The following is a 56,724-nucleotide window of genomic DNA, read 5'->3' as shown; positions in this document are numbered from 1 at the left end:
ACGCGCCTACGCCTTCGGTGGTCAGCGCCGCCAGTGCTGCGATGGCCGCGTGCGGCAGTTGCGCCTCGCCGCCCAGCAACGAGATGAAGTCTGCAAAAAGCGTGGCCACTTTACTTGCCACATGCTCTGGAAGGCGCCCCGGGGTGAGGGCCTTGTACAGGAAATCAATCAGTTCGGAGCCGTGATTGGGGCCGCTGACCGAGGTCACCGAGGCCACCCTGTCGGGGGCAATGGCACCGGCGTATCGGGCGGCCAGCGCGCCCTGGCTGTGACCGATCAGGTTGACCCTGGAGGTGCCGGTTCCGCTCAGGATCCGATCGATCTGAGCCAGCAATTGCTCGCCACGCGCTTCATTGGAATGTGTTGCCGACAAATAAGGGATGAACACCCGGGCACCCGCGGCGCGTAATGCCTGTTTGATCCCGTGGAAAAGTTCGAAGCCGCCGACCCGGTCAAACCCGAACAACCCATGGACCAGCAGGATGGGAAATTGAGTGGTTGCATTCCGTTGCATGTTCGTACCTTTTTCGAAGAGGTTCGTGTTGAATTCGCGACCTCACTCTAATGCAGGCTCGCGATGGGCGGTGTAGGAAGAAACCGCAGTAACCTGTTGAAAGCGGAATAAAAGAAGTGGGAAGAGGCGGACATGAAGCAGGACGGAGCCGAACGTATCGGGAGGCTTCCGATAGCCCCCGGAGTTTGCAGCTACAGGTTTATGGGCACGAGACCACTCTTGTGGTCGTCTTATCTGACTGTAGGTTCGGGGCGGTCGAGGTTTAATGGTTTCATCGGGCGCCGTTAGGTGAAAGCGGTGCCTTCATCCAAGGACTGGAGCCCATGTATGACCACTTACCCATCTGCCTCGCGAGCCCGGCTCGCACCCCTGACGAAATTGCCGGCACCGTCTCTGGCAGCGGCCAAGGGAGGGGTGATCAACCCCGCCTGGCGCAAGACTGTCATCACGATTAAGCCTTATCCGATGATGGCATGCGGAGATGAAGTGCGGCTGTTCTGGCACGGACTCAATTCAGACACCGAACCCTACCGGCATGAAGTACGAAGGTTCATCACTGAGCGGCACGTGGGACGAGACGTCGTGTTTGTCGTGCGCGAGCCCCATATCGCCGAGCTGGATGGCGGCTCGCTGGAGATCTCCTACCAAGTGACGGGCAGACGGTTACCGGCCACGCTGGTGTCTCAGCCCCTGCAACTGGACATCGGCGATGTAGCCTTGCAGCTACCGGCAGCCGTTGCCAACGATGCGGTCGGTGGCAGTCTGGATCCGGCGCGGGTACCTGAAGGAACGCGTGTGACCATCAGGCCCTATTCCAGAATGGCCGTCGGCGATCGACTGATCCTGATAGCCAGCAAGGATTCCAAGGCCCTTTGGCGCGATGTGCTGGATATCGAAGCTCATGCCGTGGGCCGCGAGGTATCGCTCTGGATTGATCATTCGCTGATCGCCCCTCATATGGGCCATGGCCTGACCCTGACCTACACCATCAGGCGCGGACATTCAGTGCGCCGTGCCGAGCCCTTGTCGTTGCACATAGGTCCTTTGCTACGGCCGGCGCTGAAAGCGCCCCGGCTCCTGGGGTTGAGTGAGGGGGAGCTGGATATCGACGGTCTTCAGGAAGGGGTGACTGTCGTCATCGACGGTGCCGGACTCGAGGCCGGCGAACTGGTCTGGTTGCAGTGCAACGGGAACTCCTTTCATGTCTCCGAGCGCGAAATCACCGAGGCTACGGCAGGTCAATCGCTGACCTTTGTGGTGCCTGCGGCGTTCTGGAAAGAGCAGCGCGGTAGATCGGTGCGCCTGTTTTATCAGGTCGAGCGCCTGGACGACGTGAGCCAGCAGTCGCAATGGGTCACTGTTCAGGTTCGCGGCGAGACGCAAAGCTAAGCGCCCTCGCTGGGGAGGGCGCTTTCGGGATTCAGGCCAGCAACTGATGATGGGCCTGACGCAGCAAATGCTCGGTGGACGCCCAACCCAGGCAGCCATCGGTCACCGATACGCCGTAACGCAGCGACGGGCTCAACGACTGGCAACCTTCGAACAGGTGGCTTTCCAGCATCATGCCGATGAGGCAGCGGTTTCCTTGCAGGCGCTGCTCCAGGACATCGTTGAACACCTGCGGCTGACGCAGCGGGTCTTTGCTGCTGTTGGCGTGGCTGCAATCGACCATGATCCGGGCCGGTATTTTCAGGCGGGTCAGGTCATTGTGAATCTGTGCGACGCTCTGGCGGTCATAGTTCGGCCCGCGATGGCCGCCGCGCAACACCAGGTGAGTGTCGGGGTTGCCTTGGGTCTGGATGATCGCCGGATGCCCCTGGCTGTCGACGCCGAAATGCCGATGAGGATGGGCTGCCGAGCGCATGGCATCGCAGGCGATGCCCACGCCGCCGTCCGTGCCGTTCTTGAAACCGACCGGCATGCCCAGGCCGCTGGCCATCTCCCGGTGGATCTGCGATTCGGTGGTACGCGCGCCGATGGCAACCCAGCTGAGCAGGTCATCGAAGTAGTTGGCGGCCATGGGTTGCAGCAGTTCGGTGGCCACAGGCAGGCCAAGCTGGAGCATCTCGCGCATCAACTCTCGCGACAGCGTCAGGCCGGCGGCCATGTCATCGCTGCCATCCAGGCCAGGGTCGTAAGCCAGGCCTTTCCAGCCTACGGTCGTGCGGGGTTTTTCCACGTAGGCGCGCATCACCAGCAGCATGCTGTCGCTGACTTCATGGGCCAGGCGAGCGAGGTTGGCGGCGTATTCGAGGGCCGATTTCGGATCGTGGATGGAGCAGGGGCCGACAATCACCAATAGACGGGAGTCCTCGCCGTCGAGGATGGCGCGGATTGCCTGGCGATGGGCATTGACCTGTTGGCTCAGTGCCGAGCTGAGGGGCAACTGTTGCTTGAGCTGCAATGAGCTGGGTAGACGCAGGGTCAGGGCTTCATTGGCGGAGTTGAGCGTGGACAGCGGCAAAGCAGAGACGGACGAATTCATGATCTGGTTTCCTGGGCGGACAGCGGGTTCATTCCCGCGCGCCGGCCCTATTGGGGTGTTCGACAATTGGCCGTATTGGCCCGCAACTGAGGCTTGCCACCGGTAGGTGACCGATCGGAGGCGGCAGGCTGGCCCGAGCGGTGACTGGTAAATCGCCAGGCGGAAAAACTGTCGTAACGGTAATAAGTGGTGTAGTTCATGGCTCAATCCTCAAGTTTGTCGGGTGTCGCAAAAAATGTGCGGGGCTGAAAAAAACAAAACCCCCGGTCGGGAGGCCGACCGGGGGTTAGAAAACTCTGGAAGGCGACCCGTTTAAATTGGGCGCCGGTTGGGTATCAGGCGCGCCAGTGGCTAAACCAATACCCAAAATAAAAGCTGACCGGAGTCTGAACACTGTTCGCCCGGGCAGCCGCAACCGAGCGCTGGGCGCTGACGGTTTGAAGCGATGCGAGGGCGTTGAACATGGTCTGTCTCCGATGAATGGACCTGAGCTTACTCGAGCAGGGCGGGCCGGTTCAATCAGAAAATTCTATCGTGGGTATGTGATTGTTCATCCTGGCTGGAGTCCGGTGGGTTTTGTGACAAACTTTGGGCTTGCACTTTCTTTTGGCCTTGGTCGAGCCCAGTCGAAGGGGCGACAACGCTTTGACGAGGTACACATGAATTTCCAGTGGCGAGCGGCAACGGCCGAGGACATCGCTTTTGCCCGGCAACTGACGTGCGTCAACATGCTGCCCTATTACTTGCAGCACGATTTGTTATGGCAGGACGAAGCATTCGATCTGGCCTGGATCATTCGCCAGAACTGGATCATCTGCCGCGAGGGGCAAGCGCTGGGTTTTGTCAGCCTCAGTCGTGATGCGCGGGCGTTGTATATCCGGGAGCTACAGGTTGCCGAGGCGTTTCGGGGGCAGGGTGCCGGCACTTGGGCGATCGGTCAGGTTTGGGACATGGTAGCGCAGGAGCGACGCCCGGCCCTGCGCCTGACGGTTTTCAAGAACAATCCGGCCAGGGTGCTCTACGAGCGCCTGGGCTTGCGGGTGGTCGGCGAGGATGAATGTTTCCTGAGGATGGAGCGGGACGCCAGGGCTTGAGGCCGCGCAGCGTGCGCCTCTGAAAGATGCGCTGTAACTTTTATATGTCCCTTTGCGCTAGGTCTGTCGGATGGTTTTTGCTAAGGTGTTGGGCAACCCAAATAAGACCAAATCGTGAGGTGTCTGCTTGATTAGGGTGTTAGTGGTCGACGACCATGATCTCGTCCGTACGGGCATTACACGAATGCTGGCTGATATTGACGGTCTGCAGGTAGTTGGTCAGGCTGAATCCGGGGAAGAGTCCCTTATCAAGGCGCGTGAACTGAAACCCGACGTGGTACTGATGGACGTCAAGATGCCAGGCATCGGCGGTCTTGAAGCCACGCGTAAACTGCTGCGCAGCCACCCGGACATCAAGGTGGTCGCGGTGACCGTGTGTGAAGAAGATCCGTTCCCGACCCGGTTGTTGCAGGCGGGCGCTGCGGGTTATCTCACCAAGGGCGCCGGTCTGAACGAGATGGTCCAGGCCATTCGCCTGGTGTTTGCCGGTCAGCGTTACATCAGCCCGCAAATTGCCCAGCAGTTGGCAATCAAGTCGTTCCAGCCGACCAATGAGTCGCCCTTCGATGCGCTATCGGAGCGGGAAATCCAGATTGCCTTGATGATTGTCGGTTGCCAAAAGGTGCAGATCATCTCCGATAAGCTGTGCTTGTCACCTAAAACCGTCAACACCTACCGTTACCGAATCTTCGAGAAGCTGTCGATCAGCAGCGATGTCGAGTTGACGCTGCTGGCGGTGCGCCACGGCATGGTCGATGCCAGCGCCTGATAATGACTGAACTGTTTGATCCAAGTGCTTTCCTGTCCACATGCAGCGGTCGCCCAGGCGTCTACCGCATGTTCGACAGCGATGCGCGCCTGCTTTACGTCGGCAAGGCCAAGAACCTCAAGAAGCGTCTGGCCAGCTACTTTCGTAAAACCGGCCTCGCACCAAAGACCGCCGCCCTGGTGGGGCGCATCGCGCAAGTCGAAACCACCATCACCGCCAATGAAACCGAGGCCTTGCTGCTCGAGCAGACGCTGATCAAGGAATGGCGGCCGCCGTACAATATTCTGCTGCGGGACGATAAGTCCTACCCGTACGTGTTTCTGTCGGACGGGGCATTTCCGCGCCTGAGCATTCACCGCGGGGCCAAGAAGGCCAAGGGCCGGTATTTCGGTCCTTACCCCAGCGCCGGGGCGATCCGTGAAAGCCTCAGTCTGCTGCAGAAGACCTTCTTCGTTCGCCAATGCGAAGACAGCTATTACAAGAACCGTACCCGACCCTGCCTGCAATACCAGATCAAGCGCTGCAAGGCGCCGTGTGTCGGGTTTGTCGAGCCAGAGGTCTACGCCGAAGACGTGCGGCACTCGGTGATGTTTCTTGAGGGGCGTAGCAATGCCTTGACCGATGAGCTGTCAGCGGCGATGGAAGATGCGGCGGTCAACCTTGAATTCGAGCGGGCCGCCGAGCTGCGCGACCAGATCGGACTGCTGCGCCGTGTGCAAGATCAGCAGAGCATGGAAGGCGGCAGCGGCGACGTTGACGTGATCGCCGCGTTCATCAACCCGGGCGGTGCCTGCGTTCACCTGATCAGCGTGCGCGGCGGCCGGGTACTGGGCAGCAAGAACTTCTTCCCCCAGGTGGGTATCGAGGAGGACGTCGCCGAAGTCATGGCGGCGTTTTTGGGTCAGTACTACATCAGCAGCCCGGAACGCGACCTGCCTGCCGAGTTGATCGTCAATGTGGTCCACGATGACTTCCCGGCCCTGGTCGAGGCCATCGACAAGCTTCGTGGTCGTGAACTGACCATCAGTCATCGCGTGCGTGGCACCCGGGCACGCTGGCAGCAACTGGCCGTGACCAACGCCGAACAGGCCCTGGGCGCACGCTTGGCTAACCGCCAGCATGTGGCGGCACGGTTCGATGCCCTGGCCGACGTCCTCAACCTGGACGAGCCGCCGCAGCGGCTGGAGTGCTACGACATCAGCCATTCCAGTGGCGAAGCGACCGTGGCGTCTTGTGTGGTGTTTGGTCCGGAGGGGCCGATCAAGTCCGATTACCGGCGCTACAACATCGAAGGCGTGACCCCGGGCGATGACTATGCGGCGATGCATCAGGCGCTGATGCGCCGGTTCGGCAAGCTCAAGGACGGGGAGGGCAAGCTGCCGGACATCCTGCTGGTGGACGGCGGCAAAGGCCAACTGTCCATGGCCCGTGACGTATTGAATGAGCTGATGGTCCCCGACCTGATTCTGCTGGGCGTGGCCAAGGGTGCAACCCGCAAGGCCGGTTTCGAAACCTTGTACCTGAACGATGCGGCCCATGAGTTCACCCTGAAAGGGGATTCCCCGGCGTTGCACCTGATCCAGCAGATCCGTGACGAAGCTCACCGTTTTGCCATCACCGGACACCGCGCTCGCCGGGGCAAGACCCGCCGCACATCGACGCTGGAAGGGGTGGCAGGGGTCGGGCCAACGCGACGTCGCGATCTATTGAAACATTTTGGTGGATTGCAGGAGCTGTCTCGTGCCAGCATCGAAGAGATAGCCAAAGCTCCCGGTATCAGTAAAAAGCTCGCTGAGTCGATTTATGCAAGCCTGCATAGCGAGTAGAATGCCCGTCAACCTCGCAGCCAGTTGTGCCGATGAATATCCCAAATCTGATTACCGTACTCCGCGTCCTGCTCATCCCGATCTTCATTTTGTTGTTCTATTTGCCGTACCACTGGAGCTATGTAGCCTCCGCCTCGGTCTTCGCCTTCGCCGCCGCCACTGACTGGCTGGACGGTTACCTGGCCCGACGCCTGGAGCAGAGCACGCCTTTCGGCGCCTTCCTGGACCCCGTGGCCGACAAGCTGATGGTCGCAGTGGCCCTGGTGCTGCTGGTACAGGAACACGGCAACCTCTGGCTGACCTTGCCGGCGGCAGTGATCATCGGTCGCGAAATCGTCGTATCGGCACTGCGCGAATGGATGGCCGAACTGGGCGCCCGCGCTCAAGTCGCCGTCTCGAACCTTGGCAAATGGAAAACTGCCGCGCAAATGCTGGCGCTGGTGATCCTGCTGGGCAACCCGGCCAACTTCAATTTCTGGGTGTTGCTGGGCTATGCACTCCTGCTGATCTCCGCAGGCCTGACGCTGTGGTCAATGGTCCAGTACCTGCGCGCCGCCTGGCCACATCTGCGCACCGACGTAGACCCGAAATAAAACTTTTTTGAATCAAAGGGTTGACGGCGTATTCTGAGTCTATAGAATGCGCCACACCAAGACGCGGGAATAGCTCAGTTGGTAGAGCACGACCTTGCCAAGGTCGGGGTCGCGAGTTCGAGTCTCGTTTCCCGCTCCAAGATTCAGAAAAAAGCCACTCAGATGAGTGGCTTTTTTTTGTCTGTGAAATGCCAGCACGCATGTGGACAGGCTGTTTTCGGTCAGGAGATGACCTTCCGATTAATTACTCGCTCTCATAGGCTGTGAATTTTAATCCGGAGTCCCTCCTGCTCATCCGGAGCCCTGAAGTAGCTTGTGATCAAGCCGCGTAACCATTGGCGGGTGGCTGGGAAATCCAGGACCACACTTACGCTTGCCGCCAGCGCATCAGTGACCCAACTGATACTGGCCGGCCTGCTAACCATTCCTCGGTCTTGTTGAAGAGCTACATCTACGGTTATCTCAACCGCATCCAGTCGAGCCGACGTTTGGAGCTAGAGGTCCAACGCAACGTCGAGCTGATTTACCTGACCGGGCGGTTGATTGTCCGACCTTGATCCGGAGCTTGATTCACCACCATTGGCGCGCTTGAACTGCCGACGCTGGGAACGAGTCTACCTGTATCTGCTCATTGGTAAGGCACAGCGCAATGGATAAGACAATCACCGTGGATCAACTGGCTACCACTGACCTTAGATCAATCAACGAGATATGGCTCGGCGGGACTCATACCCTGTTATGTCTATGGCGTGGGGAACATGTCTTCACTCACGAAATGCTCAGCGAGGGCACCCACGATCAGAATGTCCGACGCCTGTGCTTGCAATTGGTTAGTCCTGACGATCAGGCCGCAGTGGCCAGCGTTGAGCTGATCGTGCGCGAGCGGCTGAAAAAGATGGGAAAGGAGGGTGAGTTTTATCCGGCAGAGGAGGCGGACACTCATCAATAATCGCGGAGGAAATGTGCCGCAAATGCCTGTCGCTGCGGGCCAGGCGCTCGTCCAGTTGGGTCACCTCCAACGTCAGCGCGCGGGACTGCTCGTTAAGGGCTCGCCGCTCTTGCAGCAACCGCTCGACGCCGGCCAGGATGCGGCGCAACAGCGGGTGGTTCGGCTGAAAAAAAGCATGGAACACCTCTACCTCGGTCAAATGGGATCAGCCTGCAAGGGGGGCGGCGCTGATAAGGCCCGGGCGTCAAAGGCTGTCGCCCCCGGCAGAGCCTGCCAGGCAGACGGGCCGGCGGCGATTTCCTCGGCACTCAGCAGGCAGGTGTCGAGTTCGCGCTGCAACGCGTGGGTATCCAGGTCCTGGCCGATGAAGACCAACTCTTGCCGGCAGTCGCCGACAACGCTGTCCCACTTGGCCATCAGACTCTGCAACCGGTATTCATCCCGCGGCCATTGTGACGGCTCGATGAAGTTCCACCAGCGCCCGACATAGTCCCACTGGAACTGCCTGCCGCTTTGCGCCAGCAGACCGGTTTCCAGGTGTCGGCTGGCGAGCCAGAAATAACCTTTGCTGCGCAACAGGCGCCCGTTGCTCCAGGGGCGGCTGAGAAAGTCGAGCAGGCGCTGTGGGTGAAAAGGCGCGCGTTCGCGGTATACCCAGGATGTCACGCCATAGGTGTCCGACTCGGAGGCTGCCGCGTCGGTGGCTTCCATCTGCCTCATCCAGCCCGGCGACGCCGCAAGGCTGGGTAAATCAAACAGGTGGGTACCGAGGAGGCCGGATAACTCGGTATTGCCGTGCGCCATCGGCACGATCCGCGCGGTGGGGTTAAGACCCGCGAGGATCGCATGTATGGCCTGGTAACCCGCTTCATCGAGCAGGTCCAGTTTGTTGACAAGAATGACGTTGGCGTACTCCACCTGCTCGATCAGGAGATCCGCCAGAGAGCGCTTTGGCGTGTCCAGTGCGTCGTCGCGGGCAACCGTGTCCGGTGATTCGAGCAGCGCCTGAAAACGGCTGCCATCGACCACCGTCACCAATGTATCGAGCCGTGCCAGTTCGCTGAGGCTGAAGCCCTCGGCGTCCAGGAAGGCGAACGTCTCCGCGACCGGCATCGGTTCAGAGATGCCGGTGGATTCTATGAGCAGGTAATCGAAACGCTGCTGGCGTGCCAGGGCGCTGATCTGCTCCAGCAGATCGGCGCGCAGCGTGCAGCAGATACAACCGTTGCTCATCTCGATCAACTCATCGCGACCACGGTGCAGCGACACGTCGCGCTGCACCTCGGCGGCGTCGATGTTGACGTCGCTCATGTCATTGACGATGACCGCCACACGCAGGCCTTCACGGTTGCGCAGGATATGGTTGAGCAGGGTGGTCTTGCCGGCGCCGAGGAAGCCGGAAAGCACCGTCACCGGCAGTCGGCCTGTCAGGGCGCCGTTCATCATGCGCTCACCGTGCTGTCGGCGTGGTCCAGATAGCTTTCGAACAGGTCGACCACCACGAAACCATCATCGGCCGCATCGCCCCACAGGTCTTTCACGCGAAACTCGACGTGGTAGGTCGGCTGATGTGCCGCACTCGTATCGCCATGGCCAATCGCGTCCGGGAACGGCCACTTTTCTGAGGTGCGGTGCAGGACGACGCCTTGCTTGCCGCGCACGTAGGCCGGCATGCGGATATGCCCGGCCACATACTCGTCTCGCACCACCACTCGGTCGCCCACCTCAAAGGGCGCGCGGCCGGTGATCGCCGGGCGTCCGTTGGAATGCGCGGGGTTTGCCAGCTTGAAGTGTGAACCCAAGGCCTGATCGAGCTCGGCCTGGGTGATCACGCCTGTTTCAACCAGCAGGGTGGCGGTGGCGATGACATAGCGTTCGTAGTACTGGGTGCCGACATGTTGGCGAACGTCCAGACGTTCGACGGCGTGGCGCACTTCGTCCACGCTGAACTTCTTCAAGTGATCGGCACCGATGAACATCAAGCTGTAGGCCAGGTGCTCCCAGTCCTGCTTGAATACGGGTTGGTAGCTCAGGCTATTGATGGTGTGAGGGACTTTGCCAAAGCCTTGGAAACCGCCGAGATCGTGAAAGCCATCCATAATGAAAACTCCGGGAATTGAACAATGATGAGTTGTCTTGCTCAGTCGACTTGGGGCAGGGCGACGCCAATCAGCACGTCTTTGGTCACCAGTTTCTGAAGCTGCTCTTCATTCATGTGCTCGGAGCCTTCAGGCCTTACCGGCAGCACCAGGTAACGGGTTTCGGCGCTGGTGTCCCAGACCTTGACCACCACGTCGCCCGGCAACTCCGTCCCCAGTTCGCGTAGCACGGTGCGTCCTTCCCGGACCAGACGCGCACGGAACTCGAAGCCCTTGTACCACTCGGGCGGCAGGCCCAGGACAGGCCAGTTGGTGCACGAGCACAGGCTGCAGACAATGACGTTCTTGACCCTGGGCGTGTCTTCCAGTGCGACGATGTACTCGCCCTGCGGGCCGGTATAGCCGAACTGGGCGCACGCGGTGGTGCCATCCTTGAGCAACAGTGCCCGGAACTGCGGATCGACCCAGGCCTTGGCCACCACCCTGGCACCATTCTGTGGGCTCCATTCGTGCGCCATCAGTTGCGTCATGTGTTCGATGTAGCCCTCGGGGATCAGGTTCTTTTGCTTGAGCACCTGGAATAACGCCTGTGCGCGTTCGCCCGGGGTTGATGTGGTTTTTTCATAGGGGGTCATCAGTTGATTCCTCATCGTTGAGCTTCGAAGCAGCGCCTGGCGGCTTTATTGTTTTTGCGCTGTACGGGACGAGCCGGCTAGGCGTTTCTCCAGTCGACAGCCGCTTCGAACGCGGCGGCAGCCTGGTAAATCGTGCCTTCGGCATAGTGTTTGCCCACGAGCATGAGCCCGACCGGTAGCCCCTCCACCAGGCCACAGGGAATCGACATGGCCGGATGACCGGTAATGTCCTGGGCAGAGGCGTTGCCGATCATTTCCAGGGCTCGCGCCACGTAATCGGTGATCGAACAACCCGGTTCCGGGTGGGGCTGGGCAATGATCGGCACGGTCGGCATCACCAGCAGGTCATAGCGTGCCAAGGCCGCGTCATAACCGGCGCGTGCCAGCCGCCTGAGGTTTTGCGCTTTGGCGTAAAAACGCCCGTTGTAGCGCTCGACGCCGTATTGGCCGACGAACATGCACAGTTTCAGGGAGGCGGACAGGTCATCCGCCTGCTCGCGCCATCCGGCTTGCTTGTCCAGCAACGCGAGGTCATACAGCCCTTTCCTGTTAAAACCGGCCCCGTTGCCGTGCATCATCTGCATGGTCAAACCTTCACAACCGATCGGGTGCCACAGGGAACCCGCGATGGTGTGTTCGGCAACGGACACGTCCTCCACCTGTGCGCCCAGCCGCGCAAACTGGGCGATGGCATTGCGCACCGAGGCGGCGACACGCGGGTCCTGGTTGGCCAGTTCAAAGCCTTCGCGCAGGACGCCGATCCTGAGCCCTTCCACCCCACGGTCCAGATAGTCGCTGTACGTGTCGACCTGCGGCGCGGCTTGGCGCGGATCGAGGCCGTCGGCGCCGGCCATGACCTCCAGCATTAATGCGTTGTCGCGCACCGTGGCGGTGATGGGGCCGGCATGGTCAATGGTTGCTTCGATGGCCATGATGCCGGTGTAAGGCACCAGGCCGTGGGTCGGTTTCATCCCGTAGGTGCCGCAGAATGCTGAAGGGATCCGGATGGAGCCGCCTTGATCTCCGCCCACCGCCAGGTCGACCTCGCCCGCGGCAACCAGCGCCGCGCTGCCGGAGGACGAGCCACCCGAGGCAAAGCCGTGGCGGTAGGGGTTGTGCACCGGCGCCGGATCGGACGTGTGGCTGCCGCCGGACAAGCAATAATGCTCACAGGTGGCTTTGCCGAGGATGGTTGCGCCCGCATCCAGCAAGCGGGTGACAACGGTGGCGTCGAACGAGGGGACAAAGCCCTCCAGCGGCTTGGCGCCGTTCATCATGGGGACGCCGGCCAGAGAGATATTGTCCTTGAGCGCAACCGTTTTGCCCGCCAGTTTGCCTTCGCGGGCACCGCTGACTTCAGTGCGGTAATACCAGGCGTTGAGCGGGTTGTGCGCCGCCGAGGGGCGATAGCCCGCACTGCGTTCGTAACGCGTGGGCGGGATGAAGTCGGGCAGTTCGTCAATCAGGTCATAGGCGTCGAAGCTCGCCTGCATAAGGGTCAGGTATTCACTGGCTTGCTCGGGGCTGAGCCGCATATGCAGGCGACTCGTAATGTCCAGTAGCTGCTCAAGGGTGGGGCGAACGATTGCCATGGAGGGCAGTCCTTATCGTAAGTGGCCTGGCGCTCAAGATAATCCGCGCCTGCGGGCAGAGGCTTGGTTGAAACGGACAACGACTTGGCTGGGCCGGACACCCCGGCGCAGCGCGCGCGAGGGGCCGCCGGTCGCTGGTTGCAAGAGTGACTTAAAACACGCGCGCATAGCGCAGGTTCAGCCGGAAGTCCTCCCTGGCGCCGTTGTCCACCGACAGATCCTTGCCCAATTGCAGCTGGATCTGATCCTGGGGGGTGACGAACTTGGTGGTCGTAAGGCGCACGTTGGTGGTGCCCAATTCGTTATCCTGGTTGACGTGCTCGACGTTGGTCTCACCGCCCCAGGTTCGCCCGAAGCCGATCCCGAACGTAGTGGTGGCGTCAGGCATATAGCGCCCCATCACCTGTGCTGCGTAGGAAACGTCCTGTTCGAGCCGGTCGGCATTGGCACCGTAATCGGTGTTATCGCCATACCAGGTCGCGCCACCCACCACGTCCATCGCCCAGTGTTCCGTGAAGTGCTTGACGTAGGCACTTTGCAGTTCGAATTTCCAGCGGTTCTCACCGATGTTGAGCGCGTCATCTTTGTCGTAGGTGCCCGTGGGGACAAATACATAAGGGGCGATACTGAGGGTGTCGCGAGCATCGTTGAACCGCCACTTCACCGGTGCGGTCAGGATCAAGTCGCCAATCCCGCGCGTACTGCCCAGCGCCGATGCGTCACCGTCGCTGGAGACGTGCCCGAAGGGCAACAGGAACTGGGGGTCGATGGTGACGGTGTCGCTCAACGCATACACATGCAGCAGACGCAGGATGCCGACGTCCGAAGTCAGCCTGAAATCCGAGCTCACCTTATGTCCGTTGGCGTAGGTCGAGTCGGTGGTGGAGTGTTGGTAATAGATCGCACCGATGGTGGCGCCCACGGGGTATTGCTCATAGTCGCCGGGGGCGACCTCAACGGCATGTGCCTGGAGCACGGGTAATACCGTGGTGAGTGTCAGCAGACGGATCTTGTTCATGGTTTGTTCCTCGCAAAGGGATGCCTTGCCACCTGATAAGGTGGCAGCCATTGAAAGTGCACGTTTAGCGTGGAGACGCTCAGGCGGTTGCCGATTGCGCGTCCCGCAGCATCCCTGTGTGCGGATGGCAGTTGATGTATTCGAATAGCTGGCTCTTGGCGTCCGATACCGACACTTCGTGGTACAGCCGTAACTTTTTCAAACCGGCGGCCACGCGGAAGAACGTCACGAAAATACGCAGGTGGGTAGGGTGCGACTCGGCCCAGCGTTCGAGTTTCTCCACCGAACGCCAGTGACCGATGTTGTAGCTGACGTCGAGAAAGTTACCGTCCAGGTCGATATTGCGTACGAACCGGTTGCTGTAGCAGCCCAAGGGTTGGCCGTTGTCACGCAGGAAGTCCATGCCGTCCTGCAGGGTCGGCAAGATTTCGTCGAGGTACAGCGAGCGTTCGTCCGCCTCGGCATCCGCCCAGTCCTGGCCTGAGCGAATCAGTGTGAGGTTGTCATGCCCCATGACCACGACACGCCCACCCTTGGCCGGGTCCCCCGCGACCACTTGCAGCTCGGTCGTGGGCTTCATCCAGTCTGTCTGGGAGATTGGGAAGCGGTCGCGCATTGAGCCCCAGTAACCGTGCTCCTCGATTTCACCACTGGTTGCATCCATGATCGCGCCGACACCGGGCAGGTTGTCCTGGAAGGCGTACAGCGTCTCGAACTGCTCGGCGCGCGGTGCGCTGATTTCGCGGAAATAGCCCAGGCCGTCACGGAGGCGATCCTTTGAGGCCCACCAGTCGTTCACCGGCGCCGAGCGCAGCCAGCGGCAATGGGCGCCAGGGTCTTTCCAGTAGCCGACGACAATCAGATTGTCGAAGCCGCTGCTGTCGGTGTGGTGGGTCAAATCATGGGTCTGCGGGCCATCGGCCAGGCTGAAACTGCCGACGATATGACGCATGGCCTGCAGCGCGGCCTCGCGCTGGGCCTCGCCCCGATATTGCACGCCGAGGTAAGCCATCACCACCTGTTCCAACTGCTCGTCAGCGCGGGCGACCCACATCGGGAACGGTGGTTGATACTCGTCGGGCACCCGGCGGGACAGGGTGCGTGGGCATTTGAGATGGGTGTCGATTGCGGATTCCATAGTGAGCTCCTCGTTATTTGTTGTTCAGGCCTGCGGGTGGGCGTCAGCGCTCCAGCGCTTGGCTGCGCGCTGCAGCAACTGCATGGCTCCCCACTCAATCAACCAGTAAATCGACTCTTCGGGCACCAGGTCGCGTACCTGCAGAAGCCAGGAGGAATCAGCCAATCGTTGTGCGTATCGTCGTTGCATGGCGTGCCTCATCAGCGGGGGGCATGAGCTGCTGTGAGGAGGAAATTAGGCGGGACGGCGAGCGACCGCTTGGTTCGTCGAGACAACCGTTTGGTTGGAAAAGACACGCTGGAACTGATGGTCCATCCGTGACCGGCGTTGGTGCGCCGGTGCCTATAAATGGGCATGACGAGGGCGCCACTTGCCACCCCGACTCGCGTTCAACCAGGCTGAGCGTCTGAATACGACGGGAATGCGTTTGGCCTATTAATTGCTAAACGTGACAAGCCAGTTACACCTTCTCGCGCTGTTACTACATCGCTGTACCGAGGTCCGTGCCATGAACCCAAGCACTCAGTATTCGACCCTTGCCGTTCCTGCACCACGTCGCTTTGATTACTGGAAAGAAGTGGTCTGCCGCCATTGCCTGGCGGCCGATAGCAAACCCTTGTCCCAGAGCAGTTTTGACGGCGCGCTCGCGGTCAATACCGTCGGCGATCTGGACCTTTGTTCGCTGTCCTCGCCACTGCATTATTGGGAGCGTTCCGAGCGGCACCTGCGCAGCGGTCCAGCCGAAGATTTGTGGTTGGGCTTCGCCCGAAATGGCCATGGCCAAATTGAACAAGGCTCAAGAAAAGCCAACCTGGCAGCGGGGAATTTGTTTCTTTATGACGCAACCCAAGCGTTTCGATTCAGCTTCGGTGGTACCGAAAATCACCTGGTGCGTATTCCGCGAGCGTTGCTGACCGAGCGTCTGCCGCGTATTGCGGAGTACACCGCGATGGTTCTCGACGACCGCCGCCCTGGCGTCATTCCCTTGCGTGAAATGCTGCGTCAGGCCGCGAGCACGCCGGCGTCGTTGCAGGATGAGCACATCGCCAAGCGTTATTCGGCGGCCTTGCTTGACCTGCTGGTGATCAGCCTGGAACTCCAGGACCTGAACACCACTCACCAGGAACTGGACCTGTACGGCCGCATCATGAAGTACATCCAACGGCATTTGACCGAACCGGACCTGTCGATTGAAGTCATCGCCCAGGCTCACAATGTGTCCACCCGCACCGTCACGCGCGCGTTCGCCCGGTACCAGAAGACCCCCGTGGCAGAGATCTGGAAAGAGCGCCTGAATGCCAGCCGTGAAGCGATTGAGCGCGGTCAGGTGCGCAGTGTGTCCCAGGCGGCGCTGGACTTCGGCTTTTCTGACTTCTCCCACTTCAGCCATGCGTTTCGCAAGGCGTTTGGTGTTGCGCCGAATACGCTTTTGCGCCGCGATTGAGGCGTTTGCTGTTCAACAGCGGCTATCGGTGGATCATTCGTAAATTCGGCTAGCCTGACGGATGTTGCGGTAGGTGGATCTACGAGCAATGGCGCAGTGGTGGAGGCGTTGCGACAGATTTACATAGTCAACATTTCGATCAGTACAGATTGACCGTTCCCTGAGACGCTGGTTTGCAAACTGGCGTGAGTGGATGAGGTGATGGCGGCGAAGAGTTAGTGTAAATTCGTCGCGATTTTGGCGATAGCTCGCAACGCTGTGAGGATTAGCGTCTGGTATCGCTGGCGTGTTTGACTGATGTTGGCAATTTTCTCCGATCCCGCAAAAGGTAATGCGGACGGGTTAAAGCCGCCATCAGCTCTGCCGATAATCCCGACCGTGAATCCGCAACCTTGTCCAGTGTGATGACTGGGTCTTCGACCAAGGTCCGCTATTGGCCGGTCGCCTCATTTAAGGAAAAGTGACTGTGATCATAGGTATCGACCTGGGCACTACCAACAGCCTAGTGGCTGCTTGGGATGGCGAACGCGCCAGGCTACTCCCCAATGCCTTGGGCAATCTTCTCACGCCAAGCATCGTTGGCCTCGACGACCACGGCCAACTGATCGCCGGGGAAATTGCCCGCGAACGGCTGCATACCCACCCGCACCTCACCACGTCTCTATTCAAGCGTTACATGGGCAGCTCCCGTGAAACGATGCTGAGCGGGCGCGCTTACCGTGCGGAAGAACTCTCGGCGATGTTGCTACGCAGCCTCAAGGCCGATGCCGAACGTGCACTAGGCGAACCTGTTCACGAAGCGGTGATCAGCGTACCTGCTTATTTCAGCGACGCGCAGCGCAAGGCTACCCGTATTGCTGGTGAGTTGGCCGGACTGAAGATCGGAAAGCTTATCAACGAACCTACTGCCGCAGCCTTGGCCTATGGCCTTCAAGAGCGAAAGGAAACGACCTTCCTGGTGTTCGATCTCGGTGGTGGCACCTTTGATGTGTCCATCTTGGAGCTGTTCGAGGGCGTCATGGAAGTGCGCGCCAGCGCGGGGGACAACTTTCTTGGGGGTGAAGATTTCGATGACCGGCTCGTGGAGCACTTCATCGCCAAAATCGGTGCCGCTGATCTCCCCGACATAACCCTCCCCGCCATAGCACAGCGGTTGCGGCGTGAGGCTCAGCGTGTTCGTCATGCATTGGGGCAAGCGCAAGTCGCCCACTTTATCCTTCGCGAGCAAACGCGGGAGTGGAGTCTGAAACTGACCCAGAGCGATCTGGCGGACATCGTCCAGCCTTTGTTGGACCGCCTGCGCACGCCGATCGAACGCGCGCTGCGCGATGCCCGGATCAAGGTCGCGGATCTGGACGAAATATTGTTGGTGGGCGGCACCACGCGCATGCCGCTGGTGCGTAAGTTGGTCGCGGCTCTCTTCGGGCGAATTCCGGCAATGCAGCTCAACCCGGACGAGGTTGTTGCGCAGGGAGCGGCCATCCAGGCGGCGCTACAGGCGCGCCATGCTTCCCTGGAGGAAGTGGTTCTTACCGATGTATGCCCCTATACCTTGGGGATCGAGACCGTAGTACAGCTAGGTACCGATTACCAAAGCGGTCACTACCTGCCAATCATCGAGCGCAACACTGTGGTGCCCGTGAGCCGTTCCCGTGACGTGTCGACCGTCAGCGATAACCAGAAGGTGGTCAGGCTGTGTATCTACCAGGGCGAAAGCCGGTTGGTGGCCAACAACATTTTCCTCGGTGAACTGGAAATTCCCGTACCACCGCGCAAGGCCGGCGAGGTCACGCTGGACGTACGCTTCACCTACGACAATAACGGTTTGCTCGAAGCCCAGGTGCATTCGCCCATCAATGGCGAAACCCGCCGGCTGGTTATCGAGAACAATCCTGGCGTACTGGCTCCCGAAGAAGTCGCGCAACGGCTGGCCGCCCTCGAAGCGCTGAAAGTGCACCCGCGCGACCAGCAGATCAATACCCTGCTGCTGGCTCGATTGGACCGCCTTTATCAAGAAAGCCTCGGCGACGGCCGGTCGTACATTGCCGGGCTGGCGAACCATTTTCAGCAAATGCTCGACACTCAGGATGAACACCGGATCCGTAAAGCCCGTGTCGATATTACCCAGCGCCTTGCTCATTTCGAGCAAGAGGGTTAAGCCGCCATGAGTCATTGGCAAGTGCTGGGCCTCACCCCGGACGCGGACGAACGCAGCATCAAGCGCGCCTATGCACGGTTGCTCAAAATCCACCGTCCAGACGAAAACCCCAATGAGTTCCAGCGCCTTCGTGAAGCCTATGAAGCCTCGTTGGCTGAGGCGCGCTGGCGTGCGCAGGCCGGAGGGAAAGTTGTTTACGCCCCGTCAGCCTTAAGCGCGTCACCCGCCGAGCGCTACCCGCCGGCGGAAGATCCCACGCTGGTCATCCTCAGAGAGCGCGTCGACATTCCAACGACCGTCAGCCCACCGGAACCGTCCCTGAGTCAGATGCAGCAGTGGTTGGCTGAGGGCAAAGACCGTCAAGTAATGGATGCGCTACGCCTTTGGCTGGCGAGCGATTGGCTATTGTCGTTCGAGCGCCGGCAGCAGTTCGAGCAGAGTATTTTGGATTGGCTCGAATCCGCAGAGGGATGGTCGCCAACCTTCTTCGATGGGGTGTGCCAGGTCATGGGCTGGGACGAAACCCAGGGCAACCTGCCATGCGAGTACGGGCGCTGGGATCGCCTGATCCGGCGATGCGAGGCACACGCCTTGGCAGAGACCGTACTCAGCGATTTGGCCAGGTTCGACGACGATAAGATGCACGGGCAGGCGGCCGCTATGCTGTTCAAACCCATGACTGACCGCCGCCGTCGTGAAATGGCTGACGGCTTTAGCGGCCTCGACTGGCAACGTTTTGCAGAGCTCGCGCAAGCCATCGAATATCAATATCCTGAATTGCCCCAGCGCCTTGGGTTGCAACCACTCGACAACTGGCGGGAGTGGTTACCACCCACGAGCTATGGAAGAGTCTACCTTTTTCTATGGGTGGCGCTGTCTGCCGTGCTTATCGTTTCGGTGTTCTTCGGACCGATGAAGAAAGATGGGGTGGGCGTGCTGTTGTTAATGCCGCTGATGATGATGTTCGTGAACTGGATCGGCATGAAGGCATACCATGTTTGGGCTAGGGTGGCTGTGGTAGCGGGGCGTTTGGATGTGCTGATCAGTCGATTGTTACTACCGCGGCGCTGGTACCGACAAGGCGCCGGGCTCTTGTTGCTCCGCCACGTACTCCCCAGTGCAGTGCCCGCAGCCCTGGCATGCGCATGGTCCAGTGATGTCCTGTGGCTGCGTTGGGTAAGCCCAGTGGTGGTGTTCCTCGGTACGATCTACTTCACGAATGACGCACTGAGCGGCGGCAAGGCTTCAATGTGGGCTCGAGCATTACGAGCGCTAAGACTGAGGGTCGGGCAGTTACCTTGGCACCTGTTGAAACGCGAAGGCCTGTTGGCTGTGATTGCAGTGGCAGTGATGGCTGCTACAGTCTATTTCCGTATGAGCGCTGTTGTTTAGGGCGGCACGCGCTGTCTCGTCCTGAATAAGGTTTACACCTTCTGACCTATCTTAGTCCTTCACTGACTCAGTCTCGCTGACCAAGTTATTTGTAAGTTCTGTGGGTTCATGAAATTGCGCTTGGGATTTGCCGGCCCGCTTAGCTCCGTATAGCGCTTCATCGGCCTTACCCAGCGCGTCAGTAAAGTCGCCCTCTGTCCACAGTGCGCCTCCGATGCTACAGCCTACCCTGATTACCTCGCCTGCAAGCAGGACCGGCTCTGCGAGCTTTGTAATGATGCGTTGAGCAGCGCTCTGCACGTTTGCCAATGATTCGCCCGCCCTCAACCGCAGCAGCAGGACGAACTCGTCACCGCCGTGGCGTACCGCAATGTCACCGTCGCGCACGGTTGTTGAAAGACGTTGGCCAACGGCATGAAGCAGGGCATCCCCAACAGCATGTCCAAAACAATCGTTCACTGGCTTGAAGCCATCCAGGTCCAGGCATAACACGCCAAAAGCAGGCTGCTGACCGGGCTCATTTTCTATATTCTTGACGTAGTTTTCCAACGCGGCGCGATTCGGCAAACCTGTCACCGTATCGCGATAGGCTACCCCCTTGATGAGAGCCAATTGCCCCTTCTTTTGCGTCAGGCTTTCAACCAAGTGTCGAATGACCATGCTCAGCTTTTCTACTTCAATACTGCCTTTCACCAGCGGAATGTCCACATCGGCCCCTTCGGAGAGAAGCGTGGCAGCCTCAGCTATTCGGTTTAGTGGTCCAGTGATGACGCCCGCCACGAACCATCCAAGCACAGCAAAAGCGATCGACAACATGCTCCCCCAAAGCAGTATTTCCGCGCGCAGTCCATTGGCCTCTGCAAAGGCGACTTCTGCCGGCTGACGTGTCACAACGGACCAGCCCAAACCAGGGTAACCATCAATTCCTTTGCTTTCAGCAGCGCCCACTACATAGGTTTTTCCATCCTCCCATTGGCTCACCGACCATCGGGTCTCACTGTTATGAGCAATGCCGGCCTCATTAGGTTTGCCGATAAGGTGCTTGGGGCCGAGCAAGACCGTGCCGTCTTTGCTGATGACCAAAAACTCCAAACCGGGAAGGCTGTTTTTCAAAGGCTCGAACATGGTTCGGCCTATTTCTGCGGCCCATTGCCACGAGAGGTGAGTGGCCAGTACGCCGATAAAATGTCCGGCTTTATCTTGTACCGGCATGCTGATATCGACGAATTTCATTGCTTCCCCCGAAGGGTTGGGCAAAAGCTTGGCGAGCATTACGGCTTCGTGCACGTCCCCAACAAACGTTTTGTCCTGCCCCTCCATGAAGACTGGCCGATGCGCGATGCTGACGCCTTCAAGCAAACGACCGGTCGAAGCAACGACCGTTCCTTGAGCGTCAGTGAGTCCAATCCATGAATAGCTCGGGAATTGGGCGTTGAGGTCGTTGAGCAGACTTCTTGCTTCACCTACGTTGGCAGGGTTGCGCAGTGCCTCCAGCGCACTCAGGACGCTGAGTTCCTTGGAGCGGCTGTGCATGTCACGATCAAGGCGGTCAATCATCGAGGCGGCATATTCAACGAGCTGATGTCCCGTCTGTTCTTTATGCCGGGAAATGGCGGAGGCGCCAATGACACTACCGAAAATGCAAGTGAGGACTAGCACGGCGAGGGCAACTACAATCGCGAATTTTGCCCGTAGGCTTTTAAAGGGAAGGAGCTGCATGATAAGTCGGTCCGGTAGATTAAACGCCGACGATCCCTGGCATCCTTGTGAGGTTATCGGCCAGCGTCATCCTCGCTTTAGCCGCTACGGAGTGGCGCCTCCCTCGCATGGATCCGAGACTTGACGATCCATTCTCCGCAGACAGATTCAGACGCCGTAGCGCTTGTTACCCAATGAGGTAATGACATATCGACCGCCTCTTGGCCCATGCAGGCTCTTGCGAAAGAACAAGGGCATGCAGAACCCTCTTCAGTTAAGGACGAGGAGGCTGCGCGCAGCTTTGGACTGGAAGGCGACGTAGCAATTAGATCCGCTGCAAAGGCCTTTGGCCCAAAGCCATTCCAGCATGGGGTCGCTGACTGTCGTTCTAATACCGGACAGTGCCTCCAATGCCGCCAACCCACAAAACGGCACATAGGCTTCGCTGTAGCCTCCTTCATGCACCAGAACCAGCCGGCCTTGGCACATACGCTCGGCGGCCTGGCGCAGCAGGCGGGTCATCATGCGGAACGAGTCACTGTGCAGCAGCATGCGTGCCAGCGGGTCGACGGCGTTGGCGTCATAGCCGCAGGCTACGATGACCAACTCAGGCTCGAAACGCTCCAGTGCCGGAATCACAATCTGCTGCATGGCATACAGGTACGCTTCGTGACCGCTGAGGCAGGTTTGGGGATCAACATTGTTATGAGCGATTGCTATCCTACAGATGTAGGATGAATTTCTTCGCTGTAAAGCCTTTCACCGCTGTCACCCCATCGTGCGTTCGCTCAATACTCGGGTCAGCTGTCGAGTAATGACAAGGCCCCTGAAGGGGCCCTTTTACGGCAACATGAATCGCCAGCTTTCAGTGATCTCCCGGCCAAGCCGCTTCAGTCTGGAGACCCTGGGCACTCCGGGGCGAAGTGTTTCCACCAGTCGGGACGGTCAGCCTGTTGCTGATAGGTCTGCACCTGATCGGCCGTGCTGCCCAGCAGTTGTTCCACGCTCAGGCCGCGCCGGCTGACATAGTCGTCCAGTTCCTGCACGGCGCGTGAGAGTACCGGGTAACCGCCGGCGAATACCGCCGACGTCATCTCGGTGGCGCAGGCCCCCGCCAGTAGAAAACGCGAAGGAGAGCCCCTGATCCCCTCCATTTAATTTGAGTGAAATGCCCGAGCTCAAGATCCACGATGCTGCTCCGACGCAGCGCTTCGGTTCTGGCGGAATTCTCCGTCATACGCTGTTCCAATAGGTGCACACCACCTCGCTTCACTTCGATGCAGGGTTCCTATTACGGCTCCACCCGCAGCATTTGCCACGCATTGCCCTGACTGACTTGCAGCGCTCGTTCGCTTTCCAATCCCATACGTTCAAACCACAGCAAACTGTCCACCCGCCATTGTTCGATATCCGGTTGAGAGGTTTGACCCAGGTCGGAACTATAGAGCGCCCTGGGGACGTCGCGTAGGACCTGAGTGAAGTCTTCCCATGGCTGGTAGCCGAGCAGGTAGGTCAGGGCGGTTTGTTCGGTGTAGACCATGGGGGCTTGAGCCAATTCCAGCAGGGCACTGGCGTCCAATCCGGTCAAGGGGTTGGCCGGCTGGTTGAGCATCAGCCTGGGAACGTCCAGCCGCACCGCCGCGTCTATCAACAGACGCACTTCCTGAGCGTCGGCATGGCCGGTGGAGATGACGATCGGGTAGTCCCGGGCCATCCGCAGCACGTCCAGTGTTTGCCCGTTCAATTTCCCCTCATGACTCACGGTCAGTGGCCGGATGGGGTATTTATCCAGGACCCAATGACCACTGCTGCGCTTGAGACGGGACTGGTGGATGCGGCCCGTGACGGTGGGAAGGTGCACGATCAGCCGGGCTTCGCTATCCCCGTGATGACACAGCGAACGCTGTACCACCCTGAAGTCGATACCGCCGGCGATTTCGTTGAGCACCACCGAGCCGGAGACGGGAAGCCCTTCCTGCCGGGCCTCCCAGGCTTGCGAAGCGCTGCAGCCCAGGTGGTTCTTCAACACCACCCAGCCTTTCACCGCGCTGTAGCGTCGGCCTGTCTCTATCACGCCATGACGCCTCAGGTACGCGTCGGGACCGGCGTGATAATGCACATCGATAAAATCAGCCTCAAGCAAACGCCGCAGGTGGCTCATGCGGCCACCTCCAGGTTGATGCCCAAGTGGTCACGCACGGTGCGCATGACCAATGCCGGCGCATCGAGCAACGGGCGCATGCCACCATCGGGAATGGGTAATCGGTAATGGCGGGCCTGCTCGTTGACATGCACATTGATACCTCGCACCAGCTGTGACTGTTCGCCGTAGACCGTCAATAGCGCACCAGGAAAGCTGTGGCTGGCTTGTCGCAGGTCGAGGCGATTGAGCAGCCGGAAACCCAGGTGCAGGCGCCTGGCCTGGAGTGCGGCACTGGCCTGGTCGATGTCTATTGGCCCGCTGGGGCTTATCCGGGTCGCCGGCTGTACCAGTTGATCGAGTAGTTGTAGCGCTTGTTCGAGATCGCCGAGCGAGGCTAGATCAGCCATTTTTCCCAGTCGTCCGTCGAGAATTCCATCTGCCAGTGCAGGCGAGGACAGCAACAGCACGTTACTGACGTGGCGCCCAAGGCTGGTGCCCAGTAATGCCTGCACGACAGCGCCACCCAGGGCCGAGCCCACCAGCAGATCGATCTGGCCCTGCGCCGATAACACTTGCTGCCAGCGCTGCGAAAAGTCCTCAAGCGATTCGTTTTCGTCAGCTAGTAGCGATAGCGTGTCGAATATGACCACCCGGTAACCGGCTTTTACCAGTGGCGCGATCATGGGGTGGAAGAACAGGCCTTCATCCCAAACGGGCATGACCGGCGACATGACCACCGCCAGTTGATCGCCGTTGCCCCATTGGTTGCTTACTGCATTGGACGTCTGCATAACCCTTCTCCCGGATGATCAGGCGATTTTGTCGAGAGCCTGCAGTTGGTGGCTTTTGCGCAAGATTCGCGTGGTTTCGCTCATCAGGTCATGGACGATCTGGCGCGCGGGCTTGATGTCGCCGACCAGATCCAGAACCTCACCTGCCCAGATCGCGCGGTTGTCGAGATCGTCAGCGAGGACAGCCCTGGCGTAGTCCTGACGGATCGAAGCCGGTGCCTCTCGCAGTGCCTCGTCACGGCCCAGCCACGCTTGCGAAAAGCGGTTGGCAATGGCCCGGCCGCTATAGTGTTCTGGCCATTCGATGCCGCGCACCAGATCGAAAATTCGCGTGCGCACCGTGTCCGACGTACTGGATTCGATCAGGCGCTTCTTGAACGCGGCCGAGGGCAGGGCCTCTTCTGACGCGAGGAAACGGGTGCCCAGCATGACCCCGTCGGCCCCCAGCATCAGTGCTGCTGCCACGCCACGCCCATCGGCGATGCCGCCGGCGGCAATCAGTGGAATCTTGTCGCCGATTCGATCCTGCACGGCGGGCAACAGTGGCATCAGGCCGCGGCGCAAGCTGTGCCCGCCGGCCTCGGCACCTTGGACGATCAATGCATCGGCCCCGGCGTCCAGGGCCGCACTGGCCTGGTCCAGTTCATGAATTTGCACGATGGCTTTCGCGCCGGCCCGATGGATGATGGGCACGAATGCTGCCGGGTCGCCAAATGACAATGCGACGACGTTGGGTCCGTACTCCAAGGCCAGGTCCAGCAGCGCCATGTTCCGGCCCACGGTGAACATCACCAGGCCGACCCCCCATGGCTGCTTCAATTCCCGCATGGGCGCAAGCTCAGTGCGCATCCAGTGCTCGTCGCCATAACTGGCGCCGACCAGTCCCAACCCGCCGGCCCTTGATACCGCAGTGGCCAGTTTCGCCCCCGAGGCACCCCCCATGGGCGCCAAAACGATAGGGTGGGAAATGTTCAAGCTTTGTGTGAGGCGCGTGTTGAGGTTAGCCATATCGATACTCCTGTTCTCGTGAGGGCAGGCCGGTCAGGCCTGCCCGTTTCGGCTTTTGAATTCACTCAGCGATGAGTGCCGCGGTCAGCGCCTGTGGGATGAAATCGCTCACCTGGTAAAGGTGAAACTCCCAGGTTCCGGTGTCCTTGAGCCCTGAATAACGGGACATGAATGACTCGTCCTGAAACAACGAGTCGAAGGCATCCTTGCTGGTCCATTGCGCCTGGTTGATGACTGTCTTTCCATCAAGGCTTTTGTACAGTCGGCTCCATTGGAAGGCCGGGTAGGTTTGCGCCACGTACTGGACGGTATCGCGCAAGACGGCGAGGGCGGCATCTTGCTGGCCTGGGTTCACATGGACGACGTTCACCAGAAAAATGGCCTGGTCTTCGCCCGATTGTGGTGCCTGGAATTGTTCGATCTGGGTCATGAGTCACTCTCCTGGGGATGGGGGTGGGTCATTGCGTTAGCCGAGCGGATATCGCCGGGCTGCCGTTTTCCCAAAGCAGTGGATGGATGGGCTCGGCGAACTGGACTGCGTCGACGCGGCCGATGATCACATCGTGGGTGCCATAGTTGAGGAGCTTATCCAGGGTGCAGATAAGGCTCGATTGCGCATCCGCCAGACAGGGCAAGCCCTGAATGTCCTCCCACTGCCCGTGGGCGAAGCGCTCGGGCCCTTTGACCTGGCCGGCAAACACCGGCACCAGGGCGCTATGGGCCGCGCTCAGCAGGTTGACGCTAAAACGCCCGGATAGCATGAGCGGGCGGTGAAGGCTGGCGGAGCGGTTGACGCAAATCAGCAGCGCGGGGGGCGTGGTGCTCACTGAGATCACGGCAGTCGCGACCATGCCCACCGGGTCATCGCCGTCACGGCTGGCAATGATCGCCACGCTTGACGTCAACCTGCGCATAGCGTTCTTGAACTGATCCGCCAATTCGCCAGCGTCGACGTCGGGGGCGATCGGCGATGCCGTGACGTTGCCCGAAGCACTGCGGGCCTGGGAATATCCGCTCATGCCACAGCCTCCATGATCCTGCCGGGTTTGTGCGGCGCGCGTTGGCCGGCTTGCTCCATCAACGGCAACACTTCCTTGACGAAGCGCTGGAGCCCGCTCTGGTAGTCCAGCCAGGTTAAATTGATGCCGTCCACGCCCAGGTCGGACCAGCGCTGCATCTGGTCCACAATCATCTGGGAAGTGCCCACCAACGGCACGCCAGCAAACCCCGCCTTGAAATGGAAGCGGAAACGCTCGGCATCAGCGGCGTCCTTGAACATGCCGCTTTGCACGCCGATCTCGCGGGTCACGTTATCCAGCGCCGCGTCGTCTCCATGCTGGGTCACGTAGTAGTCGAGCTGCTGGTGCGCCTGGTTCAGGGTGTCTTCATGAACGACGTAGGCGTACACCCAGATTTGCAGTTCCCGGCCATGTTCCAGACGCGCCAGGTCCCGGTAGGCCTTGATCTGTGCGCGGATGGTGTCGTCGTCGTCTTCGTGCTTGAGGATCAGGAACGCGGCATCGCAATGCTTGGCACAGAATTGGCGGCCCCTTGGAGAGCCACCGGCGTTCATCAGGAACGGCCGGTTGATCGGCTTGGGTTCTGCGTAGCCTTGCTTGACGTTGAAGAACTCGCCCTCATAGTCAAAGTACCCGTTAGCCTCCCATGCTGTTTTAGCGATCTCTATCCACTCATCGGCATGGTCGTAGCGTTTGTCGTGGTCACGCTGGTGACCATTGAACATGCCCATTTCCTGGCCAAACCAACCGCAGATCATGTTCAGCCCGAAACGGCCACCGCTGATGTGATCGATGGTCGCCGCCTGCTTGGCGGCAAACAATGGGTGGACCGTGGATACGTGCGATGTGGTGAACAGCGCGATCTGCTCGGTGACCGAGGCCAGGCCGGCGGCCCAGGTGTAGGTTTCGTAGGAAACGCCCATCGGATTGCTGGCGCCTTCCCAGCCGCGCCAGCGGCCTACGGGCAGCAAAAGTTCAAGGCCGGCGCGATCGGCCAGGGTGGCGATTGCCAGGTTGCTTTGCCAGTCAGCCGCCCGGTGGCGCTCCGGGGCGGTGGTCAGTGTGCAGCCGCCTTCAATGTTGAAACCGAACACGCCGAGTTTGATTTTGTTCTGGCTGTCGCGCACCGGGTTAGGCTTGCGGATGGACACGTTTGCAGTGGTCATGTCGTGAATACTCTTTCAAATGAATGGAATAAGTCGCAACTCAAACGTTGGTCTGCTTTTCCCCAGCGGACAGCCAGGGTTGGTCGTAGCGGTGCAGGGCGCGGGCCTGTTCCAGTGGGTAGCCGTCGTTCACGCTCTGGATGATGTCTTTCTCGGTCTGCTCCACGGCCTGGGCGCGTTGGATGACCTGTTCGGCCTTGTCGGCGGGTATCGCCAGGCAACCGCTGCTGTCACAGATCATCAGGTCGCCTGGATTGACCGTGACCCCGGATATCTGCACGGGCACCTGGGTTGCCCTGAGCTGCACTCGGTTCTTCGCCGACTGCATGAAACGAGCGCGACTGAACAGTGGATAGTTCAGGCGCTGGACCGTATCGATATCCCGCGCGGCACCGTCGATCAATGTGCCGCGAATTCCCCGGCTGACCGCCACGTGGGTCAGGATGTCGCCCCAGGTTGTGCAGTCAGTGCGTCCAGGGTTGCTGGAAACAATGACCGCATCGGGCGGAACCTCGTCAATGTAGTTGGCGGCGGTCCTGAAGCCGCTTCGTTCGTGCACTGGCTCATACAACACCGTGTAGGCGAAGCCTACGCAACGCGTTCCCGGTACCTGCTGGTTAAGACCTGTCAGGCCCCCGGCTAGTCCCAGGCTGTCGAGCGCATCCGACAGGCTGGCGGTATCGAGCGCCTCACAAGCTTTGAGTAGTGCATTGTCCTGCGCAGCGGGAGAGGTGATTGCGTTCATGCGTGGGCTCCTTTTCTCAGCACATGCTGGTCATGGTTTCCAGTATCCTGGGATGTTGGCCCGTCAAGCTGTGCAGCCCATTCGAGGGTCTGCCTGACGATGACGGTCGCCACCTCGAACGTGCTGGCCGTTCCGCCCAGGTCGTAGGTGCGGCAATCGCTGCGTGCCACCTGGGCGACGGCGTTGCGAGTCGCTTGGGCTGCGTGCGAGTGCCCGAGATGCTCGAGCATCATCGCGACCGACAGGAACATCGCGCTCGGGTTGGCCCGGTGTTGGCCTGCATAGGCGGGAGCGCTGCCATGCACGGGTTCGAAATAGGCACCCTGGGCCCCTATGTTTGCGCTGGGAGCTAAGCCCAGGCCGCCCATGACACCGGCCCCGAGATCGGAAAGAATGTCACCGAACATGTTTTCGGCCACGATCACGCCAAAGCGCTCGGGGCGGCGGACCATCCACAACGCCACGGCATCGACGTTATCGATGTTGCACTGAATGTCGGGAAACTCCGCTGCAACCGATTCCAGAATCTCTCGGGCAAACGCGCCGCTGTAGCGCAGAACGTTGGGTTTATCCGCCAGCGTGACGCGGTCATAACCTTGCTGGCGCGCATGCTCGAAGGCAAAGCGGAACAACCGCAAAAGTCCCGAGCGGGTTTGCAGGCGGACCGTCATGGTGGCGTCGCTGCACCCTTGGCGCGTCCACGGCGCTCCATTGCGTTCGCGCTCGGCCAGTATCGGCTCGAAGGCTGGCGGAATGCTGGCGAAATCCAGTCCTGCATACAGCCCCTCGGTGTTTTCCCTAATCACCGAAAAGCGATATCGGTTATTGCCTAGTACATCGGTAACAGGACGTACGTTGGCAAACAGCCCGAGCTTCTGGCGAAGTTGGATAACCGGGGAAACATATACTCGCCCGGTCCCTCTTAGGGGCGCTGAAAGTTCTTCCTCGGCTTCACGAAGGGGCTTGCTGGTAATGGCGCCCAACAGCGTTGCGTTACTTTCATTGATCAAGTCCCAGGTTGTATCGGGGATGCAATTTCCCTCTTTCTGCCAGCAGCTCCAACCGATCTCTCCAAACTTAAGGTCGATGGGCAAGTTAAGGGCTTCAAATAACGGCAACACCGCCTCGGTCACTTCGACGCCAATGCCGTCTCCTGCCAATACACACACTTGTTGGCGCTGGCTCATCAGAGGACACCTCCACTTGCAAGCGACGACAGCGTCGTAGAACGTGGCTTGATGGTTCTTTCCGGTTTGCGGCTACCTTGTTCGTGCAAAATCTGCAAAGCGTGGAAAGTTGAAGCGGGACTGTGTGCCTTTATCACTTCATCCAAGCGGTGCTGAACATCGAATGGCATGTTGTAAGTGCCCATCATGACGTCCGTCAGCGATAGCGGAAGGCTGCTGGCCGGCACGCTGTCGGCGGTGAGCTGGGATAAATGCAGGGCACTCACCAGGTCATAGTCGTTGCGAATACCGGCACGGTGCAGGTAAGCGACAAACACGCCCAGATGCAGGTTGCCGGCTCCTTTGCCCATGCCGCAAATGGACGCATCGATGTATTCGGCGCCGGCATCCATGGCCGCAATGGAATTGGAAAGCGCCAGGGAAAGGTTGTTGTGGGCATGAAAGCCCAAGGGAATCAGGACCCGGCTGGAGATCCGTGTTATCAATCGATCGACATCGGCCGGGATCATGTTGCCATTGGAGTCCGCGAACACCAGCAAGTCTGCCCCGGCGCTTTCCGCGCGCAGGCTCATGTCGGAAATTTCCCCCGGACCCAGGGTTGTGACATGAGTGATATTGGCGCTTACCTGGAATCCGTAGGCCTTGGCCAGCCTCACGGTGGCCAACCCGTCTTCCAGCCGGTCGCGGCGTAGGCAAACGCGTATCATCGACACGCCATGTTCCTGCAGCAACTGGAAATCACCGGCGTCTACATTGTGCGGATGCACCATGACACATAGGTCGATCCGACCCGCAGCGGCGGCCTGGACAGCACTCAGGTACAGGGCATCGACGGCACTGGTCAGCCCATGCTCATGCTTGCGTACGAAAGAACCGTTGCGGTAACCGATTTCACAATAAGGAATACCGGCTTCAACCATTTGGGAAATTGCAGACTGGGCGTAATCAACAGTGAAGTTGAAATTATTACGGTACCCACCGTCTCGCAGCGTGACATCGATAATCTTTATCTGGCTCATGAATACAGTCCCTTTATCATGTTTCGAAGGCACGCAAGTGTGCCGTTTTTACTTTGAATAAACAGAGGCAACCAGGAGTAACAATGTCTTGCGCAGCCGAACACGCATAACGATCTGCCAACAAAGGCAGCGTTATTTATCGTACGGGCAGGGGGATTATTATTATAGGAATGGAGCGGGTGCGGCTTTGTACAGGGTCATGGTTTCAAGCGAAGATTCGTTTACCTGACCGTGATTGATACTGGACAACATCCCTCAGGTTGTAAACAGGCTGTTTTTAACAGAGGCTGTTAAAAAATTCCCAATCGAGCCGGTATCGGCGTTAGCGATGTTGCTGTGCAAAACAATGAATGACGAAGTCCATCATCGCCCTTATCCCGGGGGCGGTGCGCATGTCACGATGGACCACAAGCCATAATTCTGCATGCAACGGCTGCTCTTCGATTGGAACCCTTTGCAGGCCGCTTTGGGCGCTGGCCATGAATACGGGGAGCAGCGCGATACCGGCACCGGCCCTGGCCGCTTCGGCTTGCACATCAAAGGATTTCACCCTTAGCACTACCGGCCTCTGCCCTGCGGCATTTTCCAACCAGATGCGCTGAGCTGAGGGCTCCTGTTCATCGTCATGGGCAATGAACTCATAGGCCGGCGCGGCACGGCCTTGCAGGTAGGCTTCGGCCGCGAAGAAGCCGAAGTCCAGCGTGCCGATTTTACGCACGACCAGATCCGTCTCGGTTGGTCGTCCGACGCTGATCGCGATATCCGCTTCACGCCGGGCCATTGACGCCATGCGCGGGTTGGACAGGATGCGTACGTTGACGTCGGGACATTGTCCCCGTAGCCGACCAAGATGGGGGGCAATGAAATGTGTCGTCAGATGGGGAGGCGCGCTGAGGGTAATGTCTGCGACCTTGTCGGTGCGGATTGCACAGACCGCGCGACTGAGGGCGCAGGCGGTTTCCTGCATGCGGTTGCCCAACTGAGCGATTCGCTCGCCATTTTCGGTCAACTCGTATCGGTGACTGCGCCGATCCACCAGGCGTATTTTTAGCGCGGTTTCAAGGGCGGCAATGCGCCGTGATACGGTGGCGTGCTCGACGTTCAATGAACGTGCGGCGGCGGCCAGGGAGCGTATCTTGGCGAAGGTAATGAAATACCGAAGGTTCTCCCAGTCGAACTGGGTGCTATCCACAGGGAAATCGATGAGCGGCGTGGCCGTGAGTGATGTGTTGCTAACATCCATATCGTGACTCCGTCCGAGTGGTTATGACCGATAGAAACTCCGTAACGTGCGAGAAAAGACCGCGGCTTACCACGGTCCCCAGTGAATGACTCTAGTGCAAAACCGCTTGAGTTTCTGGCGCAAGATCCGGTTGTCTTGCTCCATACATCAGCACCTTGAGCATTATCACCGCTGCTGCCAGCGCGCAGAAAACCAGGCCGCTGACAATAGTCCCCTCTATGCCCATGCGCGCCAGGAACCATCCGCCCGCTGTTGCGCCGAGGGTCACTCCCAAGTTGATGAATGAAATATAGAGACCGGTGACAAACTCCGGGGCTTCCGGGGCCTCGGACGTCAGCCAGACCTGGGTCACAATCAGTCCGCTGGTATGAGTCGCCCCCCACAGAACTACGATCAAGACCATTGGCAAAATGGCCGGGCTGGCAAAAAAGTGGAGGATCAGGTATGACGCTCCCAGCATGACCGGATGCATCAGCGTGGTCACTGTCTTGTTCATTGACAGCAAGCGGCCTGCCAGCAAATTACCGGCCACACCGCCCACACCGAACAGGATCAACATGGCACTGATCACTTCACCGCTCATGCCGACTTCACGAGACAGGTACTCGGCGCTGTAGGAGTACACCGAAAACATCGCACCGAATATCAGCGTCGAGGCCAGGATGTTGAGCCACAAAGTAGGCTTGCGCAGGATGGCCAGTTGTTCACCGTAAGGCGTCCGCTGGCCGGCGAAGGTATCGGGTAACCGGGCAATGATGCCCAGGCCGGCGATGACGTTGACGGCGGTGCAGAACAGGAATGCTGCTTCGTAGGAAAAACGTGCCGCGATCCAAGTGGTGATAGGTACGCCGAGTACCATGCCCATGCTGGTGCCGACAAACGCCTTGGCCGTTGCCTGCGTGGCTTGCTCTTTGGGATAGAGGGAGACCACCGCGACAAACGCCAGCGAGAAATACACCGGATGGAAGAACGCGGGAATGATCCGCAGGATCGCGAGTGATCCATAGGTGGGCGCATAAGCTGACAGGGCGCTGGCGCCGGCAAAAATGAACAGCGACAGGGTCAGGATCCGCTTGCGGTTGTAGCGCGAGAACAACAGCACCATGAACGGACCGAATACCGCGATGATCAGAGCGAACAAGCCTACCAGGTAGCCCGCTTCAGACGCGCTGACGCTGTAGCGTTCGATGATCACCGGCAAAATACCGACCACGCCGAATTCGATGGTATAGACACCGAACAGACCCAGGGCAATGAAGAACAACGGGTTGAACATTTTCATGGTCGGTCCTCCAGGGTCACGATGACTTTGCCGAATTGCTCACCGGCTTCCAGGTACTGGTGGGCCTCTACGATTTCTTCGAAGTCAAAGGTCCTGGCGATCACCGGGGACAGGCTGCCATCAATCAGGCCGCTGCACACGAACGCCTTGCCTTGGGCAAACAGGACGGGGTCGTTGACGATTTCGTGCAGCAGGTAACCACGCAACGTGAGGCTTTTTCCCAGTACGGTAAACAGCGGGAAGGGCGACGGCTCGCTGCTCAGGGCACCATACTCAATGATGATGCCGCCACGACGGGTGGCGTCCGCCAGTTGCTCGATAGCTGGGCCGCCTACAGGATCGAAGACAACCCGGACGCCATTCCCGGAGGTAATGTGCGCGACACGTGCTGCCAGATCTTCCTCGTCGCTGACAATCACATGGACGGCGCCGGCCGCCAACAATTTGCGCACTTTTTCCTCCCCCCGGGTCACCGCGATGGGAATTGCTCCCACTCGGTTGGCAATCTGGATGGCAGCCAGGCCGACGCTGCTTGAGGCAGCGGTAATAAGTATGAAGTCTCCGGCGGCCAGCCCGGCGACGGGTAACAAGGCGCCCCACGCCGTGAGGTATTGCATCCAGACCCCCGCGGCCTGCTCCATGCTGAGGGTGTCGGGATGTCTGACCAGCATCGCCGCCGGCACCACCGCTTGCTCGGCATAGGTTCCCCATTGAGCGATGCTCGAAGGGGGAACGAGGCTGACTGGGTCACCTATCTGAAAGTCGTGTACGGCATCGCCCACGGCTTCGACAAAACCGGCTGCTTCATACCCCAGTCGGCTGGGAAACTCAGCCTGTTCAAGGTACTGGCCACGCCTGAACATCGATTCGGCGCGGTTGAGACCGATGGCCCTCACGCGGATGCGGACCTCATCAGGGCCTGGCTGGGCGACCGGTAAATCCTCGATCCGCAGAACCTCTGGATCACCATACTCATAGAACCGAACGACACGTGTCATGGCATTTCTCGCAAGGATTAGGAACGTTTGCAGTCTAGAGGCGCGTCCAGTGCAGAAAAACGCGCTGGAGTTCCGGTGTTAACGGATGTATGTGTCCGCAATGGCAATGGATTGGCCTTGGGGTAGCCGGCGACCGATGCTACGAACCAGCACGTAGAAGAGCGGGGTGAAGAGTAGTCCGAATGCGGTTACGCCCAGCATGCCGAAGAACACTGCGACGCCCATTGCCTGACGCATTTCAGCCCCGGCACCGTTGGAAATCACCAGGGGAACGACGCCCATGACGAAGGCAATCGAGGTCATCAGGATCGGTCGGAGCCTCAGCTTGCTGGCCTCCCAGGCGGCGCTCAGTGGGGTATGGCCCTGGCGTTCCAGATCCCTTGCAAATTCGACGATCAGGATGGCGTTCTTCGATGCCAGACCCACCAGCACCATCAGGCCGATCTGGGTGAAGATATTGTTATCGCCCCCGGCCAGCCAGACGCCCGCCAACGCCGAAAGCACCCCCATTGGCACGATCAGGATCACCGCCAGCGGCAACAAAAGGCTTTCATACAATGCCGCCAGCACCAGGAATACCAGCAATGTGCTGACTGCCAGTACCCAGCCGGTCGCGTCACCGGCCAGCCGCTGCTGGTAGGTCAGGTCGGTCCATTCCATGCGTATACCCTGGGGCAGGGTTTGCCGGGCGATACGCTCGATGGCCGCTTCTGCCTGTCCCGAGGAATAGCCGGGGGCGGGTGCGCCGTTGACGTCCGCCGCTGTAAATGCGTTGTAATGCACGACCATTTCCGGGCCGTAACCTGGATCGACCGACAGCAATGTCGACAGGGGCACCATGTCGCCGTATGCATTGCGCACCTTCAAGCGCGTGATGTCTTCGGGGTTGGCCCTGAACGGCGCATCCGCTTGCGCGCGGACTTGGTAGACACGTCCGAACAGATTGAAATCGTTGACGTACAACGAACCCAGGTAAATTTGCAGGGTCTCGAACACGTCCGTCACCGAGACACCGAGCTGCTTGGCTTTGACCCGGTCGAGGTCAACATCCAGCTGGGGCACATTTATCTGGTAGCTGGAGAACAGCGGCCCCAGTTCCGGTGCCTTGGCGGCCTCGGCCATGAAGGCCTTGACCGCGCTGTCGAGGGCGACATAACCCAGGCTCGCCCGGTCTTCGATTTGCAGTTTGAAACCGCCAAGCGTTCCCAGGCCAAGGACGGGCGGCGGCGGGAAAACAGCCGTAAACGACTGGGCGATCGCGCTGAATTGGCCATTGAGGTCTGCCGCTATCTGGCTTGCCCCCAGCGCCTTGCCGGAACGCTCGGCAAAAGGTTTGAGAATCACGAAAATGATGCCCGAGCTGGAAGAGTTCATCAGGCCGTTGACGGACATGCCAGGAAACTCGAGGGTATGGGCAACGCCAGGGTGTTTGAGCGCGATATCGTTCATGTGCTGGATGACATGCTCGGTGCGATCCAGGGAAGCTGCGGCGGGTAATTGGGCAAATCCCACCAGGAACTCTTTGTCCTGGGCCGGAACGAACCCCGTTGGCAGCGTGTGGCTGAGCCATGCGCAGGCACACAGCAGAACGCCGAATAACGCGAACGTCCTGCCCTTATGCACCAGAACGCCGCGCACGCCGGCGCCATAGCGGTCTTCGGCCTGCTTGAATCGGCGATTGAATCCCCTGAAAAAGCGCCCCAGCACCTTGTCGATCCCGCGCTCCAGCAGATCCTTCGGGGCGCCGTGTGGTTTGAGCAGCAGGGCGCAGAGGGCGGGGGACAAGGTCAATGAATTGAACGCCGAAATCACTGTGGAAATGGCGATGGTCAACGCGAACTGGCGGTAGAAACCGCCAGAGAGGCCGGGCATGAATGCCAACGGAATGAACACGCAGACCAGCGTAAGGGTAATGGCGATGATCGGTTTGCTGACCTCTGCCATCGCCTTGTGCGTTGCCTGATGAGGTGATAATCCCTGGGAGATATTACGTTCGACGTTTTCCACCACCACGATCGCGTCGTCCACGACGATGCCGATTGCCAATACCAGGCCAAACAGTGACAGCGCGTTGATGGAAAATCCGAACGCCAGCAAAAACGCCAGAGTGCCGACGATGGATATCGGCACCGCCAGCAGTGGTATAACGGATGCGCGCCAGGTTTGCAGGAACACGATGACCACCAACACCACCAATACAATGGCTTCGAACAGAGTACTGATCACCGCATCGATGCTGGAGCGAACGAACTGGGTTGGGTCGAAAACGATCTTGTAATCGACGCCTGCTGGCATATCGGCCTTGGCTTCAGCCATGATTTCACGAGCGCGGGCAGAGATGTCCAGCGCGTTGCCGCCTGCCATCTGGAAGACCCCGAAGCCCACTGCCGGCTGCCCGTCCACCAGCGAGCGAAGCGCGTAAGTGGAGGCCGCCAGTTCGATCCGGGCCACATCACGCAAAAATGTCACGGCCCCATCAGGCACTGTCTTGACGACGATATTGCCGAACTCTTCTTCGGTTTTCAGCCGTCCCTGGGCATTGACCGAAAGTTGCAGCGGCACGCCGGCTCGCATGGGCGAAGCACCAATGACGCCGGCCGCGACCTGGATGTTCTGCTCGCGGATTGCCTGAACCACTTCGCCGGCGGTGAGTCCACGCTGCACCACGCTATCGGGGTTGATCCAGATACGCATGGCGTAGTCGCCGCCGCCCCAGATGCGCACCTCGCCGACACCGGGGATGCGTTCGAGCTGGCTCTTGATGTTCAGAATGCCGTAGTTGCGCAGGTAGTTGGCGTCATATTCGTTGTCGGGCGAAACCAGGTGAATCGCCAGGGTCTGGGTCGACGATGACTTGCTGGTAGTGACGCCCAGGCTCAGCACATCGGCCGGCAGGCGCGGCAATGCTTCCGAGACACGGTTCTGCACCAGTTGCTGGGCCTTGTCAGGGTCTGTGCCCAAGGCGAATGTCACGTTGATCGCCAACGTGCCATCGCTATTGGCTTGGGATTGCATATACAGCATGCCTTCCACACCGTTGATACGCTCTTCCAGCGGCGCGGCGACGCTTTCAGCCACCACCTTGGGGTTAGCGCCTGGGTATTGGGCGTTCACCACGATCAATGGGGGCACCACATCGGGGTACTCCGACACCGGCAACCGCGTCAGCGAGAGCAGGCCCGCGAGCAAAACCAGGGCGCTGAGGACGCCTGAAAAAATCGGACGGTCGATAAAAAATCCGGAAATATTCATCACTGTTGCGCCTGTGGTTGTGACGGCGCGTGTATGGGGGCGACCTGAGTGCCCGGCGTCGCCAGATGCAAGGAGCTCACGACCACTTGTTCCTCAGGTTCGATGCCTTGGTCAATGACGCGTAGCGCACCTTGGCGTATGCCTGGCTTGACTTGGCGGTACTGGACGCGCCCCTGGGCATCGACCACCAGCACGTACTTCTTGTCCTGATCGGTGCCGATGGCGCTGTCTTCGACCAGGGTGGCGGAGCGGCTGGCACTGCCTGGCAGCAGAACCCTGGCAAAAAGGCCCGGACGCAGCTCCCCATTGCTGTTGTCGAAACTGGCCCTGACCCGGATGGTGGCTGACCGGGTGTCCAGCCGGTTGTCCAGTGAACTCAAGTTGCCTTTGCGTGGATAACCCTCTTCGTGTGCCAACCCAAGCATGACCGGTACCGGATTGTTCGCGGGGCGGTTGCCCAGGTAGCGCAGGAAAGTTTGCTCATCCACATCGAAGTCGGCGTAGATCGGCGAGATCGACACAAGGTTTGTCAGGGCCGTGGAGCGTTCCCCCACATCGACGATATTGCCCGGTGTCACTTCTACCCGTGAAGCTCGACCATCAAACGGCGCGAGGATACGCGTGTGCTCCAGATCGAGTCGGGCCAGTTCGACCCTGGCCTGGGCTTCATTGACCCTGGCCTGGGCTTCGTTGGCGCTCTGTATGCGCTTGTCCAGGTCGGTTTTTGCGATGGCATTGCTGGTGATCAAATGCTCGTAGCGCTGCAGCTCTTTGTGCGCAAACAGACTCATCGACTTGGCAGCCACCAGCGCGGCTTGGGCTTGTTGCAGCGTCGCCGCATAAGGGCGAGGGTCGATCTCGAACATCAGGTCGCCTTTACGCAGCAGCGCTCCGTCCTTGAAATGTACGCTGATGAGTGTGCCGGCCACTAAAGGCTTGATGACCACGGTGTCGGTGGCGACCAAGCGGCCGGTGTAGCTTTGCCAGTCGACGACATCACGCTTGATCGCGGCCATCACCTGCACTTGAGGCAGCGGCGCGGGGTCGGTCTTTGCCTGGGCAACCGGCGACCGCATGCTGATCGCGAACCCGGCAAGGGCCACCAGCGCCAATACGCCCAGCGCCCAAGCGGGCACGCGGGTCAACCTGCGAATAAACGAAGACATGGTAAGCATCCTTTCTAAATGGAAAAATCAGAGCTGAGGCACACCCAATGGCCGCTCGATCGGCCTGGCCTTGCCCCAGCGCCGCATAGCAGGTCGTTCAACGAAGGCGAAAAGCAGCCAGCCACCCAGCAGCGACAGGCAGAACGTGGCCGCGAGAATGAGAGAGGCCGGCACAACGGCAAAACGTTGTTCGTCTAACAGCGAGGTCACACACATCATGATCAGCAGGTGGATCATGTAGAACCCGAACGAAATCTCCCCCAGCCAGACCATCAGCGGATGACGAAACCAGGACTTGCGTTGCGCAACATCGGCCGCAGCCAGGCTGGTAATCAGCAAGGCAATCGGGATGACGGTGGTGAGTGACAGGCTGTAGATAAAGGCCGCTTCTCCTGCGAGGATGTAGGCCACCACCGCCAAGGTCAGGGCCGGTGTGACCTGAAAGGCGATCCAGCGTCCCGTCATCAGGATCCGCGCCATCAACATGCCGAGAACGAACTCGAACAGCCTTAGCGGCGGAAAGTAATAAGCCAACCACCACTGGTTCAGGGAAATCGGGTATTCGGCAATCTGAGGTGCATCGTTGACCACTTCAGCGATGAGCCAGTGGGTTGCAGCCATCGAGCAGACTGTCAGGCCTGCGGTCAGCCAGAGACGGTCCTCTGGAACCTTCCACAATGCGCGCAAGAGAAACGGGAACGCCAGGTAGAAAACCAATTCACAGCACAGTGACCAGGACGGCCCGTTGACACTCAGGAACACCGACATGTCCGGCACCCAGGCATGGACCAAAAGCAGGTTGGGCAACCAGGCGCTGATGGCCGTCAGCGGTACGGCGAACAAGATCATCGCCAGGACGAAGGTGACCAGATGGTTGGGGTAGATCTTCACCAGGCGTCGGCGCCAGAATGCCCCGAGCGTGTCGTTCTGGCGGGCCGACCAGGTAATGACGAAACCACTGAGCACGAAAAAGAACGACACCCCGATCCAACCGCCCACGCTGAACATCCGCTGGAAGCCGGCGATGATGTCCTGGTCCGCAAACGGATTGAACCCGATGATTTTCGTCAGTGAGGCGTGGAAGAAAAACACCAAGGCGGCCGCGACAAAACGAAACCCCGTCAGGGAGTCCAGGCGCACATGGGGGTGTTTGTGATACAGGCTTGAATGCGTCATGAGTCGATACCTTTCAATAAAGATCCGCGGCACGGTCGAGGTTCGACGTGCCTGGTCAATTCCATGGGGCAGGTAGCCAAAACAAAACTGAACAACTCAAACTGCATTCGTATGAAGGCCGGCCTTCAAGCCGGTCTTCTCGTCATGTCTCCTTATCGCAACGCAGGATCTGCGTCATTCAAACGCCGTATACGGCGTTGCATAGATCAACGGTGAACTGGCCGAACATGCCTTCGAAGGCGGTGTTGGTGAACGCCACTACGGACAACTGCTGTGCCGGGTCGACGAACCATGAATGACCAAAAGCCCCACCCAGGCGCCAGGTGCCCACTGACTCTGGCGCTTGCGCTGCTTGCGGATCGGTCAGAACGGTGAAGCCCAGGCCGAAGCCGCGGCCAGGCCAGTTGGCGAGTTCCAGGTTACCGGTCTGGACGGTTCCCATTTCCTTCGCCAGGCTCGCCGGCATGAGCGGGCCACCCCCCTGGCGCAAGGTTTCGAGCAAGGTCAGGAATTCTTCGGCAGAGCCGATCATCCCCGAGCCCCCTGAATGGTAGGCACTGCTGTCGAGGGCCCGATCCGCGTCCATCCGGATGCCTGCGGTGTTTTCGAAAACCTCGATCACTTCGACGCCCTTCATGCGACGTGGCGCGGGATCGGCATTGAGATACGCCGCCGTCAGGCGGGAAGTGTCGACGACATTGAAACGGGTATCGGACATGCCGAGTGGCTCGCACACCAGTTGATTGATCGCATCAGCCAGGCTGCTCTCGCATACCCTGGCGATGAGCGCGCCCAATACGTCGGTGGCAATTGAATACCCCCACTCGGTACCAGGGCGATAGAGCAGCGGCGCGGTAGCCAGTCGCCGGATGTTTTCTTCCAGGGTCAGTGGCGCGTTTTCCAGCCCGTCACACACACCAGCCTGCGCATAGGCGCCGCCACCCTGAGCTTCGAGAAAACCGTAACCCAGGCCGGCCGTATGGCTGAGCAATTGGCGTACGGTGATGGACACGCGGGTGCCATCTCCCAGGGTTGGCTGAAACTCCGGTAGCCAGCGGGCGATAGGGTCATCCAGGCCAATGCGGCCTTGGGCAACCAAGGCCAGGGCGGCCGCCGAGGTGATAGGTTTGGTCACCGAGGAGAGCCGGAACAAGGCGTCGGTGCGCATCGGCAGGCCAGCCTCTCGGTCAGCCAGGCCCACGGCGTTGCGATAAGTGATTTCGCCGCGACGGGCGACCAGCACCACGGCGCCCACCAGGCGTTTGTCTTCGATGGCGCAGCTCAGGGCAGCGTCGATTCGCGCCTGCATGGGGTCAGTAGCGATAGCGCTGGATAATTGAATGGTTTCTTTGGCAGTCATGTTCGCGATTCCCTGCTGTAGTAGACGTCGTCATGCTAGGTCGCAGACGGCAGGGGAAACAGAGGCTAGAATTCCGGACACATCGGACGTTTCGTTCCGCAATCCAAAGCGCAAAACTCAAGGAGAGAGCGTGGACAACCTCAGCGGAATCTCGGTTTTCGTACAGGTTGCCGAAACCCGCAGCTTTGTCGCGGCGGGTCGGCTACTGGGCGTATCGTCATCGGCGATTGGCAAAAGCGTCGCGCGCCTGGAGCAGCGCCTGGGGGTCAGGCTGTTTCATCGCAGCACACGAAGCATCAACCTGACAGCAGAGGGCATGCTTTTTCTGAACCGTTGCCAACGCGTGCTCAATGAGCTGGAAGCGGCGGAACTGGAGCTGTCGAGCACCAGCAGTGAACCACGGGGCAAACTGCGCGTGAGCCTACCCTTGGCTGGGCAGTTCCTGTTCACCTTGTTGTCCAGATTTGCCAAGCGATACCCGGACATTCATTTGGAGCTGGACTTCAGCGATCGCCTGGTGGATGTCGTGGAGGAGGGCTTTGACGCAGTGGTCAGAACCGGCGAGTTGAATGACTCTCGCCTGGTGGCGCGCCGATTGGGGGCTTTCCGTTTCCTGCTGGTGGGCGCCCCGGCCTATTTCCAGGCCCAGGGTACGCCCCTGGCCGCCAGCGACTTGAGTCACCATGACTGTCTGTTATACCGCGTGCCGTCCACCGGCAAGCTTGAGCGCTGGCCACTGCCGGATAAAGCCCACAACGGCACGCAGGATCTGCGGGCCGTGCTGGTCTGCAACAACATCGACATGCTTTTCAACGCCGCTTTGGAGGGAAGGGGCGTCGCCTGTCTGCCGGAATTTGCAGTCAAGGATGCCCTTGAGTCCGGTGAGTTGCAGGCCGTGTTAACCCAAGAGGTGACCCGGACAATCCACTTCAGCGTGCTGTGGCCGCCGAACCGCTTTATCACGCCCAAGCTGCGTTGTTTCGTGGACTTCATTTCCTTGCATATGTGAGCGGGTGGGCTCTGCTGGCTGCGGGGTTGTTAGCGTGGTAAACGCACTTAGGAAAATGGGCGGAATCCTTTATCGGCCGGTCTGGTCGCTCGGCGCGCTGGCGTTGTACCGGCAGGTTTGGTCCGGTGCGGGCGCCGGGGATCAGTCGCCTTGGAAAGGTGCCAATGGCTACTTGACTCTGTCCCATGGGACACCTCGTATGCTTTTTCCTGCGCACACTCTGGCGCGCTGCCAACAAGGAGTTTCTGTGAAAGGTTTATGTCTGGTGACGGGTGCCAACGGCCATCTGGGCAACACCTTGATGCGAGCGCTGCTCAATCAGGGGTATCGGGTTCGAGCCGGCGTTCGTGACATCAGTAACCACACACCCTTTGCCGGGCTGGACTGCGAGTTGGTGTATGCCGAGCTGCTGGACAGTGCGGCCTTGGACAAGGCCTTGGAGGGGGTAGAGGTGCTGTTTCAAGTGGCCGCGGTGTTCAAGCACTGGGCTCGCAACCCGGAGGCCGAGATTGTCGAGCCGAATATTCAAGGCACGCGGCGTGTGCTGGAAGCAGCTTCACGGGCGGGTGTGCATCGTGTGGTCTACGTCAGTTCGGTAGCCGCCGTCGGTCATGATGGTACGGCGCTGGATGAGGCGCACTGGAATACGGAAAGCGAAAACGCCTACTACAAATCGAAGATTCTCTCCGAGCAAGCGGCCTGGCAGTGCGCTGAGGTGTTGGGGTTGAACATGGTGTCGGTATTACCTTCGGCCATGGTGGGCCCCAATGCCGGTTACCTCACGGATACCATGGGACTTCTTCAATCGGTTCGGCAGCGGCAGATGCCCTTTGACCCGGGGTTTCGTTTCAACTTCGTGGATGTTCGCGATGTGGCCGAGGGGATGATACTCGCCGCCGAAAAGGGACGGGCGGGGCAGCGCTATATCTTGGCCAATGAGCGTTCGTCGCCGCTCAGCGATTTGATCGAGGCTGCCAACACCCAAGTGCCTGGGTATCGCCAGCCTGTCTCAGCACCACGCTGGTTACTGTTGGGCGTGGCGTGGTTCCAGGAACGCTGGGCGCAATTAGTTGGCAAACCCGCCCAGTTGCTCTTGAGCCAGGTGCGCCTGTTTCACAACGTGGCGCAGGAATACAACATCACCAAGGCGAAAAGCGAATTGGGTTTCAACCCACGGCCGCCTGAAGTGGCCTTGAGGCAAGCGTTTGCTTATCTGTACAGACAGGCGCATCAACCTTATGAAGACCTGCGACAGGGCGAGGCGAAAACATTGAGTTCATCTCGCTTTTAAGTTCAATCAAGTGAAGATCAAGCGCCTGCAGTTCCGCGATCCTGTCCTGGACCTGCTGGCGCTTGTCGTCGACTGCCTGGTTGGCCAATGCCAGCGGAAAGGATTTCAACTTGTTTTTTGCGGCAATCAGCGGGTTCATCTCGGCCAGCTTGAACCCGGCAGTTTGCGCTGTGCGGATCAGGTGAACGATTTCCAAGTGATGAGCGTTGTAGATGCGATACCGCCCCTCACGCTCCGGCTCGTTGATCAGGCCCCTCTGCTCGTACAATCGAATAGCTTTTGGGGTGCAGCCAGTCAGCTTGGCGAGTCGTCCAATGAACATCTGTCAATTCCTTATGTGAGACATCGAATACCAATGTTTCTTTAATCGTCAGAGCTGCAAAGGCCGTCACATGAAAATCAGAAAAAGGGTTGTGCTTCAGTAAGGCAGAAGCCAGCATCGACCCGCTTCTGTCATCCGTGATTAAACCGGCTGCGTCGCCTCTTCTGCAGCGATGGCGGCCTGCACGCTTGGACGTGCTTCCATGCGCTCCATGAACGACGCCAGTTCCGGCCAGTTCTTGATGTCGATATTGAAGAAAGGCAGCCACTTGAGCACGGTGAACAGGTAAGCATCGGCCAGGCCGAAGGCGCCCAGCAGGTAGTCTTTGTTCACCAGGCCTTTGTTCAGGTAGTCCAGGCGCTTGAACAGCTTCTGCCGGAAAATTTCTTTGGTGGGCTCGGGGATATCGGCATTGAACAGCGGTGCGCTGCCGCCATGAATTTCCGAGGTGATGAAGTTCAGCAGTTCCTGCAGACGAGTGCGCTCCCAGGTGCCGTTGGCCGGCGCCAGGGAATTGCCCGGAACCAGATCTGCCAAGTACTGGACGATGGCTGGACCTTCAGTCAGCACTTGGCCGTTATCCAGCACCAGCGCGGCGACATAACCCTTTGGGTTGATGTCGCGAAAGTCACGACTGTCGGCCGTGGCTTTGGTCTTGTTGTTGACTCGGATCAGTTCGAAAGGCAGGCCCAGTTCACGCAGCACGATGTGCGGCGACAGGGAGCAGGTCATGGGGGCAAAGTACAATTTCATGCTATCTCCTTATAAGCGGGTCACGCATACCCGAACGTAATGCCGTTCCAAGTCTGAAGCGGATGTCTTGCTCCATACCATTGAAGAAAGCAGGGTGGTTCTCTACCCCTGGTAATTCAGGAAAAGATCTCCAGAAGGCCGGAGCCACCCTGAATCAAACTGGGTTGGTCGGTCTGTTCAGATATGCATGGCCTGGTCTACCGCGTCACCCTGCTTCGGCAACGCCACCCTAACACGAAGAGCAATCATCAGCGCCGCCAGCAGCATCACTGCGCCTGCGATGATGAAGACTCCCTCTACACCGCCAAAGCCGAAGACCAACCCACCGAGTGCAGCTCCCGCGGCGATTGACGACTGCACCGCGGCGACGACCATCCCGCCTGCGGTTTCGGCTTGATCCGGCACCGCGCGTGCCACCCAATTTGACCAGGCAACCGGCACCCCGCCGAAAGCCAGGCCCCATAGCGCGACTACGAGTGCCAGCCCCGACTCCTGGAGAGGCAGCGAGATCATGGCAAACGCGGCCACGGCTACCAAGGCAGGCATAAGGATCAATGTCAGGCGCAAGCTACGCTCCATCAACCAACCCGCCACGAGTGTGCCGACGAAATTGGCGGCGCCGAAGCCCAATAGCATTAAAGCCAGGCCATCGATGTCGATGTGCACGACGCTTTCAAGTGCGGGACGGATGTAGGTGAACAGTGCGTATTGACCTGTGTGTGCGAGCACGCAGCCGACCATGCCGATGGCAATGCCAGGGCGCCGGATCAATTCCAGCACGGAGGCTGTGCGTGCCATTTTCCGAGGCGCCATGCTGGGTAGCGTGAACCACTGGAAGATCACCGTCAGCACGCCGACCGCCGCTGCCGCATAAAAGGCACTGCGCCAGCCGAAGAGGCCGCCCAAGTAGCTCCCCAGCGGAACGGAGACCACGGTTCCAACGGCGATGCCGCTGAAGATGATGGACAGCGCGCGTGGCACCCATTTCGCCGGTACCAGGCGCATGGCCACGGCAGCCGCCATGCTCCAGAATCCACCCAGCGCGATGCCAAGAAGCACTCGCATCAACAACAGAACCGTCAGATTCGATGACATGGCAACGAGCAGGTTGGATGCAATCATCAGCAAGGAGAAACCCAGCAAGACGGTACGGCGGTCAAGCTTGCGGGTAAGCCCTGGCACCAAGAGTCCAGCAAATAATGCAACTACGGCGGTGACGGTCACGGCCTGACCGGCCATCGCTTCGGACACGCTCAAGTCCGAGGCCATCGGCGTTAGCAGACTCGCCGGAAGGTATTCAGCCGTCAGCAGGCCAAAGACACCCATGGTCAGAGAGAAAACCGCCGTCCAGGCCGGGGTTGTCGGCTCTACTCCACAGGCGCTGCCAGGTGCAGCATCAAGCACATTGCTACTCATCTCAAGAATCCTTGGGAGGTGATCGGGATCGGCAGTCTAGAGTTGAGTGTCAGGATGATCTATGATGCAAAGCCCTATTATTTTGATCAAAACGCCTAATATGACTGAGTCAGGACAATTTGCGCTGTCTTCTGAACTGATTAGCGAACTGCTAACGGGTATGCGGCTGCGCGGTGTTCAGTACCGCCGCGTTCAAACGGGTCCGAGCTTTGGCTTGGGTTTTGAACACAGATCGGCGCATGCCTACTTTCATTATCTGGCGGTGGGTACGGTCATCCTGCGTACGGGAGATGGCGCGATACATCACCTCTCGGCAGGTGACGCGGTATTGGTGCCGCAAGGTCATGGGCACGAATTGCTATCAGCGCTGGATGCCACCGTTCAGAATATCGACCAACTTGATGCAGCCCCCTTAGGCGAGGCCGTCAGTGGTGTGAACACCTGTCCGAGCACACTTTCCACGCCAAGTGCGATCCTGTTCTATGGCTGCATGGAGTTCGATCTTGGGGGCATGCGGGCGTTAGGCAAGCTGATGCCGAATGTCATGGTGGCGGACACCGGTGGTCAGAGTTATCCAGGGTTGGGGTCGATACTCGATTCAATCAAATATGAGATCTGCGCCGGACGTATAGGGTATGCCGGGATCATGGCTCGGCTTGCGGAGGTCGCTGCATCCTTATTCGTACGGGGTTGGGTCGAGTGTGGCTCTGAAAGCGCGCAAGGTCTCATGGCGGCGCTGCGAGATCCCCGCCTGGCGCGTTCTATCCTCGCCCTGCATCGCCAACCCGGGCGCGAGTGGACGGTTGCCGAACTGGCAGCCGAATCTCACGTGTCACGCTCCGTGTTCGCGCAGCGGTTCCAAGCCACCATTGGCGTGCCTCCCTTGCGATACGCCACTGAGTTGCGGATGCGGATCGCAAGCCAATGGCTGACGCAGGACAACCTGTCGATCGATGCCGTTGCACAACGCTTGGGCTATACCTCACAGGCAGCGTTCAGCCGTGCATTCAAGCGCATCATTGGCCAGCCGCCCGGGGCGAGTAGACAGACACGTCGAAGCAGTGAGCCTGTGCAATCAGTTTTCTTATGAGTTACCGGTGCAGCGCTGTAGCCGCAGCTGTCACACCCTGCGCAGCGAGGACAAGATCGGCTGCTCGTTCGCCGATGACAACGCACGGCGCCATCGTGTTGCCCACGGTAATTCGCGGCATGATGGAGGCATCCGCGATGCGCAGTTTATCGATGCCATATACGCGCAGTTGATGGTCGACCACCGACATCGTATCTCGGCCCATTTTTGCGGTGCAGGACTGGTGCCAGTAAGTCACGGCAGAGCGGCGGATGAATTGCTCCATAGCGCGATGTTCTTTCGGCCCGGGCACAACCTCGCGTTTGACCAGCCCGTTGAAGGCTGCGCTGTTACCGAGCGCCCTGCACAGGTCGATCGACGCAAACGCCGCTGTCATATCCTCGGGCGCGCTCAGTGAGTTTGGTTCAATGAGTGGGGCATCCAGTGGCCCGGCACCCGACAGGCGCAAGCGTCCTCGACTGGCAGGCCTGGCCAGCCCTGCGAACATCGTCCAGCCATGCTGTGGCGGCTCAATCGCGACTTCGGGCGGAGAGGGTACCGCAAACGCCAGCTGACACTGCAACAGGTCCGGGACATCCAGGCGACTGTCGCTTTTCCAGTACAAGGTGGTTTCGCACCCGCTGCCACCGACTGCCTGGGGTTGCAGGTACTCCCATGTGCAGCCAAAGGCGAGGTGATCCTGAAGGTTCTCGCCTACGCCAGGAAGGTGATTGATCGGGGCGATGCCGTGATGACGCAGTTCATCTTCTGGCCCGATTCCCGATTGCATGAGCACCTTGGGGGTTTGCACCGCGCCCATGGACAGGATGACCTCGGCTGCGGCATAGAAGCACTGACGTTCGCCTGCGATCACCACTTCGACACCGATAGCCCGTGTACCGACAAGCAATACGTGGGTCACCAATGCCCCCGTCAGAACCGTCAAGTTCGGATAGTGCAACCGTGGCCGGATGTAGGAATCGTAAACGGATTCGCGCTTGCCCTGGTTAATGCGCAGCTCGGTGATAGCGACCCCGCCCGGGCCTTCCATCATCGCGCCATTGGGGCTGTCGAATCGGGGGATACCCAACCGGCTGGCCGCCTCCAACGTGGCCCACGCGAGGGGTTGAGGCGTGGCCGGCTGTTCGACATGCACGGGGCCACCTGAACCCCGCCGGGTGGCATCAGGGCTGCCTTGCCAGTTCTCGATCCTGCGGTAGTAATTGAGTACCGAATCGTAGCCCCAGGCCGGGTCGCCAGACTCGGCAGCAAAATGGTCCCAATCGGAACGGTGCCCGCGCGACCAGACCATTACATTGATGCTGGAGCCACCGCCGAGGCCCTTACCCATGCTCAGGGATAGCCGCCGACCATTGAGGTGTGGATTGGGTTGCCCCTCGAATGCCCAGTCGCGCTTTGAACCAAGGTTCATCGGCCATTGCGCCGGCTCGGTAACCTCGGGGCCCGAGTACCCCTCGCCAGCCTCAATCAGCAAGACGCGTGCGCTTCTCTGATCGGCAAGACGGGCAGCGACCACGCAGCCCGCCGTACCTGCACCGCACACAATGAAGTCATAGTGTTGATCACGCAGATGATTCATGCAGGACGCTCCGTATCGATGCAACGATTGAGTTTGCGGTCACCAGTGGCGGTGTTTCCCTGCGATCACTGCTCGCCAACGCTGTGTACTGCCTTAAGGATCACTGAGGCGACCTCGGCCGGCTGTGACTGCTGGGGAACATGGCTGGTGTGCACCTCGGCAAGGGTGGCACCGATACGCTTGGCGGCAGAGCGCTGGACGTCGGGGTGGATCATCCGGTCTTCTGTGGCGAGCAGATACCAGGACGGTTTGGTCTTCCAGGCCGACACGGTCGTTTTATCTTCGAAGGCAGATGCCTTGATGGGACCTTGCGTGGCGGTCATGACGGCGGTCTGCGCTGCCGGGAGATCCTGGGCGAAGTCCTTGGCCATGCCTTCTGGCGTCAAATAGAGGAAACCGTTGCCGTCGGCCTTGATCTGACTGATGCCAGGGGGCGTGGGGGCGCCTTTACCTTGTTCGCCGCTGGTTTGCCCGGCCTCTGGCGCGAAGGCGGCGACATACACCAGCGCGCTGACCTTCGGGTCGCTACCGGCTTCGGTAATCACGGTGCCGCCCCAAGAGTGCCCGACGAGAACCACCTTGCCCTGCTGGTTGTTCAACGCGCGGCGCGTCGCGGCAACATCGTCGGCAAGCGAGGTGAGCGGGTTTTGCACAACCGTAACGGCCACCCCTTGGGCTTGGAGCAGTGGCACCACTTTGGCCCAATCGGAGCCGTCGGCGAACGCGCCGTGTACGATCACCACGGAGGGCGTTGTATCCTGCGCGTGACTGGCGCTTGCGATGAAGGCACCGGCCAGGGCAAAGGCGACGGTAGCGATTTTCGATTTGAATGTTTTCATTGGATGAGCTCCTGTTCGGGAGTTCAAATTCTGCGGACTGGCCTGCGATGTGGGCATCGGTCAATTATCCGACCCCGGGATATTTTTTCATGGATAGTGCGTTGCAACTGGACATCTCCCTGAATGGGGCACTGGCGACGATCGCCCAGGTCGGTGACCTCAGCATGGGACAACCGCTCGGTCATTCCCGGCGCGTTGCCGCACTGGCGCGGAGGCTGGCACAGGCCCAGCACGGCGACGGTGAGCACCTGAGGGTAGCGGAACAGGTGGCCTTGCTGCGCTGGTCCGGTTGCACCGCCAATGCCGAGGGCTTTGCGGATCTGCTGGGCGACGACGTCGATGGTCGGCGCGCGATGCTCGATTTGACGCTGGGCAATGAGCAAATGAACGCGGTGCATCAGGCCACCCCGCTTGCCGTCGTGCACTGTGAGGTGTCTGGAGCCATCGCCAAAACCCTCCGGCTCGGGGCCGCCGTCGAGGCGGGCTTGTGTCGTGTGTTCGAAACCTACGACGGCACTGGCCGGCCGCTGGGCCTGACCCATGAGCACATTCCGGAGGTCGCCTATCAGGTAGTGCTGGCAGGCGATCTGGATATTCTCAGTCGTGCACACGGCCTGGACGCGGCGCTACGCTGGATCGGGGAGCAGTCGGATCGGCGCTATCCAGCGTCGCTAGTATCGTTGCTTCTGGGCAACGCAAAGGACTGGCTGGCGGATCTGGAAGCGCTTTCGAAAACGGTTGAGCACGGGCATGAGCAGCGTTGCGTCTCACTGACGTTGGTGGGAGACATCATCGACTTGAAGCTCCCGTGGTTGGCTGGGCATTCGCGACAGGTCGCGCACGTCGCCGTGGAAGCTGCACGCCTGTGGGGGCTGCGTGAACCGACTTTGACAGACATTGGCAAGTCCGCGCTCATCTACGGTCTCGGCCGGGCAGCCGTTTCGAACCACCTTTGGAACACCGCAGGGACGCTGCCATACGGCGCTGCGGAGCGGGTGCGCCTTGTCCCTTACTGGACGCAACAGGCGCTTAGGCCTGTCACTGAACTGGCCGTGCCCGCAGCGATTGCAGCCCATGCCTATGAACGGCTCAACGGCAGCGGCTATTTTCGAGGCGTGGCGGGTGATGCGCTGTGTGCCGAGCATCGCCTGCTCGCCACCTCGGTAGCCTGGGTCGCGCTAAGGGAAGCCAGGCCATGGCGATCGGCCCACGGCGAAGCGGATGCCGCCAGGCTGCTCAAACAGGATGCGGGCAATGGTTTGTTCGACAACGATGTTTGCGACGCAGTCATTGCCGCCGCAGGTGGCGAGCGTCGAATGCGGCAACCGAAGGCTTCGTTGCTCACGACTCGCGAGTGCCGCATCCTGCTGGAAATCAGCCGTGGCGCCAGCAACAAGCAGGTGGCGCGGCTGCTGGACATCAGTCCGAGCACGGTTCGCACGCACATGGAAAGCATCTTTCGCAAACTGGAATGCTCGACCCGGGCAGCCGCTACCTTGAAGGGGCTGACACTGGGATTGATTGCCTGAGCCAGGTCGAGTTGGCCTGAATCAGGCGAGCCCATCCTTACCGACGAATGTTGCAGGCGCCGCACTAATTGAAAGTCATTATCATTTGATATACTCTCGCAATTCTTCCTTGCTTGAGTCGCTTTGCGTGTCCTGGCCACCCGATCCTCATTCTGCTGACGGCGAGTTCGAGAGCCATTCGAGCGAGCTGCTGCGCTTCCTCACCCGGCAGGTGAAGTGTGCAGAACTGGCGGCCGACCTGCGCCAGGAGACGTGGTTGCGCTTTCGCCGGCGCGAGTCCGGGAAGGAGATCGGCAATCTTCGCGCTTTCCTCTATCGCATCGCGCGCAACCTGATCATTGACTACCGCCGTCAGCAAAAATCGCGCCCTGTCGAGGAGGAGATATCCATCGAATTGGTCAGTGCCCAGCCGGGTCCGGAGCGCGCGGCAAGCGACGCCCAGCGCCTGGAGCTACTGCAGCGCGCCGTCCAGGGTTTGCCACCGCATCTGCGTCAGGCGTTGTTGTGGAATCGCCTGGACGGGCTGACCCAGCGTGAGATCGGCGAGCGCTTGGGTGTCTCGGAAAGCATGGCCGGACGCTATATCCTGAAGGCCCTCGAACACTGCCAGCAGCAGATGGACCCGCAGCCGTGACTCATCCTTCGCTTCTCGATCAGGCCCGGCAATGGCAGGTGCTTCTGCATTCTGGCCGCGCCACCGCTGCCGATCACGATGCCGCGCAGGCCTGGCGCCAGGCGGCGCCCGAGCACGAGCAAGCAATGCATGAGGTGGAAGGACTGTGGTCGTTGCTCGGCCAGATAGAACGTCCGGCCGAGCAGCCTCAAGTGCGCATGGTGCGTCGCCATCGACGTTGGGCCACTCCGCTGGCCTGCGCCGCGATGCTGTTGCTTGCCCTGTGGCTACCACGCGGTACCTGGATTGGCCTGTATGCCGATATCAGCACCCAGCCGGGCGAGGTGCGCCAGTTGCGTCTGGCAGATGGTTCGCTGTTGACCCTCAACGGTGATTCGGCGCTGGACTGGCAATTTGTCGACGGTCGCCGCGAGGTCAGGCTGTACCGCGGCGAGGCGGATTTCCAGGTAGCCCATGATCCGGCTCGGCCGTTCATTGTCAGTGCCGGCGAGGCGCGCATACGCGTCACCGGCACGCGCTTTGATGTGCGGCTGGAGGAGGGCGGTGTCGACCTCGCGGTCAGCGAGGGCCGAGTGTTGGCCTCCAGCGAGGGGCACGAGCCGCTGCCGGTGGTCGGTGGGCAGCAGGTGCAGTGGCGCGGCGGGGAACTGCAGGCGCCGCAGGCTTTGGATGCGCGCCAGCGCTTGGGCTGGCAGCGCGGCAAGCTGATATTCCGCGACCGGCCACTGGAGCAAGTGTTCGCCGAGCTCGAACGCAGCCAGTCTGCGCGCGTGCTGTTTGTCGACGAAGCCGCTCGCAGGGTACGGGTCACCGGCGTGTTCGCCCTTGACGACCCGCAGGCGGTGTTAAGTGCTGTCGAAACCACCTTGCCTGTGCGTCTGGTGCGCCTGCCAGGGTTGATTCTGGTTGCGTCACGCCGCTGAGACTCCCACCGCGCCTGGGTCTTCAAGAAAACAGAAAATATTTAGGCCGCGATGGTTCAGAAATCATCGGCGCCTTCGTCTTCTGTTCCTGCAAATGCGACTTCTTCGTATTGACAGCCAAGGACATCAGCATGCGGTCGACCCCCTTCCTTGCGGCGCTAGCCGTTCTCCCCCTGGCCATGACTGCCGCACAGGTGCACGCCGTCGAGCTCGACGTGCCTGCCCAGCGGCTCGACGCGGCGCTCGTGGATTTTGCCGAGCAGGCCGACGTGCGTCTGCTCTATGACGCCGGTCTGACCCGTGGCAGCGGCGTGGCGCAGGCGCTCAAGGGCGACTATTCGGTGGTCGACGGCCTGCAGCGGTTGTTGGAGGGCAGTGGCCTGACCTTCCAGACCGGCGACGACGGCACCATCACTCTGGTGCCGCTGCCTGAACAGGGCGTGTTGGAGTTGGGCTCGACCACCATCAGCGGGCTCGCCGAAGGCCGTGTCGACCTGCCGGCCGAGTACGCCGGTGGGGAGGCGGCGCGAGGTGCCCGCATCGGCGTGCTGGGCAATCAGGACATGCAAGATGTGCCCTTCGCCTTCTCCAGCTACACCTCCGAGCTGATTGAGAAGCGCCAGGCACAGACCCTGGCCGATGTGCTGGCCAGCGATCCGGGCGTGCGTCAGTCGTTCGGCTTCGGCAACTTCTCCCAAGTGTTCGTCGTGCGCGGGTTCCAACTGTTCAGCGACGATATTGCCTTCAACGGGCTGTACGGCATTCTGCCGCGACAGATCATCTCCACCGAGTCGGTCGAGCGGGTCGAGGTGTTCAAGGGGGCCAACGCCTTTGTCAATGGCGTGTCGCCGTCGGGCAGCGGTGTCGGCGGGGCGATCAACGTGGTCTCCAAGCGTGCCGAAGACACCCCCACGCGCAGCGCCACCCTGGACTATGCCAGCGACAGCCGAGTGGGGGGGCACCTCGACCTGGGCCAGCGCTTCGGCGAGGACAACCGCTTCGGCGTGCGGGTCAACCTGGCCCAGCGCGAGGGCGAGACCGCGGTGGACGATGAGCACTCGCGCTTCAGCCTGGCCACCCTCGGCCTGGACTACCGCGGCGACCGTCTACGGCTGTCTGCGGACCTCGGTTACCAGAAGCAACGGGTCAATGAGGGGCGCTCGGTGGTCTATCTGACCACGACGGGGCCGACCAGTACACTCAACGGCAAGACGCCGTCGGCACCCGACTCCGACCACAACTACGCACAACCCTGGAGCTGGTCGCAGCTCGAAGACACCTATGGCATGTTCAGCGCCGAGTACGACCTGTCGCCCACGTGGACCGCCTACCTGAGCGCAGGCGGCAAATACACGCGGGAGAACGGTGTCTACGCCTCCAACTACGTCTACGGCGCGAACGGCGACGCCCGCATCGGCCGCCTCTATTCACCGCTGGACCAGGAGACCCTGAGCGCCGTCACGGGGCTGCGCGGCGAACTCATGACCGGGCCGGTCAGCCACCGCCTCAACCTGGCCGCCAACGGCATCTGGCAGGAAAAGCGCAACGCGTTCGAGTCCACCGCGGCGGGCAGTCGCGGCTTCGGCAATCTGTATGAGGGCCAGCCCATCGCCGAACCGCCGGCCACCAGCGTCTCCGGCGATATCCACGACCCGGACACCACCGCCAAGGTGCAGAACCGCAGCCTGGCGCTGTCCGACACCGTGGGCTTGCTCGACGACCGCGTGCTGCTGACCCTGGGCGTGCGTCGCCAGTCCATCAGCTCCGATGCCTGGAGCGCGGCCAGCGGTGCCCGCACCGCCAACTATCAAGAAAGTATCACCACGCCGGCCTATGGCCTTGTGATCAAGCCCACCGAGTTCTTGTCACTCTATGCCAACCGCGTCGAGTCTCTGCAGCAGGGGCCGACCGCGCCGGTCGCCGCGCTCAATAACGGCGAGATGTTCGCGCCCTATCGCTCCAAGCAGACCGAGGTGGGCGCCAAGCTCGATTGGGGTACCTTCGGCGGCAGCCTCAGCCTGTTCCGCATCGAGCAGCCGCAGGGCGTGCTCGGCGGCGATGGCTACTACCGGGTGGATGCCGAGCAGCGCAATCGCGGCGTAGAGCTGAGCCTGTTCGGCGAGCCGCTGGACGGCCTGCGCCTGCTGAGCGGCGCCACCTGGACCAAAGCCGAACTTAGCGGCACCACCGGCGGTCGCGACGATGGCAACCAGGCGGTGGGTGTGCCGAAATTCCAGTTCAATCTGGGTGCCGACTGGGATGTGCCCGGCTTGCCCGGGGTGAGCCTGAACGGCCTGCTACTGCGCACCGGCGGGCAGTTCGTTGACAGTGCCAACGAATACAGCATCCCCGCCTGGACCCGTGTCGACCTCGGCGCGCGCTATCGGACGCAACTGGAGGGTCGCGCGCTGACCTTCAACGCGATGCTGGAGAACGTCGCCGACGAGAACTACTGGGCCTCGGCCAATGGTGGTTACCTGACCCAAGGTGCGCCGCGCACGCTGAAGGTGTCGGCCACCGTAGATTTCTGAAGTTACCCAGGATAAAGAGGGCGCCGTTGCAAGCCGTGTGAACACGCAAAAGGCGATTTCACCAGATGCTCTGAGAGGCTGCATTCGCGGCCTCTGTCGTCGTTGCTGCGATTATTGCGCCAGAACCCGCCAAGCGGTCTGGCCGACGAAACCGTTGGCAATTCAGATCGCAAAATTACTTTAGTTTCTTGTATTGACATATCGGTAAATCTCGATATTCTAGGCGCATGGAACTGATCGAAATATTCAAAGCACTCTCAAACCCTACGCGTCTTGCAATCCTGAAAGGTTTGAAGGATCCGACAAAGAACTTCCCTCCGCAGGATGAAGGTGACGTTCTCACGGTCGGCGTCTGCGTCAGTAGCATTCAAGAAGGCATCGGGCTGTCGCAGTCTACGGTGTCCGGTTATCTTGCTACGTTGCAACGAGTGGGCCTGGTTGAAGTCAGGCGCATCGGTCAGTGGACCTACTACAAGCGCAATGAAGCGACCATCAGCGCGCTTGCCGAGATCATAGGGAAAGATCTGTAATTTTTTTACCGTATGATATCGAAATATCTCGATATCCCTTTTTGTCGATGCGAGGATTTATCATGAAAGCGATGGTACTGAAATCATTTGGCGGCCCGGAGTCGTTCGAACTTAGCGACGTGCCCAAGCCCGTACCGGGTGCGGGACAGGTCCTGGTGCGTGTACACGCCACCTCTATCAACCCGTTGGATTATCAGGTTCGACGTGGCGACTATGCCGACCTGGTGCCACTGCCGGCCATTACCGGCCACGACGTATCGGGGGTTGTTGAAGAAGTCGGGCCGGGTGTGACGAGCTTCGCGCCGGGAGACGAAGTCTGGTACACCCCGCAAATTTTCGACGGCCCAGGCAGTTATGCCGAGTACCACGTGGCGGCCGAAAGCATCATCGGGCGTAAGCCGAAATCACTGAGCCACCTTGAGGCCGCCAGCCTGACCCTGGTTGGCGGGACGGTGTGGGAAGCACTGACCGTGCGAGCGGCGCTCAGAGTGGGGGAAAGCATTCTGATACACGGCGGCGCGGGAGGCGTAGGGCATGTCGCGATCCAGGTGGCAAAAGCCATTGGCGCGCGGGTCTTCACGACCGTGCGCGAAGCCAACTTTGAGTTCGCACGCCGCATGGGTGCCGATGTGCTCATCGACTACGAAAAGGAGGATTACGTCGACGCCATCCTGCGGGAAACCGACGGCCACGGCGTGGATGTGGTGTTCGACACCATCGGCGGCAACACACTGACACGTAGCCCCGACGCGCTCGCCCAACTCGGTCGCGTGGTCTCGATTGTGGACATTGCCCAGCCGCAAAACCTTGTTCAAGCCTGGGGCAAGAACGCCAGCTATCACTTCGTCTTTACCCGACAAAACCGCGGCAAACTGGATGAGCTGAGTGCACTGGTAGAACGCGGTCAACTGCGCCCGCACGTTGGCGCGGTCTATTCGCTGGCCGACCTTGCGCTCGCCCATGCCCGGTTGGAGAGCCCCAACAACGGCCTTCAAGGGAAAATTGCGATTGCAGTCGAGCCGTCGCTCATCCCGTAACAGTCCTTAACCGTTTAAGTCTTTTTTGGAGGACGTCATGATCTATGAAATCGCTTTGCTCCCCGTTCACAAAGAACGCATTGAACGTTTCAAGCGTGCCTTTGCCGATGTCGAACCGTTGCTCAAACGCGCAACGGGTTACGGCGGCCACATGCTCGCGCAAGGCATCGAAACGCCCCAGGTACTCAACCTCATCGTGCGCTGGCGCTCGCTCGAGGACCACAAGGGCTTCGAAGCGAGTGAAGACCATCAGGTGTTCATGGCAGGTTTAGAGGAATATTT

The 56,724-nt window shown here is 60.0% G+C and carries 52 protein-coding genes, 1 tRNA gene and 3 pseudogenes (2 of these 56 running past the window's edge); 21 read left to right on the top strand and 35 right to left on the bottom strand.

All coding sequences use genetic code 11. The features are described from left to right. A protein-coding gene (locus tag AAIS01_RS17380; RefSeq protein WP_343469933.1) for an esterase/lipase family protein crosses the window boundary here: on the bottom strand, positions 1-514 show its 5' portion. It extends 365 nt beyond the left edge of the window; only the first 514 of its 879 coding nucleotides appear in the window; its start codon is at positions 512-514; its stop codon lies off the left edge, out of view. Positions 515-841: 327 nt separating this feature from the next. On the opposite strand from AAIS01_RS17380, the gene AAIS01_RS17375 reads away from it, so the two are divergent. Next, positions 842-1,903, top strand: a complete 1,062-nt coding sequence (locus AAIS01_RS17375; protein WP_343469932.1) for a hypothetical protein — start codon at positions 842-844, stop codon at positions 1,901-1,903. 31 nt (positions 1,904-1,934) lie between these two features. Here the strand turns inward: AAIS01_RS17375 and AAIS01_RS17370 are convergent, their stop codons facing one another. After that, complete coding sequence (locus tag AAIS01_RS17370) at positions 1,935-2,999, bottom strand: 3-deoxy-7-phosphoheptulonate synthase (RefSeq protein ID WP_343469931.1); 1,065 nt, start codon at positions 2,997-2,999, stop codon at positions 1,935-1,937. 47 nt (positions 3,000-3,046) lie between these two features. Next, positions 3,047-3,199, bottom strand: a complete 153-nt coding sequence (locus tag AAIS01_RS17365; RefSeq protein ID WP_214916938.1) for a hypothetical protein — start codon at positions 3,197-3,199, stop codon at positions 3,047-3,049. Positions 3,200-3,658: 459 nt separating this feature from the next. Between AAIS01_RS17365 and AAIS01_RS17360 the strand changes: the two genes are divergently transcribed. The 7 genes and pseudogenes from AAIS01_RS17360 (at position 3,659) to AAIS01_RS17330 (ending at position 8,230) form a co-directional block, all read left to right on the top strand. Further along, positions 3,659-4,093: a GNAT family N-acetyltransferase gene (locus AAIS01_RS17360; RefSeq protein WP_343469930.1), complete on the top strand. Its 435-nt coding sequence runs from the start codon at positions 3,659-3,661 to the stop codon at positions 4,091-4,093. 127 nt (positions 4,094-4,220) lie between these two features. Next, positions 4,221-4,862: a response regulator transcription factor GacA gene (gene gacA, locus AAIS01_RS17355; RefSeq protein ID WP_024781217.1), complete on the top strand. Its 642-nt coding sequence runs from the start codon at positions 4,221-4,223 to the stop codon at positions 4,860-4,862. A 2-nt stretch (positions 4,863-4,864) separates the two neighbouring features. Further along, on the top strand, positions 4,865-6,688 hold the full coding sequence (gene uvrC, locus AAIS01_RS17350; protein ID WP_092459228.1) for an excinuclease ABC subunit UvrC: 1,824 nt from the start codon (positions 4,865-4,867) through the stop codon (positions 6,686-6,688). Between the two features lie 32 nt (positions 6,689-6,720). After that, a complete protein-coding gene (pgsA, locus tag AAIS01_RS17345; RefSeq protein WP_047227859.1) occupies positions 6,721-7,281 on the top strand; it encodes a CDP-diacylglycerol--glycerol-3-phosphate 3-phosphatidyltransferase in 561 nt (186 codons plus the stop codon). Positions 7,282-7,344: 63 nt separating this feature from the next. Then, positions 7,345-7,420: transfer RNA gene (locus tag AAIS01_RS17340), tRNA-Gly, on the top strand. A gap of 256 nt (positions 7,421-7,676) precedes the next feature. Then, a pseudogene (locus tag AAIS01_RS17335) lies at positions 7,677-7,826 on the top strand (transposase); the annotation flags it as partial. A 104-nt stretch (positions 7,827-7,930) separates the two neighbouring features. Beyond that, positions 7,931-8,230, top strand: a complete 300-nt coding sequence (locus AAIS01_RS17330; RefSeq protein WP_343469928.1) for a hypothetical protein — start codon at positions 7,931-7,933, stop codon at positions 8,228-8,230. Positions 8,231-8,425: 195 nt separating this feature from the next. Here the strand turns inward: AAIS01_RS17330 and AAIS01_RS17325 are convergent, their stop codons facing one another. The 7 genes from AAIS01_RS17325 to AAIS01_RS17295 form a co-directional block, all read right to left on the bottom strand. Beyond that, positions 8,426-9,676 (bottom strand): GTP-binding protein, encoded by a 1,251-nt coding sequence (locus AAIS01_RS17325; RefSeq protein ID WP_343469927.1) that lies wholly within the window; start codon positions 9,674-9,676, stop codon positions 8,426-8,428. After that, positions 9,673-10,329 (bottom strand): nitrile hydratase subunit beta, encoded by a 657-nt coding sequence (gene nthB / locus AAIS01_RS17320; protein ID WP_343469926.1) that lies wholly within the window; start codon positions 10,327-10,329, stop codon positions 9,673-9,675. Before nthB ends, AAIS01_RS17325 begins: the two co-directional genes overlap by 4 nt. Before the next feature lie 41 nt (positions 10,330-10,370). After that, on the bottom strand, positions 10,371-10,964 hold the full coding sequence (gene nthA / locus AAIS01_RS17315; RefSeq protein WP_343469925.1) for a nitrile hydratase subunit alpha: 594 nt from the start codon (positions 10,962-10,964) through the stop codon (positions 10,371-10,373). A gap of 77 nt (positions 10,965-11,041) precedes the next feature. Then, positions 11,042-12,556, bottom strand: coding sequence for an amidase (locus AAIS01_RS17310; RefSeq protein WP_343469924.1), 1,515 nt, complete (start codon positions 12,554-12,556; stop codon positions 11,042-11,044). A 151-nt stretch (positions 12,557-12,707) separates the two neighbouring features. Next, positions 12,708-13,574: a transporter gene (locus tag AAIS01_RS17305; protein WP_343469923.1), complete on the bottom strand. Its 867-nt coding sequence runs from the start codon at positions 13,572-13,574 to the stop codon at positions 12,708-12,710. A gap of 79 nt (positions 13,575-13,653) precedes the next feature. Beyond that, positions 13,654-14,712: an aliphatic aldoxime dehydratase gene (gene oxdA, locus AAIS01_RS17300; protein ID WP_343469922.1), complete on the bottom strand. Its 1,059-nt coding sequence runs from the start codon at positions 14,710-14,712 to the stop codon at positions 13,654-13,656. Positions 14,713-14,736: 24 nt separating this feature from the next. Continuing rightward, positions 14,737-14,901: a hypothetical protein gene (locus AAIS01_RS17295; protein WP_343469920.1), complete on the bottom strand. Its 165-nt coding sequence runs from the start codon at positions 14,899-14,901 to the stop codon at positions 14,737-14,739. A gap of 319 nt (positions 14,902-15,220) precedes the next feature. Here AAIS01_RS17295 and AAIS01_RS17290 point away from each other — a divergent pair, with 319 nt between their 5' ends. The 3 genes from AAIS01_RS17290 to AAIS01_RS17280 all read left to right on the top strand — a co-directional run bounded on the left by AAIS01_RS17290 (position 15,221) and on the right by AAIS01_RS17280 (position 19,706). Next, a complete protein-coding gene (locus AAIS01_RS17290; protein WP_343469919.1) occupies positions 15,221-16,156 on the top strand; it encodes an AraC-like ligand-binding domain-containing protein in 936 nt (311 codons plus the stop codon). 466 nt (positions 16,157-16,622) lie between these two features. Further along, a complete protein-coding gene (locus tag AAIS01_RS17285; RefSeq protein WP_343469918.1) occupies positions 16,623-18,314 on the top strand; it encodes an Hsp70 family protein in 1,692 nt (563 codons plus the stop codon). Positions 18,315-18,320: 6 nt separating this feature from the next. Continuing rightward, entirely contained in the window at positions 18,321-19,706 is a 1,386-nt protein-coding gene (locus tag AAIS01_RS17280; protein WP_343469917.1) for a J domain-containing protein, read from the top strand. 51 nt (positions 19,707-19,757) lie between these two features. Here AAIS01_RS17280 and AAIS01_RS17275 read toward each other — a convergent pair whose 3' ends face one another. The 19 genes and pseudogenes from AAIS01_RS17275 to AAIS01_RS17185 form a co-directional block, all read right to left on the bottom strand. Further along, on the bottom strand, positions 19,758-21,425 hold the full coding sequence (locus tag AAIS01_RS17275) for a diguanylate cyclase domain-containing protein (protein ID WP_343469916.1): 1,668 nt from the start codon (positions 21,423-21,425) through the stop codon (positions 19,758-19,760). Between the two features lie 249 nt (positions 21,426-21,674). Further along, a pseudogene (locus AAIS01_RS17270) lies at positions 21,675-22,082 on the bottom strand (class II histone deacetylase); the annotation flags it as partial. A gap of 212 nt (positions 22,083-22,294) precedes the next feature. Further along, positions 22,295-22,558 carry a hypothetical protein gene (locus AAIS01_RS17265; protein ID WP_343469914.1) on the bottom strand — a complete coding sequence of 88 codons (264 nt, stop codon included), beginning with the start codon at positions 22,556-22,558 and terminating at the stop codon, positions 22,295-22,297. A 137-nt stretch (positions 22,559-22,695) separates the two neighbouring features. Beyond that, on the bottom strand, positions 22,696-23,565 hold the full coding sequence (locus AAIS01_RS17260; RefSeq protein ID WP_343469913.1) for a DUF6282 family protein: 870 nt from the start codon (positions 23,563-23,565) through the stop codon (positions 22,696-22,698). After that, positions 23,562-24,338, bottom strand: a complete 777-nt coding sequence (locus AAIS01_RS17255) for an alpha/beta hydrolase (RefSeq protein ID WP_343469912.1) — start codon at positions 24,336-24,338, stop codon at positions 23,562-23,564. The genes AAIS01_RS17260 and AAIS01_RS17255 overlap by 4 nt, the downstream gene beginning before the upstream one ends. 18 nt (positions 24,339-24,356) lie before the next feature. Then, positions 24,357-25,346, bottom strand: coding sequence for an NAD(P)H-dependent flavin oxidoreductase (locus AAIS01_RS17250; protein ID WP_343469911.1), 990 nt, complete (start codon positions 25,344-25,346; stop codon positions 24,357-24,359). 61 nt (positions 25,347-25,407) lie between these two features. Further along, complete coding sequence (locus AAIS01_RS17245; protein WP_214917349.1) at positions 25,408-25,776, bottom strand: antibiotic biosynthesis monooxygenase family protein; 369 nt, start codon at positions 25,774-25,776, stop codon at positions 25,408-25,410. Positions 25,777-25,804: 28 nt separating this feature from the next. Beyond that, on the bottom strand, positions 25,805-26,365 hold the full coding sequence (locus tag AAIS01_RS17240) for a flavin reductase family protein (protein ID WP_343469910.1): 561 nt from the start codon (positions 26,363-26,365) through the stop codon (positions 25,805-25,807). Continuing rightward, the gene (locus AAIS01_RS17235) at positions 26,362-27,531 is read right to left on the bottom strand and encodes an LLM class flavin-dependent oxidoreductase (protein WP_214917356.1); all 1,170 of its coding nucleotides are present in this window, start codon (positions 27,529-27,531) and stop codon (positions 26,362-26,364) included. Before AAIS01_RS17235 ends, AAIS01_RS17240 begins: the two co-directional genes overlap by 4 nt. 40 nt (positions 27,532-27,571) lie before the next feature. Beyond that, positions 27,572-28,276: an RraA family protein gene (locus AAIS01_RS17230; RefSeq protein WP_343469909.1), complete on the bottom strand. Its 705-nt coding sequence runs from the start codon at positions 28,274-28,276 to the stop codon at positions 27,572-27,574. After that, entirely contained in the window at positions 28,273-29,463 is a 1,191-nt protein-coding gene (locus tag AAIS01_RS17225) for an isocitrate/isopropylmalate dehydrogenase family protein (protein WP_343469908.1), read from the bottom strand. Before AAIS01_RS17225 ends, AAIS01_RS17230 begins: the two co-directional genes overlap by 4 nt. Beyond that, a complete protein-coding gene (locus AAIS01_RS17220; RefSeq protein ID WP_343469907.1) occupies positions 29,463-30,482 on the bottom strand; it encodes an aldolase catalytic domain-containing protein in 1,020 nt (339 codons plus the stop codon). Before AAIS01_RS17220 ends, AAIS01_RS17225 begins: the two co-directional genes overlap by 1 nt. A gap of 322 nt (positions 30,483-30,804) precedes the next feature. Then, positions 30,805-31,725, bottom strand: coding sequence for a LysR family transcriptional regulator (locus AAIS01_RS17215; RefSeq protein ID WP_343469906.1), 921 nt, complete (start codon positions 31,723-31,725; stop codon positions 30,805-30,807). A gap of 91 nt (positions 31,726-31,816) precedes the next feature. Beyond that, entirely contained in the window at positions 31,817-33,007 is a 1,191-nt protein-coding gene (locus AAIS01_RS17210; RefSeq protein ID WP_343469905.1) for an MFS transporter, read from the bottom strand. Beyond that, positions 33,004-34,005: a zinc-dependent alcohol dehydrogenase family protein gene (locus AAIS01_RS17205; protein WP_343469904.1), complete on the bottom strand. Its 1,002-nt coding sequence runs from the start codon at positions 34,003-34,005 to the stop codon at positions 33,004-33,006. Before AAIS01_RS17205 ends, AAIS01_RS17210 begins: the two co-directional genes overlap by 4 nt. A 78-nt stretch (positions 34,006-34,083) precedes the next feature. Then, on the bottom strand, positions 34,084-37,257 hold the full coding sequence (locus AAIS01_RS17200) for an efflux RND transporter permease subunit (protein WP_343469903.1): 3,174 nt from the start codon (positions 37,255-37,257) through the stop codon (positions 34,084-34,086). Then, complete coding sequence (locus AAIS01_RS17195) at positions 37,257-38,423, bottom strand: efflux RND transporter periplasmic adaptor subunit (RefSeq protein WP_343469902.1); 1,167 nt, start codon at positions 38,421-38,423, stop codon at positions 37,257-37,259. The genes AAIS01_RS17200 and AAIS01_RS17195 overlap by 1 nt, the downstream gene beginning before the upstream one ends. A gap of 27 nt (positions 38,424-38,450) precedes the next feature. Continuing rightward, a complete protein-coding gene (locus AAIS01_RS17190) occupies positions 38,451-39,599 on the bottom strand; it encodes an acyltransferase family protein (protein WP_343469901.1) in 1,149 nt (382 codons plus the stop codon). Positions 39,600-39,777: 178 nt separating this feature from the next. After that, on the bottom strand, positions 39,778-40,908 hold the full coding sequence (locus AAIS01_RS17185) for a serine hydrolase domain-containing protein (RefSeq protein ID WP_431191933.1): 1,131 nt from the start codon (positions 40,906-40,908) through the stop codon (positions 39,778-39,780). Between the two features lie 181 nt (positions 40,909-41,089). Here AAIS01_RS17185 and AAIS01_RS17180 point away from each other — a divergent pair, with 181 nt between their 5' ends. Both AAIS01_RS17180 and AAIS01_RS17175 read left to right on the top strand, forming a co-directional pair. Continuing rightward, positions 41,090-41,968, top strand: coding sequence for a LysR family transcriptional regulator (locus AAIS01_RS17180; RefSeq protein ID WP_214917382.1), 879 nt, complete (start codon positions 41,090-41,092; stop codon positions 41,966-41,968). A 247-nt stretch (positions 41,969-42,215) separates the two neighbouring features. Further along, positions 42,216-43,259 (top strand): NAD-dependent epimerase/dehydratase family protein, encoded by a 1,044-nt coding sequence (locus tag AAIS01_RS17175; RefSeq protein ID WP_343469899.1) that lies wholly within the window; start codon positions 42,216-42,218, stop codon positions 43,257-43,259. Between the two features lie 10 nt (positions 43,260-43,269). Here the strand turns inward: AAIS01_RS17175 and AAIS01_RS17170 are convergent. From AAIS01_RS17170 to AAIS01_RS17155, 4 genes and pseudogenes are all read right to left on the bottom strand, one after another. Next, a pseudogene (locus AAIS01_RS17170) lies at positions 43,270-43,581 on the bottom strand (MerR family transcriptional regulator); the annotation flags it as partial. Next, positions 43,487-43,699 carry a hypothetical protein gene (locus AAIS01_RS17165; RefSeq protein WP_343469950.1) on the bottom strand — a complete coding sequence of 71 codons (213 nt, stop codon included), beginning with the start codon at positions 43,697-43,699 and terminating at the stop codon, positions 43,487-43,489. The pseudogene AAIS01_RS17170 and the gene AAIS01_RS17165, both read right to left, overlap by 95 nt. A gap of 23 nt (positions 43,700-43,722) precedes the next feature. After that, positions 43,723-44,334: a glutathione transferase GstA gene (gene gstA / locus AAIS01_RS17160; protein ID WP_343469898.1), complete on the bottom strand. Its 612-nt coding sequence runs from the start codon at positions 44,332-44,334 to the stop codon at positions 43,723-43,725. A gap of 177 nt (positions 44,335-44,511) precedes the next feature. Then, positions 44,512-45,750, bottom strand: a complete 1,239-nt coding sequence (locus tag AAIS01_RS17155; RefSeq protein WP_343469897.1) for an MFS transporter — start codon at positions 45,748-45,750, stop codon at positions 44,512-44,514. 64 nt (positions 45,751-45,814) lie between these two features. On the opposite strand from AAIS01_RS17155, the gene AAIS01_RS17150 reads away from it, so the two are divergent. Next, complete coding sequence (locus tag AAIS01_RS17150) at positions 45,815-46,840, top strand: cupin domain-containing protein (protein ID WP_431191932.1); 1,026 nt, start codon at positions 45,815-45,817, stop codon at positions 46,838-46,840. Position 46,841: 1 nt separating this feature from the next. On the opposite strand, the gene AAIS01_RS17145 is transcribed toward AAIS01_RS17150, so the two are convergent. Together AAIS01_RS17145 and AAIS01_RS17140 are read right to left on the bottom strand one after the other, a co-directional pair. Continuing rightward, positions 46,842-48,419: a GMC family oxidoreductase gene (locus AAIS01_RS17145; RefSeq protein WP_343469895.1), complete on the bottom strand. Its 1,578-nt coding sequence runs from the start codon at positions 48,417-48,419 to the stop codon at positions 46,842-46,844. Positions 48,420-48,484: 65 nt separating this feature from the next. Further along, positions 48,485-49,258: an alpha/beta fold hydrolase gene (locus tag AAIS01_RS17140; RefSeq protein ID WP_343469894.1), complete on the bottom strand. Its 774-nt coding sequence runs from the start codon at positions 49,256-49,258 to the stop codon at positions 48,485-48,487. Between the two features lie 89 nt (positions 49,259-49,347). Here AAIS01_RS17140 and AAIS01_RS17135 point away from each other — a divergent pair, with 89 nt between their 5' ends. The 7 genes from AAIS01_RS17135 to AAIS01_RS17105 form a co-directional block, all read left to right on the top strand. Then, complete coding sequence (locus AAIS01_RS17135; RefSeq protein ID WP_343469893.1) at positions 49,348-50,787, top strand: HD domain-containing phosphohydrolase; 1,440 nt, start codon at positions 49,348-49,350, stop codon at positions 50,785-50,787. Positions 50,788-50,914: 127 nt separating this feature from the next. Continuing rightward, a complete protein-coding gene (locus AAIS01_RS17130) occupies positions 50,915-51,421 on the top strand; it encodes an RNA polymerase sigma factor (RefSeq protein WP_092396243.1) in 507 nt (168 codons plus the stop codon). Further along, positions 51,418-52,344 (top strand): FecR family protein, encoded by a 927-nt coding sequence (locus tag AAIS01_RS17125; RefSeq protein WP_343469892.1) that lies wholly within the window; start codon positions 51,418-51,420, stop codon positions 52,342-52,344. The genes AAIS01_RS17130 and AAIS01_RS17125 overlap by 4 nt, the downstream gene beginning before the upstream one ends. 131 nt (positions 52,345-52,475) lie before the next feature. Then, positions 52,476-54,875: a TonB-dependent siderophore receptor gene (locus AAIS01_RS17120; protein ID WP_343469891.1), complete on the top strand. Its 2,400-nt coding sequence runs from the start codon at positions 52,476-52,478 to the stop codon at positions 54,873-54,875. A gap of 227 nt (positions 54,876-55,102) precedes the next feature. Beyond that, positions 55,103-55,405, top strand: a complete 303-nt coding sequence (locus AAIS01_RS17115) for an ArsR/SmtB family transcription factor (protein WP_343469890.1) — start codon at positions 55,103-55,105, stop codon at positions 55,403-55,405. A gap of 62 nt (positions 55,406-55,467) precedes the next feature. Then, positions 55,468-56,442, top strand: coding sequence for a zinc-dependent alcohol dehydrogenase family protein (locus tag AAIS01_RS17110; RefSeq protein ID WP_343469889.1), 975 nt, complete (start codon positions 55,468-55,470; stop codon positions 56,440-56,442). 37 nt (positions 56,443-56,479) lie between these two features. Beyond that, a protein-coding gene (locus tag AAIS01_RS17105) for an antibiotic biosynthesis monooxygenase family protein (RefSeq protein ID WP_092396253.1) crosses the window boundary here: on the top strand, positions 56,480-56,724 show its 5' portion. 52 nt of this gene lie beyond the right edge of the window; only the first 245 of its 297 coding nucleotides appear in the window; its start codon is at positions 56,480-56,482; the stop codon falls past the right edge of the window.

Source organism: Pseudomonas halotolerans, from assembly GCF_039581215.1.
In the GTDB taxonomy this organism is placed as follows: domain Bacteria; phylum Pseudomonadota; class Gammaproteobacteria; order Pseudomonadales; family Pseudomonadaceae; genus Aquipseudomonas; species Aquipseudomonas tehranensis.
Note: the sequence above shows the minus strand (reverse complement) of the source record. Positions and strands in the feature narration are given on the sequence as shown.

What these genes read in the sequence shown, in the direction of transcription:
- AAIS01_RS17375 (WP_343469932.1), top strand. Translation starts at nt 842, where the DNA reads ATGACCACTTACCCATCTGCCTCGCGAGCCCGGCTCGCACCCCTGACG.
- AAIS01_RS17370 (WP_343469931.1), bottom strand. Translation starts at nt 2,999, where the DNA reads ATGAATTCGTCCGTCTCTGCTTTGCCGCTGTCCACGCTCAACTCCGCC.
- AAIS01_RS17365 (WP_214916938.1), bottom strand. Translation starts at nt 3,199, where the DNA reads ATGAACTACACCACTTATTACCGTTACGACAGTTTTTCCGCCTGGCGA.
- AAIS01_RS17360 (WP_343469930.1), top strand. Translation starts at nt 3,659, where the DNA reads ATGAATTTCCAGTGGCGAGCGGCAACGGCCGAGGACATCGCTTTTGCC.
- uvrC (WP_092459228.1), top strand. Translation starts at nt 4,865, where the DNA reads ATGACTGAACTGTTTGATCCAAGTGCTTTCCTGTCCACATGCAGCGGT.
- pgsA (WP_047227859.1), top strand. Translation starts at nt 6,721, where the DNA reads ATGAATATCCCAAATCTGATTACCGTACTCCGCGTCCTGCTCATCCCG.
- AAIS01_RS17330 (WP_343469928.1), top strand. Translation starts at nt 7,931, where the DNA reads ATGGATAAGACAATCACCGTGGATCAACTGGCTACCACTGACCTTAGA.
- AAIS01_RS17325 (WP_343469927.1), bottom strand. Translation starts at nt 9,676, where the DNA reads ATGATGAACGGCGCCCTGACAGGCCGACTGCCGGTGACGGTGCTTTCC.
- nthB (WP_343469926.1), bottom strand. Translation starts at nt 10,329, where the DNA reads ATGGATGGCTTTCACGATCTCGGCGGTTTCCAAGGCTTTGGCAAAGTC.
- nthA (WP_343469925.1), bottom strand. Translation starts at nt 10,964, where the DNA reads ATGACCCCCTATGAAAAAACCACATCAACCCCGGGCGAACGCGCACAG.
- AAIS01_RS17310 (WP_343469924.1), bottom strand. Translation starts at nt 12,556, where the DNA reads ATGGCAATCGTTCGCCCCACCCTTGAGCAGCTACTGGACATTACGAGT.
- AAIS01_RS17305 (WP_343469923.1), bottom strand. Translation starts at nt 13,574, where the DNA reads ATGAACAAGATCCGTCTGCTGACACTCACCACGGTATTACCCGTGCTC.
- oxdA (WP_343469922.1), bottom strand. Translation starts at nt 14,712, where the DNA reads ATGGAATCCGCAATCGACACCCATCTCAAATGCCCACGCACCCTGTCC.
- AAIS01_RS17295 (WP_343469920.1), bottom strand. Translation starts at nt 14,901, where the DNA reads ATGCAACGACGATACGCACAACGATTGGCTGATTCCTCCTGGCTTCTG.
- AAIS01_RS17290 (WP_343469919.1), top strand. Translation starts at nt 15,221, where the DNA reads ATGAACCCAAGCACTCAGTATTCGACCCTTGCCGTTCCTGCACCACGT.
- AAIS01_RS17280 (WP_343469917.1), top strand. Translation starts at nt 18,321, where the DNA reads ATGAGTCATTGGCAAGTGCTGGGCCTCACCCCGGACGCGGACGAACGC.
- AAIS01_RS17275 (WP_343469916.1), bottom strand. Translation starts at nt 21,425, where the DNA reads ATGCAGCTCCTTCCCTTTAAAAGCCTACGGGCAAAATTCGCGATTGTA.
- AAIS01_RS17265 (WP_343469914.1), bottom strand. Translation starts at nt 22,558, where the DNA reads ATGGAGGGGATCAGGGGCTCTCCTTCGCGTTTTCTACTGGCGGGGGCC.
- AAIS01_RS17260 (WP_343469913.1), bottom strand. Translation starts at nt 23,565, where the DNA reads ATGAGCCACCTGCGGCGTTTGCTTGAGGCTGATTTTATCGATGTGCAT.
- AAIS01_RS17255 (WP_343469912.1), bottom strand. Translation starts at nt 24,338, where the DNA reads ATGCAGACGTCCAATGCAGTAAGCAACCAATGGGGCAACGGCGATCAA.
- AAIS01_RS17250 (WP_343469911.1), bottom strand. Translation starts at nt 25,346, where the DNA reads ATGGCTAACCTCAACACGCGCCTCACACAAAGCTTGAACATTTCCCAC.
- AAIS01_RS17245 (WP_214917349.1), bottom strand. Translation starts at nt 25,776, where the DNA reads ATGACCCAGATCGAACAATTCCAGGCACCACAATCGGGCGAAGACCAG.
- AAIS01_RS17240 (WP_343469910.1), bottom strand. Translation starts at nt 26,365, where the DNA reads ATGAGCGGATATTCCCAGGCCCGCAGTGCTTCGGGCAACGTCACGGCA.
- AAIS01_RS17235 (WP_214917356.1), bottom strand. Translation starts at nt 27,531, where the DNA reads ATGACCACTGCAAACGTGTCCATCCGCAAGCCTAACCCGGTGCGCGAC.
- AAIS01_RS17230 (WP_343469909.1), bottom strand. Translation starts at nt 28,276, where the DNA reads ATGAACGCAATCACCTCTCCCGCTGCGCAGGACAATGCACTACTCAAA.
- AAIS01_RS17225 (WP_343469908.1), bottom strand. Translation starts at nt 29,463, where the DNA reads ATGAGCCAGCGCCAACAAGTGTGTGTATTGGCAGGAGACGGCATTGGC.
- AAIS01_RS17220 (WP_343469907.1), bottom strand. Translation starts at nt 30,482, where the DNA reads ATGAGCCAGATAAAGATTATCGATGTCACGCTGCGAGACGGTGGGTAC.
- AAIS01_RS17215 (WP_343469906.1), bottom strand. Translation starts at nt 31,725, where the DNA reads ATGGATGTTAGCAACACATCACTCACGGCCACGCCGCTCATCGATTTC.
- AAIS01_RS17210 (WP_343469905.1), bottom strand. Translation starts at nt 33,007, where the DNA reads ATGAAAATGTTCAACCCGTTGTTCTTCATTGCCCTGGGTCTGTTCGGT.
- AAIS01_RS17205 (WP_343469904.1), bottom strand. Translation starts at nt 34,005, where the DNA reads ATGACACGTGTCGTTCGGTTCTATGAGTATGGTGATCCAGAGGTTCTG.
- AAIS01_RS17200 (WP_343469903.1), bottom strand. Translation starts at nt 37,257, where the DNA reads ATGAATATTTCCGGATTTTTTATCGACCGTCCGATTTTTTCAGGCGTC.
- AAIS01_RS17195 (WP_343469902.1), bottom strand. Translation starts at nt 38,423, where the DNA reads ATGTCTTCGTTTATTCGCAGGTTGACCCGCGTGCCCGCTTGGGCGCTG.
- AAIS01_RS17190 (WP_343469901.1), bottom strand. Translation starts at nt 39,599, where the DNA reads ATGACGCATTCAAGCCTGTATCACAAACACCCCCATGTGCGCCTGGAC.
- AAIS01_RS17185 (WP_431191933.1), bottom strand. Translation starts at nt 40,908, where the DNA reads ATGCAGGCGCGAATCGACGCTGCCCTGAGCTGCGCCATCGAAGACAAA.
- AAIS01_RS17165 (WP_343469950.1), bottom strand. Translation starts at nt 43,699, where the DNA reads ATGCTGGCTTCTGCCTTACTGAAGCACAACCCTTTTTCTGATTTTCAT.
- gstA (WP_343469898.1), bottom strand. Translation starts at nt 44,334, where the DNA reads ATGAAATTGTACTTTGCCCCCATGACCTGCTCCCTGTCGCCGCACATC.
- AAIS01_RS17155 (WP_343469897.1), bottom strand. Translation starts at nt 45,750, where the DNA reads ATGAGTAGCAATGTGCTTGATGCTGCACCTGGCAGCGCCTGTGGAGTA.
- AAIS01_RS17150 (WP_431191932.1), top strand. Translation starts at nt 45,815, where the DNA reads ATGCAAAGCCCTATTATTTTGATCAAAACGCCTAATATGACTGAGTCA.
- AAIS01_RS17145 (WP_343469895.1), bottom strand. Translation starts at nt 48,419, where the DNA reads ATGAATCATCTGCGTGATCAACACTATGACTTCATTGTGTGCGGTGCA.
- AAIS01_RS17140 (WP_343469894.1), bottom strand. Translation starts at nt 49,258, where the DNA reads ATGAAAACATTCAAATCGAAAATCGCTACCGTCGCCTTTGCCCTGGCC.
- AAIS01_RS17135 (WP_343469893.1), top strand. Translation starts at nt 49,348, where the DNA reads ATGGATAGTGCGTTGCAACTGGACATCTCCCTGAATGGGGCACTGGCG.
- AAIS01_RS17120 (WP_343469891.1), top strand. Translation starts at nt 52,476, where the DNA reads ATGCGGTCGACCCCCTTCCTTGCGGCGCTAGCCGTTCTCCCCCTGGCC.
- AAIS01_RS17115 (WP_343469890.1), top strand. Translation starts at nt 55,103, where the DNA reads ATGGAACTGATCGAAATATTCAAAGCACTCTCAAACCCTACGCGTCTT.
- AAIS01_RS17110 (WP_343469889.1), top strand. Translation starts at nt 55,468, where the DNA reads ATGAAAGCGATGGTACTGAAATCATTTGGCGGCCCGGAGTCGTTCGAA.